This is a genomic window from Streptomyces rubellomurinus, from assembly GCF_000961885.1.
Classification (GTDB): Bacteria; Actinomycetota; Actinomycetes; order Streptomycetales; family Streptomycetaceae; genus Kitasatospora; species Kitasatospora rubellomurina.
Window position 1 is genome coordinate 1 of the sequence record NZ_JZKH01000012.1, and the last position, 55,814, is coordinate 55,814.

General features: G+C 73.0%; 55 protein-coding genes (1 of these 55 running past the window's edge). 36 read left to right on the forward strand and 19 right to left on the reverse strand.

Annotation, left to right across the window (positions count from 1 at the left end; all coding sequences use genetic code 11):
* Window positions 1-243: 243 nt before the first annotated feature.
* Complete coding sequence (locus VM95_RS08390; protein ID WP_078859707.1) at window positions 244-2,166, forward strand: AMP-dependent synthetase/ligase; 1,923 nt, start codon at window positions 244-246, stop codon at window positions 2,164-2,166.
* Window positions 2,167-2,233: 67 nt separating this feature from the next.
* Entirely contained in the window at window positions 2,234-3,463 is a 1,230-nt protein-coding gene (hemW, locus tag VM95_RS08395) for a radical SAM family heme chaperone HemW (RefSeq protein ID WP_045693607.1), read from the forward strand.
* A gap of 28 nt (window positions 3,464-3,491) precedes the next feature.
* On the opposite strand, the gene VM95_RS08400 is transcribed toward hemW, so the two are convergent.
* Genes VM95_RS08400 through htpX form a run of 3 tightly spaced genes read right to left on the reverse strand, consistent with a single transcriptional unit; the run spans window position 3,492 to window position 5,892 of the window.
* Window positions 3,492-4,319, reverse strand: a complete 828-nt coding sequence (locus tag VM95_RS08400; protein ID WP_045693609.1) for a DUF3097 domain-containing protein — start codon at window positions 4,317-4,319, stop codon at window positions 3,492-3,494.
* A 24-nt stretch (window positions 4,320-4,343) separates the two neighbouring features.
* Window positions 4,344-4,928, reverse strand: coding sequence for a PspA-associated protein PspAB (pspAB, locus tag VM95_RS08405; protein ID WP_045693611.1), 585 nt, complete (start codon window positions 4,926-4,928; stop codon window positions 4,344-4,346).
* 40 nt (window positions 4,929-4,968) lie between these two features.
* A complete protein-coding gene (htpX, locus tag VM95_RS08410) occupies window positions 4,969-5,892 on the reverse strand; it encodes a zinc metalloprotease HtpX (protein ID WP_045693613.1) in 924 nt (307 codons plus the stop codon).
* A gap of 267 nt (window positions 5,893-6,159) precedes the next feature.
* Here htpX and hrcA point away from each other — a divergent pair, with 267 nt between their 5' ends.
* The 15 genes from hrcA (at window position 6,160) to era (ending at window position 20,449) form a co-directional block, all read left to right on the forward strand.
* Complete coding sequence (gene hrcA / locus VM95_RS08415) at window positions 6,160-7,194, forward strand: heat-inducible transcriptional repressor HrcA (protein WP_045693615.1); 1,035 nt, start codon at window positions 6,160-6,162, stop codon at window positions 7,192-7,194.
* 79 nt (window positions 7,195-7,273) lie between these two features.
* Entirely contained in the window at window positions 7,274-8,416 is a 1,143-nt protein-coding gene (gene dnaJ / locus VM95_RS08420) for a molecular chaperone DnaJ (RefSeq protein WP_045693619.1), read from the forward strand.
* 80 nt (window positions 8,417-8,496) lie between these two features.
* Entirely contained in the window at window positions 8,497-9,246 is a 750-nt protein-coding gene (locus VM95_RS08425) for a 16S rRNA (uracil(1498)-N(3))-methyltransferase (protein WP_045693622.1), read from the forward strand.
* A gap of 78 nt (window positions 9,247-9,324) precedes the next feature.
* Window positions 9,325-12,567: a S41 family peptidase gene (locus VM95_RS08430; RefSeq protein WP_045693624.1), complete on the forward strand. Its 3,243-nt coding sequence runs from the start codon at window positions 9,325-9,327 to the stop codon at window positions 12,565-12,567.
* A 112-nt stretch (window positions 12,568-12,679) separates the two neighbouring features.
* On the forward strand, window positions 12,680-13,447 hold the full coding sequence (locus VM95_RS38640) for an RDD family protein (RefSeq protein ID WP_052707210.1): 768 nt from the start codon (window positions 12,680-12,682) through the stop codon (window positions 13,445-13,447).
* A gap of 47 nt (window positions 13,448-13,494) precedes the next feature.
* Entirely contained in the window at window positions 13,495-13,848 is a 354-nt protein-coding gene (locus VM95_RS08440; protein ID WP_045693626.1) for an HIT domain-containing protein, read from the forward strand.
* 1 nt (window position 13,849) lies between these two features.
* Window positions 13,850-14,770, forward strand: a complete 921-nt coding sequence (locus VM95_RS08445) for a ribonuclease Z (RefSeq protein WP_045693628.1) — start codon at window positions 13,850-13,852, stop codon at window positions 14,768-14,770.
* Window positions 14,771-15,066: 296 nt separating this feature from the next.
* Window positions 15,067-16,092: a PhoH family protein gene (locus VM95_RS08450; protein ID WP_045693789.1), complete on the forward strand. Its 1,026-nt coding sequence runs from the start codon at window positions 15,067-15,069 to the stop codon at window positions 16,090-16,092.
* A gap of 14 nt (window positions 16,093-16,106) precedes the next feature.
* Window positions 16,107-16,601: an rRNA maturation RNase YbeY gene (gene ybeY / locus VM95_RS08455; protein ID WP_045693630.1), complete on the forward strand. Its 495-nt coding sequence runs from the start codon at window positions 16,107-16,109 to the stop codon at window positions 16,599-16,601.
* 19 nt (window positions 16,602-16,620) lie between these two features.
* On the forward strand, window positions 16,621-17,952 hold the full coding sequence (locus tag VM95_RS08460) for a hemolysin family protein (protein ID WP_078859708.1): 1,332 nt from the start codon (window positions 16,621-16,623) through the stop codon (window positions 17,950-17,952).
* A gap of 33 nt (window positions 17,953-17,985) precedes the next feature.
* The gene (locus VM95_RS08465) at window positions 17,986-18,222 is read left to right on the forward strand and encodes a hypothetical protein (protein WP_045693793.1); all 237 of its coding nucleotides are present in this window, start codon (window positions 17,986-17,988) and stop codon (window positions 18,220-18,222) included.
* A gap of 36 nt (window positions 18,223-18,258) precedes the next feature.
* A complete protein-coding gene (locus VM95_RS08470) occupies window positions 18,259-18,810 on the forward strand; it encodes a DUF4383 domain-containing protein (RefSeq protein WP_045693632.1) in 552 nt (183 codons plus the stop codon).
* Window positions 18,811-18,841: 31 nt separating this feature from the next.
* Window positions 18,842-19,195, forward strand: a complete 354-nt coding sequence (locus VM95_RS08475) for a cytidine/deoxycytidylate deaminase family protein (protein ID WP_045693795.1) — start codon at window positions 18,842-18,844, stop codon at window positions 19,193-19,195.
* 85 nt (window positions 19,196-19,280) lie between these two features.
* The gene (locus VM95_RS42305) at window positions 19,281-19,451 is read left to right on the forward strand and encodes a hypothetical protein (RefSeq protein WP_157882014.1); all 171 of its coding nucleotides are present in this window, start codon (window positions 19,281-19,283) and stop codon (window positions 19,449-19,451) included.
* Between the two features lie 71 nt (window positions 19,452-19,522).
* Entirely contained in the window at window positions 19,523-20,449 is a 927-nt protein-coding gene (era, locus tag VM95_RS08480; protein ID WP_045693635.1) for a GTPase Era, read from the forward strand.
* A gap of 71 nt (window positions 20,450-20,520) precedes the next feature.
* Here the strand turns inward: era and VM95_RS08485 are convergent, their stop codons facing one another.
* Complete coding sequence (locus tag VM95_RS08485) at window positions 20,521-20,787, reverse strand: protealysin inhibitor emfourin (protein ID WP_045693797.1); 267 nt, start codon at window positions 20,785-20,787, stop codon at window positions 20,521-20,523.
* A 110-nt stretch (window positions 20,788-20,897) separates the two neighbouring features.
* Entirely contained in the window at window positions 20,898-21,920 is a 1,023-nt protein-coding gene (locus VM95_RS08490) for a M4 family metallopeptidase (RefSeq protein ID WP_045693637.1), read from the reverse strand.
* Window positions 21,921-22,258: 338 nt separating this feature from the next.
* Here VM95_RS08490 and leuA point away from each other — a divergent pair, with 338 nt between their 5' ends.
* The 4 genes from leuA to VM95_RS08510 all read left to right on the forward strand — a co-directional run bounded on the left by leuA (window position 22,259) and on the right by VM95_RS08510 (window position 26,808).
* On the forward strand, window positions 22,259-24,055 hold the full coding sequence (gene leuA, locus VM95_RS08495; RefSeq protein WP_045693639.1) for a 2-isopropylmalate synthase: 1,797 nt from the start codon (window positions 22,259-22,261) through the stop codon (window positions 24,053-24,055).
* Window positions 24,056-24,305: 250 nt separating this feature from the next.
* Window positions 24,306-25,007 (forward strand): TerB family tellurite resistance protein, encoded by a 702-nt coding sequence (locus VM95_RS08500; RefSeq protein ID WP_107072889.1) that lies wholly within the window; start codon window positions 24,306-24,308, stop codon window positions 25,005-25,007.
* Between the two features lie 216 nt (window positions 25,008-25,223).
* Window positions 25,224-25,970, forward strand: coding sequence for a DNA repair protein RecO (gene recO, locus VM95_RS08505; protein ID WP_030290777.1), 747 nt, complete (start codon window positions 25,224-25,226; stop codon window positions 25,968-25,970).
* Between the two features lie 4 nt (window positions 25,971-25,974).
* Complete coding sequence (locus VM95_RS08510) at window positions 25,975-26,808, forward strand: isoprenyl transferase (protein ID WP_045693646.1); 834 nt, start codon at window positions 25,975-25,977, stop codon at window positions 26,806-26,808.
* A gap of 132 nt (window positions 26,809-26,940) precedes the next feature.
* Here the strand turns inward: VM95_RS08510 and VM95_RS08515 are convergent, their stop codons facing one another.
* From VM95_RS08515 to VM95_RS08530, 4 genes are read right to left on the reverse strand one after another with little or no spacing between them, the layout of a single operon-like run.
* The gene (locus VM95_RS08515; RefSeq protein ID WP_045693648.1) at window positions 26,941-27,351 is read right to left on the reverse strand and encodes a Fur family transcriptional regulator; all 411 of its coding nucleotides are present in this window, start codon (window positions 27,349-27,351) and stop codon (window positions 26,941-26,943) included.
* A gap of 35 nt (window positions 27,352-27,386) precedes the next feature.
* Window positions 27,387-28,319: a metal ABC transporter permease gene (locus VM95_RS08520; RefSeq protein ID WP_045693650.1), complete on the reverse strand. Its 933-nt coding sequence runs from the start codon at window positions 28,317-28,319 to the stop codon at window positions 27,387-27,389.
* A complete protein-coding gene (locus tag VM95_RS08525; protein ID WP_045693651.1) occupies window positions 28,316-29,086 on the reverse strand; it encodes a metal ABC transporter ATP-binding protein in 771 nt (256 codons plus the stop codon). Before VM95_RS08525 ends, VM95_RS08520 begins: the two co-directional genes overlap by 4 nt.
* 11 nt (window positions 29,087-29,097) lie before the next feature.
* Window positions 29,098-30,126 (reverse strand): metal ABC transporter substrate-binding protein, encoded by a 1,029-nt coding sequence (locus tag VM95_RS08530; protein WP_244178680.1) that lies wholly within the window; start codon window positions 30,124-30,126, stop codon window positions 29,098-29,100.
* 191 nt (window positions 30,127-30,317) lie between these two features.
* Between VM95_RS08530 and VM95_RS08535 the strand changes: the two genes are divergently transcribed.
* On the forward strand, window positions 30,318-31,700 hold the full coding sequence (locus VM95_RS08535; protein ID WP_045693652.1) for a glycine--tRNA ligase: 1,383 nt from the start codon (window positions 30,318-30,320) through the stop codon (window positions 31,698-31,700).
* Window positions 31,701-31,809: 109 nt separating this feature from the next.
* Here the strand turns inward: VM95_RS08535 and VM95_RS08540 are convergent, their stop codons facing one another.
* The 3 genes from VM95_RS08540 to VM95_RS08550 form a co-directional block, all read right to left on the reverse strand.
* Complete coding sequence (locus VM95_RS08540; protein WP_045693653.1) at window positions 31,810-32,955, reverse strand: hypothetical protein; 1,146 nt, start codon at window positions 32,953-32,955, stop codon at window positions 31,810-31,812.
* A 167-nt stretch (window positions 32,956-33,122) separates the two neighbouring features.
* Window positions 33,123-33,701: an NADAR family protein gene (locus tag VM95_RS08545; RefSeq protein WP_078859710.1), complete on the reverse strand. Its 579-nt coding sequence runs from the start codon at window positions 33,699-33,701 to the stop codon at window positions 33,123-33,125.
* A 133-nt stretch (window positions 33,702-33,834) separates the two neighbouring features.
* Entirely contained in the window at window positions 33,835-34,836 is a 1,002-nt protein-coding gene (locus VM95_RS08550; protein ID WP_045693654.1) for a helix-turn-helix transcriptional regulator, read from the reverse strand.
* Between the two features lie 161 nt (window positions 34,837-34,997).
* On the opposite strand from VM95_RS08550, the gene VM95_RS08555 reads away from it, so the two are divergent.
* From VM95_RS08555 to VM95_RS45110, 4 genes are all read left to right on the forward strand, one after another.
* A complete protein-coding gene (locus tag VM95_RS08555) occupies window positions 34,998-35,354 on the forward strand; it encodes a hypothetical protein (protein WP_052707213.1) in 357 nt (118 codons plus the stop codon).
* A gap of 146 nt (window positions 35,355-35,500) precedes the next feature.
* Window positions 35,501-35,683 carry a hypothetical protein gene (locus VM95_RS08560; RefSeq protein WP_045693655.1) on the forward strand — a complete coding sequence of 61 codons (183 nt, stop codon included), beginning with the start codon at window positions 35,501-35,503 and terminating at the stop codon, window positions 35,681-35,683.
* Window positions 35,684-35,865: 182 nt separating this feature from the next.
* Window positions 35,866-37,977: a hypothetical protein gene (locus tag VM95_RS38645; RefSeq protein WP_052707214.1), complete on the forward strand. Its 2,112-nt coding sequence runs from the start codon at window positions 35,866-35,868 to the stop codon at window positions 37,975-37,977.
* Window positions 37,978-38,135: 158 nt separating this feature from the next.
* Complete coding sequence (locus tag VM95_RS45110; protein WP_157882017.1) at window positions 38,136-39,563, forward strand: transglycosylase family protein; 1,428 nt, start codon at window positions 38,136-38,138, stop codon at window positions 39,561-39,563.
* Window positions 39,564-39,797: 234 nt separating this feature from the next.
* Here the strand turns inward: VM95_RS45110 and VM95_RS08580 are convergent, their stop codons facing one another.
* The gene (locus VM95_RS08580) at window positions 39,798-40,127 is read right to left on the reverse strand and encodes a hypothetical protein (protein WP_045693657.1); all 330 of its coding nucleotides are present in this window, start codon (window positions 40,125-40,127) and stop codon (window positions 39,798-39,800) included.
* A 13-nt stretch (window positions 40,128-40,140) separates the two neighbouring features.
* Window positions 40,141-41,211, reverse strand: a complete 1,071-nt coding sequence (locus tag VM95_RS08585; RefSeq protein WP_045693658.1) for a methyltransferase domain-containing protein — start codon at window positions 41,209-41,211, stop codon at window positions 40,141-40,143.
* A gap of 123 nt (window positions 41,212-41,334) precedes the next feature.
* On the opposite strand from VM95_RS08585, the gene helR reads away from it, so the two are divergent.
* On the forward strand, window positions 41,335-43,518 hold the full coding sequence (gene helR, locus VM95_RS08590; protein WP_045693659.1) for an RNA polymerase recycling motor ATPase HelR: 2,184 nt from the start codon (window positions 41,335-41,337) through the stop codon (window positions 43,516-43,518).
* Window positions 43,519-43,692: 174 nt separating this feature from the next.
* Here the strand turns inward: helR and VM95_RS08595 are convergent, their stop codons facing one another.
* Together VM95_RS08595 and VM95_RS08600 are read right to left on the reverse strand one after the other, a co-directional pair.
* Entirely contained in the window at window positions 43,693-43,878 is a 186-nt protein-coding gene (locus VM95_RS08595; protein WP_052707216.1) for a hypothetical protein, read from the reverse strand.
* Window positions 43,875-44,252, reverse strand: a complete 378-nt coding sequence (locus VM95_RS08600; protein WP_157882015.1) for a hypothetical protein — start codon at window positions 44,250-44,252, stop codon at window positions 43,875-43,877. Before VM95_RS08600 ends, VM95_RS08595 begins: the two co-directional genes overlap by 4 nt.
* A gap of 108 nt (window positions 44,253-44,360) precedes the next feature.
* Here VM95_RS08600 and VM95_RS08605 point away from each other — a divergent pair, with 108 nt between their 5' ends.
* From VM95_RS08605 to VM95_RS40065, 3 genes are all read left to right on the forward strand, one after another.
* Window positions 44,361-45,215 (forward strand): helix-turn-helix domain-containing protein, encoded by an 855-nt coding sequence (locus VM95_RS08605; protein WP_045693661.1) that lies wholly within the window; start codon window positions 44,361-44,363, stop codon window positions 45,213-45,215.
* Window positions 45,216-45,436: 221 nt separating this feature from the next.
* Window positions 45,437-45,916, forward strand: a complete 480-nt coding sequence (locus tag VM95_RS38655) for a ricin-type beta-trefoil lectin domain protein (protein WP_052707217.1) — start codon at window positions 45,437-45,439, stop codon at window positions 45,914-45,916.
* A gap of 99 nt (window positions 45,917-46,015) precedes the next feature.
* Entirely contained in the window at window positions 46,016-47,560 is a 1,545-nt protein-coding gene (locus VM95_RS40065; RefSeq protein WP_107072890.1) for a serine/threonine-protein kinase, read from the forward strand.
* A gap of 11 nt (window positions 47,561-47,571) precedes the next feature.
* Here the strand turns inward: VM95_RS40065 and VM95_RS08620 are convergent, their stop codons facing one another.
* Entirely contained in the window at window positions 47,572-48,309 is a 738-nt protein-coding gene (locus tag VM95_RS08620; protein ID WP_045693662.1) for a GbsR/MarR family transcriptional regulator, read from the reverse strand.
* A 224-nt stretch (window positions 48,310-48,533) separates the two neighbouring features.
* On the opposite strand from VM95_RS08620, the gene VM95_RS08625 reads away from it, so the two are divergent.
* From VM95_RS08625 to VM95_RS08640, 4 genes are all read left to right on the forward strand, one after another.
* A complete protein-coding gene (locus VM95_RS08625; protein ID WP_045693666.1) occupies window positions 48,534-49,718 on the forward strand; it encodes a serine hydrolase domain-containing protein in 1,185 nt (394 codons plus the stop codon).
* Between the two features lie 87 nt (window positions 49,719-49,805).
* Entirely contained in the window at window positions 49,806-50,177 is a 372-nt protein-coding gene (locus tag VM95_RS08630; RefSeq protein WP_045693668.1) for a hypothetical protein, read from the forward strand.
* A 133-nt stretch (window positions 50,178-50,310) separates the two neighbouring features.
* The gene (locus tag VM95_RS08635; RefSeq protein ID WP_045693671.1) at window positions 50,311-51,264 is read left to right on the forward strand and encodes a DUF4331 family protein; all 954 of its coding nucleotides are present in this window, start codon (window positions 50,311-50,313) and stop codon (window positions 51,262-51,264) included.
* An 81-nt stretch (window positions 51,265-51,345) separates the two neighbouring features.
* Entirely contained in the window at window positions 51,346-52,179 is an 834-nt protein-coding gene (locus VM95_RS08640) for an SDR family oxidoreductase (RefSeq protein ID WP_045693817.1), read from the forward strand.
* A gap of 59 nt (window positions 52,180-52,238) precedes the next feature.
* Here VM95_RS08640 and VM95_RS08645 read toward each other — a convergent pair whose 3' ends face one another.
* Complete coding sequence (locus VM95_RS08645; RefSeq protein ID WP_045693673.1) at window positions 52,239-53,009, reverse strand: alpha/beta hydrolase family protein; 771 nt, start codon at window positions 53,007-53,009, stop codon at window positions 52,239-52,241.
* Between the two features lie 264 nt (window positions 53,010-53,273).
* Here VM95_RS08645 and VM95_RS08650 point away from each other — a divergent pair, with 264 nt between their 5' ends.
* Window positions 53,274-54,068, forward strand: coding sequence for an alpha/beta fold hydrolase (locus VM95_RS08650; protein WP_045693675.1), 795 nt, complete (start codon window positions 53,274-53,276; stop codon window positions 54,066-54,068).
* Window positions 54,069-54,158: 90 nt separating this feature from the next.
* Here the strand turns inward: VM95_RS08650 and VM95_RS08655 are convergent, their stop codons facing one another.
* Entirely contained in the window at window positions 54,159-55,616 is a 1,458-nt protein-coding gene (locus tag VM95_RS08655; protein WP_425265291.1) for an MFS transporter, read from the reverse strand.
* 111 nt (window positions 55,617-55,727) lie between these two features.
* Here VM95_RS08655 and VM95_RS08660 point away from each other — a divergent pair, with 111 nt between their 5' ends.
* Window positions 55,728-55,814 carry the start of a helix-turn-helix transcriptional regulator gene (locus VM95_RS08660; RefSeq protein ID WP_052707218.1) on the forward strand. Its footprint extends 822 nt past the window's final position, so only the first 87 of its 909 coding nucleotides appear in the window; its start codon is at window positions 55,728-55,730; its stop codon lies off the right edge, out of view.

Consider the following 55,814-nt stretch of genomic DNA (forward strand, 5'->3'; position numbering starts at 1 on the left):
GGGGTGGGGCGGCGGTGGGGTGGTGGCGGGGCGGCCGGGGTGGGCGGGCACCGGCCCGGTGGGGGTGTGCCAGCTGGGCCCGCCCTCTTACGGAATGACCGATTTCCCCCTAGGCTGCTGGTTGCCCCCTTGTTACTGGCCGGTACCACGCAGGTTTCCGCACCGGTCGCGAGCGGGCCCGGCGACCGGCCCCCACGGCGCCGCGCCACCCCTCAGACGGCCACCCGCCTCCGGAGGTCCTCGTTGAGTTCCGCGCAGTCCCTGATCGGCTCCGGCAGTGCCGACATCGTCGCCGGGCGCCCCGCCTCCGTCGCCCACCTGTTCCTGGAGCGCGTCGCCCTCACCCCGAACGCCGAGGCCTACCGCTACCCCGCGGCGGTCGACCCGCAGGCCGCGGACGGCGCCCCCGGCGCGGAGCAGTGGCGTTCGCTCACCTGGGCGCAGACCGCCGTCCGGGTCAAGGCGGTGGCGGCCGGCCTGATGGCGCTCGGCATCCAGGCGGAGGACCGGGTCGCGCTGGCCTCCTCCACCAGGCTCGAGTGGGTGCTCGCCGACCTCGGGGCGATGTGCGCGGGCGCCGCCATCACCACGGTCTACCCCAGCACCAACACGGACGAGACCGCCTTCATCCTGTCCGACTCCGGCTCCAAGGCGCTGTTCGCCGAGAACGCCGCCCAGCTGGCCAAGGCCGTCGAGCAGATCGACCAGCTGCCCGAGCTGCGCACCGTCGTCCTCTTCGACGCCCCGGCCGGGACGCCCGAGGCGGCCGGCCTGGAGGTGATCACCCTCGGCGAGCTGGAGCGGCGCGGCGCCGCGTACCTGGAGGAGCACCCGGACGCCGTCGAGAAGGCCGTGGCCGCGCTCGACAAGGAGCAGCTCGCCACCCTCATCTACACCTCCGGCACCACCGGCCGCCCCAAGGGCGTGCGCCTGGTGCACGACTGCTGGGCGTACGAGGGGCGGGCCCAGGAGGTCAGCGGCCTGCTGGCCGCCGACGACGTCCAGTACATGTGGCTGCCGCTGTCGCACGTCTTCGGCAAGACCCTGATCTCCGGCCAGATCGCCACCGGGCACGTGATGGCCCTGGACGGCCGGGTCGACCGGATCATCCACAACCTGCCGGTCATCCGGCCGACCACGATGGCCTCCGCGCCGCGCATCTTCGAGAAGGTCTACAACGGCATCGCCGGCAAGGCCCGGGCCGAGGGCGGCGCCAAGTACAAGATCTTCATGTGGGCCGCCCAGGTCGCCCGCGAGTACGCCCGGGTCGTCCAGGAGAGCCGGATCGCCACCGGCACCGAGAGCGCCCCGCTCGGCCTGCGGCTGCAGCACGCGCTGGCCGACAGACTGGTGTACGCCAAGATCCGGGCGGCCTTCGGCGGCCGGTTCCGCGGCGCGGTGTCCGGCAGCGCCGCCCTCGCCCCCGAGATCGGCTACTTCTTCCTCGGCGCCGGCGTGCCCATCCTGGAGGGCTACGGGCTCAGCGAGACCAGCGCCGGCTCCTGCGTCAACCGCCGGGAGGACGTGCGGATCGGCACCGTCGGCCGCCCGCTGCCCGGCACCGAGGTGCGGATCGCCGAGGACGGCGAGATCCTGCTGCGCGGCCCCGGCGTCATGCGCGGCTACCACAACCTGCCGGAGAAGACCGCCGAGGTCCTGGAGCCGGACGGCTGGTTCCACACCGAGGACATCGGCGAGCTCACCCCGGACGGCTTCCTGCGCATCACCGACCGCAAGAAGGACCTGTTCAAGACCTCCGGCGGCAAGTACGTGGCGCCCAGCGAGGTCGAGGGCAAGTTCAAGGCGGTGTGCCCGTTCGCCAGCAACATCCTGGTGATCGGCAACGGCCGCAACTACTGCACCGCGCTGATCGGCCTCGACGAGTCGGTGATCATGCCGTGGGCCGCCGAGCACGGCCTGGCCGGCAAGTCCTACGCCGAGGTCGCCGCCGACCCGGCCGTGCACAAGCTGATCGAGGGCTTCGTCAAGCGGCTCAACGGCGAGCTGCAGCGCTGGCAGACGATCAAGAAGTTCCACCTGCTGCCGCGCGACCTCGACGTCGAGCACGGCGAGCTCACCCCGAGCCTGAAGATCAAGCGCCCGGTCGTCGAGCGGGTCTACGCGGACGCCGTCGCCGCGATGTACGCGGGCGCCAACGAGGCCTGAGCCCGCCCGTCCCGTACGGTCCGCCGGCCCGCGCCGGTTCGGGCGGGCCGTACGGGACAATGGGGGCATGCCCTCCGCACTCCCCGACGGCGAACCGGTGCCGTCCGACGGCTCCCTGCCCGCGCACGCCCTCACCGGGCTCGGCTCGCGGCCGTTCGGCTTCTACCTGCACGTGCCCTACTGCGCCAGCCGCTGCGGCTACTGCGACTTCAACACCTACACCGCCACCGAGCTGCGCTCCTCCGGTGCCGTCGCCTCCCAGGAGACGTACGCGGACAACGTGGTCGCCGAGATCCGGCTCGCCCGGAAGGTGCTGGGCTCCGCCGACCTGCCGGTGCGCACCGTCTTCCTCGGCGGCGGCACCCCGACCCTGCTGCCCGCCCGCGACCTGGTGAAGATGCTCGCCGCGATCCGCGACGAGTTCGGGCTCGCCGACGACGCCGAGGTCACCACCGAGGCCAACCCGGAGTCCGTCGACCCGGCCTACCTGGCCGAACTGCGCGAGGGCGGCTACAACCGGATCTCCTTCGGCATGCAGAGCGCCCGCCCGCACGTGCTGCGGCTGCTCGACCGCCACCACACCCCCGGCCGCCCCGAGGCCTGCGTCGCCGAGGCCCGCGCGGCCGGCTTCGAGCACGTCAACCTCGACCTCATCTACGGCACCCCCGGCGAGAGCGACGACGACTGGCGGGCCTCCCTGGACGCCGCCATCGGCGCCGGGCCCGACCACGTCTCCGCGTACTCCCTCATCGTCGAGGACGGCACCCGGCTCGCCGCCCGCGTCAAGCGCGGCGAACTGCCGATGATCGACGACGACGTGCACGCCGACCGCTACCTCATCGCCGAACAGGCGCTCAGCGCGGCCGGCTTCGCCTGGTACGAGGTCTCCAACTGGGCGACCACCCCCGAGGGCCGCTGCCGCCACAACGAGCTCTACTGGACCGGCGCCGACTGGTGGGGCGCCGGCCCGGGCGCCCACAGCCACGTCGGCGGCGTCCGCTGGTGGAACGCCAAGCACCCCGCCGCCTACGCCCGGGCCCTCGCCGAGCACCGCACCCCCGCCCAGGCCCGCGAGGTCCTCGCCGACGAGGACCGCCGGGTGGAGCGCATCCTCCTGGAACTGCGCCTGGAGCAGGGCGTCCCGCTCTCCCTCCTCACCGCGACCGGCCGCACCGCCGCCGCCCGCGCCCTCGCGGACGGCCTCCTCGCCGCAGGCCCGTACGAGCAGGGCCGCGCTGCCCTCACCCTCCAGGGCAGGCTCCTCGCGGACGGGGTCGTGCGGGATTTGGTGGACTGATCAGTGGTCCAATGGCGGCCGTTCTCCGTCAGTCCGGGAGCGTGGTGAAGTCGATCAGTTCCTCCACCCGGCCGAGGAGTTCGGGCTCCAGGTCCTTGTAGCTGTGCACCTTCGAGAGGATGTGCCTCCAGGCGGCCGGGGTGTCCGCCGGCCAGCCGAGGCGGCGGCAGGTGCCCTCCTTCCAGTCCTCGCCGCGGGGGACGGCGGGCCAGGCGGGGATGCCGACGCTCGACGGCTTCACGGCCTGCCAGATGTCGATGTAGGGGTGGCCGACGACCAGCACCGACGTACCGGTGACCTGGGCGGCGATGCGGTGCTCCTTGGTGCCCGGGAGCAGGTGGTCGACCAGGACGCCGAGGCGGCGGCCGGGGCCGGGGGCGAAGTCGGCGACGATCGCGGGCAGGTCGTCGATGCCCCGCAGGTACTCGACGACGACGCCCTCGATCCGCAGGTCGTCGCCCCACACCCGCTCGACCAGTTCGGCGTCGTGCCGCCCCTCGACGTAGATGCGGGACTCGCGGGCGACCCGGGCGCGGGCGCCGGGGACGGCGACCGAGCCGGAGGCGGTGCGGCCCGGGGCGCGGGAGGGGGCGGGGCCGGCCGGGCGGACCAGGGTGACGACCCGGCCCTCCAGCAGGAAGCCGCGCGGCACCAGCGGGAACACCCGGTGCTTGCCGAAACGGTCCTCCAGGGTGACGGTGAACCCCTCCGCCGTCCTCTCGCAGCGCACCACCGCCCCGCAGAAGCCGGTGGCCGCCTCCTCCACGACCAGGTCGCGCTCGGCGGCCACCTCCGGGGCGGGGGCCTGCTTCTTCCACGGCGGGGTCAGGTCGGGTCCGTACTGGCGGCTGCGCATGGGAGCGACTATACGGACGGACCGTCAGAGCCCCGGCGCGCCCCAGACCGGGAACCAGCGGGAGAGGTCCTTCTCCAGCCGCAGGTCGTTCCCCAGCGCGGCGTTGACCTGCAGCTCCAGCGGACTGTTGCGGCGCTCGCCGCCGCCGGGCATCGGGGCGAACGGGTAGAAGGTGCCGCGCTTGTACAGGTAGACCAGCGCCAGCGACTGCCCCTGCGCGTTACGGAAGGCGACCAGCGAGCAGAGCAGCTGCGGCCCGAAGCCGTTCGCCTCCAGCTCGCTGTTGACCGCGTGCAGGTCGTTGACCAGCTCCGGCAGCTCCTCGGGCGAGTGCCGGGCGAGCAGCCAGGAGTAGCCGTAGCCGTCCTTGGAGGCCTCGACGGGGACGCCGCCGCGCGCGGTGTCGGCGTCGAGCAGGGCGCGGACCTGCTGTTCGACCTGGACGAAGGCCGCGCCCTCGACGGCCGCGAAGCAGACCGCGCCGAGCCCGGTGGGCAGGAACCCGGCGGCGGCCTCCAGGGTGAGGGCGGCGGACGGCACGCCGAACAGCTGGTCGAGGTCGGGCTTGACGGGCTTGCTGCGGCCGAACAGGGTGTCCAGGAATCCCACGGCGGTCCTCTCGTGTGCCGGTGTTCGTGTGCCGGTGCGGTCAGCGGCCGAGCTGCTCGGAGATCCTCGCGAGCTGCGCCAGCCGCTTCTCCAGCGTCGGGTGGGTGGAGAACAGCTGCGAGGCGGTCTCCCGGGCGCTCAGCGCGGGGGCGAAGTAGAAGGCGTTGTACGGCTGGGACTTGCGCAGGTCCTCGGTGGGGATGGCGGCGATCTGCCCGGTGACCTTGGTGAGGGCGGAGGCGAGGGCGCTGGGCCGGCCGGTGAGCTGGGCGGCGGCGCGGTCGGCGGCGAGCTCGCGGTAGCGGGAGAGCAGCCGGGTGAGCAGGAAGCTGATGGCGTAGACGACCATCGACACCAGCGGGATGACCAGGGCCGCGATGGCCGCGTTCTGGTCGTTGTTGTTGCGCCCGCCGCCGCCCATGAACCCGCCGTACAGGGCGATCCGGGTCATCGCCCCGGCGAGGACGCCGAGGAAGCCGGCGATGGTCATCACGGCGACGTCCCGGTGGGCGACGTGCGACAGCTCGTGCGCGAGGACGCCCTCCAGTTCCTCGGGCTCCAGCCGGCGCAGCAGGCCGGTGGTGACGCAGACCACGGCGTTCTGCGGGTTGCGGCCGGTGGCGAAGGCGTTCGGCATGTCGTTGTCGGCGACCGCCACCCGGGGCTTGGGCATGTCGGCGAGGGCGCAGAGCCGGTCGACGGTGCCGTGCAACTGGGGATACTGCTCGGGGCTGACCGGGCGGGCGCCCATCGCCCGTTCGGTGATCTTGTCGCTGAACCAGAACTGGGCCACGAACAGCCCGCCGGAGATCAGGACGATCAGCGGCCAGGCGCCGCGCAGCAGCGCGATCAGCAGACCGGTGAATCCGACGTACAGCAGCCCGATCACGAACATGGTGGCGACCATGCGGCTGGTCAGGCCGCGGTCGGGGGCGAACCGGGTGTGCTGACCCGAGCTGGTCATCGCTTGCTCCTCCCAACGCCGTCGCTTTCGATGCTGCCACCCGGACGGCCGCCGGGCACCACCCGCGCGCGGGTCGTGTCGCGCCGGCCGGGCGGAACTGCGGGCAGGATCACCCCCGCCGGGCCGTTCCTGCGGTCGGACCCGGGCCGTACACTGGCAGGTACGGTTCTGGCACTCGCGTGTTCAGAGTGCCAGGATCAGGGTCCTTCGCCGGAGCGGCCCGCAGCATCACAGACGGACAACGTGCGAAGACGGAGGTGCGTGCCCATGGCCGGTGAGGTCCGCCAGCTGGACGAGCGCAAGCTCGCCGTGCTGCGCGCCATCGTCCAGGACTACGTCGGCACCGAGGAGCCGGTCGGCTCCAAGGCGCTGGTGGAGCGGCACAACCTCGGCGTCTCCCCGGCGACGGTGCGCAACGACATGGCGGCGCTGGAGGAGGAGGGCTACATCCACCAGCCGCACACCAGCGCCGGGCGCATCCCCACCGACAAGGGCTACCGGCTGTTCGTCGACCGGCTGGCCGAGGTCAAGCCGATGAGCGCCCCCGAGCGCCGGGCGATCCGGCACTTCCTGGACGGCGCCGTCGACCTGGACGACGTGGTCGCGCGCACCGTGCGGCTGCTCGCCCAGCTGACCCGTCAGGTGGCCGTCGTCCAGTACCCGTCGCTGTCGCGCTCGACGGTGCGGCACATCGAGCTGGTGGCGCTGGCCCCGGCGAAGGTGATGCTGGTGCTGATCACCAACACCGGCCGGGTCGAGCAGCGGATGGTGGACTGCCCGGGCGCGGTCGGCGAGACCCTCCTGGCGGACCTGCGGGCCCGGATCAACGCGCGGGCGGCGGGCCAACGCCTGCCGGACGTCCCGGGGCTCCTGGAGGAGCTGCCGGGCCTGTTCGAACAGGCCGACCGGCCGGCCGTCAGTACGGTCCTGGCGACGCTGTTCGAGGCGCTCGCCGAGCAGAACGAGGAGCGGATCATGCTGGCCGGCACGGCCAACCTGACCCGCTTCGGCCACGACTTCCCGCTCACCATCCAGCCGGTGCTCGAAGCCCTGGAGGAGCAGGTCGTCCTGCTCCGCCTCCTGGGTGAGACCGCGGACGCGGGGATGACGGTCCGGATCGGCCGGGAGATCGCGTACGAGGGGCTGAATTCCACCTCGGTCGTGTCGGTCGGCTACGGTTCGGGCGACGAGAGCGTGGCCAAACTGGGGGTGATCGGTCCGACCCGGATGGACTACCCGGGCACAATGGGGGCGGTGCGGGCGGTGGCACGGTACGTGGGCCAGATCCTGGCCGAGTCGTAGCACAGAGCCGGCGTTAAGAGTTTTAACGGCCGGCGACCAGTCGCAGCACTATCTACAGGCGGAACAAGCGGAGCATTTGGTGGCCACGGACTACTACGCGGTACTCGGCGTCCGACGGGATGCGGGGCAGGACGAGATCAAGAAGGCGTTCCGGCGCCTGGCGCGCGAACTGCACCCGGACGTCAACCCGGACCCGAAGACGCAGGAGCGGTTCAAGGAGATCAACGCCGCCTACGAGGTGCTCTCCGACCCGCAGAAGCGCCAGGTCTACGACCTCGGCGGCGACCCGCTCTCCCCGGGCGGCGGCGGCGGTGCGGGCGGCTTCGGCGCCGGCGCGGCGGGCTTCGGCTTCTCCGACATCATGGACGCCTTCTTCGGCGCCGCGGCCGGCCAGCGCGGCCCGCGCTCGCGCACCCGCCGCGGCCAGGACGCCATGATCCGGCTGGAGATCACCCTGGAGGAGGCCGCGTTCGGCACCACCAAGGAGCTCCAGGTCGACACCGCCGTCACCTGCACCACGTGCAGCGGCGAGGGCGCGGCCCCCGGCACCTCCGCGCAGACCTGCGACATGTGCCGCGGCAAGGGCGAGGTCTCCCAGGTGACCCGGTCCTTCCTGGGCCAGGTCATGACCTCCCGCCCCTGCCCGCAGTGCCAGGGCTTCGGCACCGTCGTGCCGACCCCGTGCCCGGAGTGCGCCGGCGACGGCCGGGTCCGCGCCCGCCGCACCCTGACGGTCAAGATCCCGGCCGGTGTCGACAACGGCACCCGCATCCAGCTGGCCGGCGAGGGCGAGGTCGGCCCCGGCGGCGGCCCGGCCGGCGACCTGTACGTCGAGATCGCCGAGACCACCCACAGCGTCTTCCAGCGCCGCGGCGACGACCTGCACTGCACCGTCACCATCCCGATGACGGCCGCCTCGCTCGGCACCCAGGTGCCGCTGCAGACCCTGGACGGGCTGGAGGAGGTCGACATCCGGCCCGGCACCCAGTCCGGCCAGTCGATCCCGCTGCACGGCCGCGGCATCACCCACCTGCGCGGCGGCGGCCGGGGCGACCTGATAGTGCACGTCGAGGTGCAGACGCCCACCAAGCTCGACGCCGAGCAGGAGGACCTGCTGCGCCGGCTCGCGGTGCTGCGCGGCGAGGAGCGGCCGTCCGGCCAGTTCGCGCCGGGCCAGCAGGGGCTGTTCTCGCGCCTGAAGGACGCCTTCAACGGCCGCTGAGTCCTGCTCGTCGTGAGGGGTGCCGGGGGGAGACCCCCGGCACCCTTTCCGTGTTCCCACCCACCCGGAGGTACCCCGTCATGACCGCGCCCGTCTTCGTCGTCGAGACCGAGCGGATCGCCGCCGCCGCGCCCGGCTCGGTGGTGCGCCTGGACGGGCCGGAGGGGCGGCACGCGGCCGCGGTGAAGCGGCTGGCGGCCGGCGAGGCGGTGACGCTGGCGGACGGGCTGGGGCTCGGCGTGGACGGGACGGTCGCCGAGGTGCTCGGCAAGGACGCGATCGACGTGACGGTGGCCGCCGTGCGCCGCGAGCCGCGGCCGGCGCCGCGGATCGTGGTCGTCCAGGCGCTGCCGAAGGGCGACCGCGGCGAACTGGCCGTGGAGACCATGACCGAGGTCGGCGTGGACGCGGTGATCCCCTGGTCGGCCTCGCGCTGCATCACCCAGTGGAAGGGCGAGCGCGGCGCCAAGGCCCTCGCCAAGTGGCGGGCCACCGCCCGGGAGGCGGGCAAGCAGTCCCGCCGGCTGCGCTTCCCCGAGGTGGGCGAGCCGATGACGACCCGCCAGCTGCTGCCCGTGCTGGCCGGGGCCGCGTTCGCCGCCGTGCTGCACGAGGAGGGCGCCGAGCCGCTGGCGCACGCCGCGCTGCCGGAGGACGGCGACGTGGTGCTGGTGGTCGGCCCGGAGGGCGGCGTGTCGCCGGAGGAACTGGCGGCCTTCGCCGAGGCGGGCGCGAAGCCGTACCGGCTCGGCCCCTCGGTGCTGCGCACCTCGACCGCCGGGGTGGCGGCGGGCGCGCTGCTGCTGGGGCGCACCGGCCGCTGGTCCTGAGCGGCCCAGCTCCCGAGCGCCGGGCGCGTCTGCCGAAATCCCGGGCGGTCGGGCGGTGCGGCTGCCTACGCTGGCCGGGTGACGGACTCCCTCAGCACCTCCACGGGCGCCTATCCGCGCCACCCGCACCTGCACGGTGACCTGCTCACCTTCGTCGCCGAGGACGACCTCTGGCTCGCCCCGCTGGACGGCGGCCGGGCCTGGCGGCTGACGGCCGATCACCTGCCGGCGCACCACCCCCGGTTCTCCCCGGACGGGCGGCACATCGCCTACACCTCCACCCGTGACGGCGCCCCCGAGGTGCACGTGGTGCCGGTGGACGGCGGCCCGTCCCGGCGGCTCACCCACTGGGGCAGTGACCAGACCCGGGTGCTCGGCTGGACGGCGGACGGCCGCCCGATCGCCGCCACCACGGCCGGCGAGGCCGGCCTGCGCCGCACCTGGGCGCACGCCGTGCCGCTGGACGGCGGCGCGCCGCGCCGGCTGCCGTACGGGCCGGTCGGCGGGCTGGCCTTCGAGCCGGGCGGCGACCGCGTGCTGCTGGTCACCACCAACAACCGCGAGCCGGCCTGGTGGAAGCGCTACCGGGGCGGCCGGGCGGGCACCCTGTGGCTCGGCCGGGACGGCGAGGAGTTCGCCCGCGTCCACGCGGAGCTGGACGGCCAGCTCGACTCCCCGATGTGGGTCGGCGACCGGATCGCGTTCCTGTCCGACCACGAGGGCGTCGGCGAGCTGTGGTCCAGCCTCCCGGACGGCTCCGACCTGCGCCGCCACACCACCGACCCGGACGGCTTCTACGCCCGCGGCGCCACCACCGACGGCACCCGGGTGGTCTTCCACCGGGCCGGCGAGGTCTGGCTGCTGGACGGCCTGGAGGGCGCCGAGCCGCGCCGCGCGGACGTCCGGCTGGCCGGCCCCCGCACCGGCCGCCGCCCCCGCCCGGTGCACGCCGCGCACTGGCTGGAGACCGTCTCGCCCGACCGCACCGGCCGGGCCAGCGCCGTCGTGGTGCGCGGCGGCGTGCACTGGCTGACCCACCGCGAGGGCCCGGCCCGGGTGCTCGACGAGACCCCGGGCGTGCGCGGGCGGCTGGCCCGGGTGGTGCCGGGCGAGGACGGCGCCCAGGGCGTGCTGTGGGTGTCCGACGCCGAGGGCGAGGACGGGCTGGAGTTCATCCCGGCCGTGCACGACGCCGAGCGCCGCCGGCTCGCCGCCGGGCAGCTGGGCCGGGTCAACTCGCTGGCGGTCTCCCCGGACGGCAAGCAGGCCGCGCTCGCCGTGCACGACGGCCGGGTGCTGCTGGTGGCGCTGGCCGACGGCGCCGTGCACGAGCTGGACCGCAGCCGGGACGGCGAGGTCACCGGGCTGGTGTTCAGCCCGGACTCGGCCTGGCTGGCCTGGTCCCGCCCGGTGCACGGCCTCGGCGCGTACTCGCTGCGCCAGATCGCGCTGGCGAACCTCGCCACCCGCACGGTCGGCGAGGCCACCCAGCCGCGCTTCGTCGACACCTCGCCGGCCTTCACCGCGGACGGCCGCTACCTGGCCTTCCTGTCGGTGCGCAACTTCGACCCGGTGTACGACGCGCACGGCTTCGACCTGGCCTTCCCCGGCGGCTGCCGCCCGTACCTGGTCACGCTGGCCGCCGACACGCCCTCGCCGTTCGGGCCGCAGCGGTCCGGGCGCCCGCTCGGCGGGGAGGAGGACGAGCAGCGCGCCCGGAAGGCGGACGGCGAGGAGGGCGCGGCCGAGGCCGCACCGGTGACCAGGGTCGACCTGGACGGCATCGCCGACCGGATCGTGCCCTTCCCGGTCGAGGGCGGCCGCTTCGGCCGGCTGCGCGCCGCCCGGGACGGCGTGCTGTGGACGCGTTCCCCGCTGCTCGGCGAACTCGGCGACGACGCCGCCTCGTTGGAGGACCAGCGGCCCCGGCCGGTGCTGGAGCGGTTCGACCTGAAGAAGCGCCGCGTCGAGCAACTGGTGCACGGACTCGACGACTTCACGGTCAGCGGGGACGGCACCCGGGTGGCCGTGCTGGACGAGGGCGAGCTGCGGATCGTCCCGGCCGACCACAAGGCGGGCGGCGAGGACGACGAGACCGCCGTCGACCTCACCCGGCTGCGGGTGACCGTCGACCCGGCCGCCGAGTGGCGGCAGATGTACGCCGAGAACGGCCGGCTGATGCGCGACAACTTCTGGCGCCCGGACCTGAGCGGCGTCGACTGGGCGGGCGTGCTGGAGCGCTACCGGCCGCTGGTCGAGCGGGTCGGCTCGCACGACGAACTGGTCGACCTGCTCTGGGAGGTGCACGGCGAGCTCGGCACCTCGCACGCCTACGTGGCGCCGTACGGCCGCTACACCGAGCCCGCCCGCCGGCAGGGCCTGCTCGGCGCCGACCTGGTCCACGACGGCGGGCAGTGGCGGATCGCCCGGATCCTGCCCGGCGAGTCCTCCGACCCGCGGGCCCGCTCGCCGCTGGCCGCGCCCGGCGCCGCGATCCGCCCCGGCGACGCGATCCTCGCCGTCAACGGCCGCCCGGTGGACCCGGTCACCGGCCCGGCGCCGCTGCTGGCCGGCACCGCCGGGCAGCCCGTCGAGCTGACCGTGGCCGGCAAGGACGGCACCGACCGGCGCCACCCGGTCGTCGTCCCGCTCGCCGACGAGGAGCCGCTGCGCTACCACGACTGGGTGGCCGGGCGCCGGGCCGCGGTGCGCGAGCTGTCCGGCGGGCGGCTCGGCTACCTGCACATCCCCGACATGCAGGCGGCCGGCTGGGCGCAGCTGCACCGCGACCTGACCACCGAGATGGCGAAGGAGGGCCTGGTCGTCGACGTCCGGGAGAACCGGGGCGGCCACACCTCGCAGCTGGTGATCGAGAAGCTGGCCCGCCGGATCGTCGGCTGGACGTTCGCCCGGGACCTCGCCCACCCGGTGCCGTACCCGGCGGACGCGCCGCGCGGGCCGGTGGTCGCGCTGGCCAACGAGATGTCCGGCTCGGACGGCGACATCGTCAACGCGGCGATCCAGGCGCTGGGCATCGGCCCGGTGGTCGGCACCCGGACGTGGGGCGGGGTGATCGGCATCGACAGCCGGTACCAGCTGGTCGACGGCACCCTGGTCACCCAGCCCAAGTACGCGTCCTGGCTGGAGAACTACGGCTGGGGCGTGGAGAACCACGGCGTCGACCCGGACGTCGAGGTGCCGTGCGCCCCGCACCACTGGGCGGCGGGGCAGGACCCGCAGCTGGCCGAGGGCGTGCGGATCGCGCTGGAGGCCCTGGCCGCGACGCCGGCCCGGACGGCGCCGCCGGCTCCCTGGGAGTAAGGGGTCACCCGGAGTGGGAAGTCGGCGGGACCGACTTCCCACTCCGCGCTGTGAGTAGGATGCGGGGCTGTTCTTGATCCAGATCGTGTGATCGACAGTCACGGGGGAGCACATGTCGCAGGGCTATCCGCCGCCGCAGCAGCAGCAATACGGCTACGGTCCCAATCCGTACGCGCAGCAACCGCAGCCGCAGCCGTACCCGCCGCAGCAGCAGCCGTACCCGCCGCAGGGGTACCAGCCGCCGCAGCAGCCCTACCCGCCGCAGGGCTACGAACAGCCGTACCCGCAGCAGCAACAGCAGCCGTACCCGCCGCAGGGGTACCAGCAGCCGCAGCCGTACGCGCAGCCGCAGCAGCCGTACCCGCCGCAGGGCTTCCCGCAGCCGTACGCGCAGCCCGCGCCGCCGGAGTGCCCGGAGGAGGCGTACGCCGGGCGGCGCTTCCTGGCGATCGTGCTCGACTTCCTCCTCGCCCTCGTGGTCGGTTTCGCCGCCGCCCTCGCCGACGACAAGACCGCCGAGCACGCCAAGCCCGTGGCGCACGCCGGTCACCTCGCGACCCAGAGCCCGGTGGTGCCCTTCTGGGTGGCGTTCATCGGCGTCGGACTGCTCACCTCGTTCCTCAACCAGGTGGTGCTCGCCCGGCTCACCGGCTTCAGCGTGGGCAAGGGCATCCTGGCCATGCGGGTGGTGCGCCGCAAGCACGTCCAGCGTCCCAACATGTGGCGGCTGACGCGGCGTTGGCTGATCGGTTTCGTCTTCCTGGCGGTCAACCTCATCGACGACGACTTCGACCTCTGGGAGGGGGACGTCGTCGGCATGCGCTCGGTGCGCTGGAAGCACCTGCGGGAGTACGAGCAGGCGGTCGGGCGGCTCGGCTAGGCTGCGCCCGTACGGACCAGAGCATCCCGCGAACCGAGGAGAGACCGATGGCCGGCGAGCCGCAGCCCGACTGTGTGTTCTGCAAGATCGTGGCGGGCGAGATCCCCGCGACGGTGGTGCGCAAGACCGAGCGCACCCTCGCCTTCCGCGACATCGCCCCCAAGGCCCCCGTGCACGTCCTGGTCATCCCGCACGTCCACTACGCGAACGCCGCCGAGCTGGCCGCCGCCGAGCCGGGGATCGCCGCCGAACTGCTCGCCGAGGCGGGCGCGGTGGCGAAGGACGAGGGCCTGCGGGACTACCGGCTGATCTTCAACACCGGTGCGGGCGCCGGGCAGACCGTCTTCCACGCGCACGTGCACGTGCTCGGCGGCACGTCCATGACCGAGCGCATGGTCTGACGTGTCCCAGCGCGAACTCGTCGTCCTCGGCACCGCCAGCCAGGTGCCCACCCGGCACCGCAACCACAACGGCTACCTGCTCCGCTGGGACGGCGAGGGCCTGCTCCTCGACCCCGGCGAGGGCACCCAGCGGCAGATGCTGCACGCCGGGGTCACGGCGACCCAGATCACCCGGATCGCCGTGACCCACTTCCACGGCGACCACTGCCTGGGCCTCGCCGGGGTGATCCAGCGGATCAACCTCGACCGCGTCCCGCACCCGGTCGACGTCTACTTCCCGGCCTCCGGCGAGGTCTACTTCGAGCGGCTGCGGCACGCCACCGCCTACCACGAGACGGCGGTGCTGCGCCCCCGGCCGATCGACGAGCCCGGCCCGCTGCCGGCCCCCGGCGCCCGTTTCGCGCTGGACGCCGTCCGGCTCGACCACCCCGTCGAGTCCTTCGGCTACCGGCTGTCCGAGCCGGACGGCCGCCGGCTGGTGCCGCAGCGGCTCGCCGCGCTCGGCGTGTCCGGCCCGGCGGTGGGCCGGCTGCAGCACGAGGGCGCGGTCGAGGTGGACGGCCGGACGGTCACCCTGGACGAGGTCAGCGAGCCGCGGCCGGGCCAGAAGTTCGCCTTCGTGATGGACACCCGGATGTGCGAGGGCGTCCACGCGCTCGCCGAGGGCGCCGACCTGCTGGTCGCCGAGGCGACCTTCGCTGACGCCGACGCCCGCCTCGCCGAGGACCACGGCCACCTCACCGCCGGGCAGGCCGCCAAGGCCGCCGCCGAGGCGGGCGTGCGCACCCTGGTGCTGACCCACTTCTCCCAGCGCTACCCGGACCTGGGCCAGCACCTGGCGGACGCCCGCAAGCACTTCGACGGGGAGCTGGTGCTCGCCGAGGACCTCGCCCGGGTGCCCGTCCCGGCCCGCCGCCCGTGATGGTGACGGCCGGGCCGGAAGGCCGCGGCCGGACGGAAAAGGGCTCGCGCCGCTCCGCGATCTGCCGCAGCATCGTCGGGTGCGGCCCCGCCGCCCGCCGCGGCGATCACGCGCGCGGCGTACCCTGGTGCCCCGGAGAGACCGAGCGGCACACGAGACCACGGATGGGATGAGGCAGGCCCCAGGGCCGACCCATGAGTGACACATCGCAGACCCGTACCAACGGACGGTCGCGGCCCGAGCCGGCCGACGACGGTCGCGTGAGCGCCCGGATCGTGATCCCCGAGAAGCACCCGATGGTCACCCTGCTCGGCACGGCGGACTCGCTGCTGCGCGTGATCGAGCACGGGTTCCCGGCCGCCGACATCCACGTCCGCGGCAACGAGGTGACCGCCACCGGGGACCGTGCCGAGGTCGCCCTCGTGCAACGCCTGTTCACCGAGATGATGCTGGTGCTGCGCACCGGCCAGCCCCTGACGGAGGACGCCGTGGAGCGCTCCATCGCCATGCTCCGCGAGGAGGGTCCGGACGGCCCGGCGCCGTCCGAGGTGTTCACCGCGAACATCCTCTCCAACCGGGGCCGTACGATCCGCCCGAAGACGCTCAACCAGCAGCGCTACGTCGACGCGATCGACAAGCACACGATCGTGTTCGGCCTCGGCCCGGCCGGCACCGGCAAGACCTACCTGGCGATGGCCAAGGCCGTGCAGGCCCTGCAGGCCAAGGAGGTCAACCGGATCATCCTGACCCGGCCGGCGGTCGAGGCGGGGGAGCGGCTGGGCTTCCTGCCCGGCACCCTCTACGAGAAGATCGACCCGTACCTGCGCCCGCTCTACGACGCGCTGCACGACATGATGGACCCGGACTCCATCCCGCGCCTGATGGCGGCCGGCACCATCGAGGTCGCCCCGCTCGCGTACATGCGCGGCCGCACCCTCAACGACGCCTTCATCATCCTGGACGAGGCGCAGAACACCTCGCCCGAGCAGATGAAGATGTTCCTCACCCGCCTCGGGTTCAACTCCCGGGTGGTGGTCACCGGCGACACCAGCCAGATCGACCTCCCGGGCGGCACCCGCAGCGGCCTCAAGGTCGTCCAGGAGATCCTGGCCGACGTGCCCGACATCCACTTCTCCGTCCTCACCAGCACCGACGTGGTCCGCCACAAGCTGGTCGGCCGGATCGTGGACGCCTACGAACGCTGGGACGCCCGGCAGGAGGCCGAGCAGAACGCCCCGCTCGACCGCAAGCCGGCCCAGCGCCGCCCCGGCAAGGCCGCGGCGGCCCGCGCACCCCGACAGTCCCACCGCACCGAAAGCTGAGCACCCAGCCCCTCATGTCCATCGATATCGCCAACGAGTCCGGCTGGGAAGCGGACGAGGAGGCCATCCTCGACGTCGCCCGCTTCGCCCTCGACCGGATGCGGATCCACCCGCAGTCCGAACTGTCCGTGATCCTGGTGGACGGCGCGGCGATGGAGGAGCTGCACATCCAGTGGATGGACCTGCCCGGTCCGACCGACGTGATGTCCTTCCCGATGGACGAGCTGCGCCCCGGCAAGGACGGCGAGGAGCTGCCGCAGGGCCTGCTCGGCGACATCGTGCTGTGCCCCGAGGTCGCCAAGCAGCAGGGCGAGGCGGCCCCCTCCAAGCACTCGATGGACGAGGAGCTGCAGCTGCTCACCGTCCACGGCGTGCTGCACGTCCTCGGCTACGACCACGAGGAGCCCGAGGAGGAGGAGGAGATGTTCGCCCTCCAGAAGCGCATCCTGGACGACTGGCGGGCGGGCAAGGGCCTCGGCGGCATCTCCCCGGCCCCCACCACCCACTGAGCGCGGGGCCCGAACTCCTGTGAGTGGTGAGAGTACGAGCTTCATCCTCGGCGCCGTGGCGCTGGTCGTGCTCGGCTGGTTGGCCGCGTGCGCCGAGGCGGGCCTGTCCCGGGTCTCCCGGTTCCGGGCGGAGGAGGCGGTCCGCAACGGGCGGCGCGGCTCCGCGCGGCTGCTGACCGTCGCCTCCGACCCGATCCGCTACCTCAACCTGGCGACCCTGATCCGGGTCGCCAGCGAGATGGCGGCGGCCGTCCTGGTCACCGCGGTGTGCGTGCGCAACCTGCACCCGACCTGGCAGGCCGTGCTGCTGGCCTTCGGCGTGATGGTGCTGGTCTCGTTCGTCGCGGTCGGCGTCTCGCCGCGCACCATCGGGCGCCAGCACCCGCTCACCACCGCGACCGCGGCCTCCTTCGTGCTGCTGCCGCTGGCCGCGGTGCTCGGCCCGATCCCGCGGCTGCTGATCCTGCTCGGCAACGCGCTGACCCCGGGCAAGGGCTACCGGGAGGGGCCGTTCGCCTCCGAGGCGGAGCTGCGGGCCCTGGTCGACCTCGCCGAGAAGGACGACCTGATCGAGGACGAGGAGCGCCGGATGGTGCACTCGGTCTTCGAGCTCGGCGACACCATCGTCCGCGAGGTGATGGTGCCGCGCACCGACCTGGTGATGATCGAGCGGCACAAGACCGTCCGGCAGGCGCTCACCCTGGCGCTGCGCTCGGGCTTCTCGCGGATCCCGGTGGTCGGGGACAACGAGGACGACGTGGTCGGCATCGTCTACCTGAAGGACCTGGTGCGGCGCACCCACATCAACCGGGACGCCGAGTCGGAGGAGGTCGGCGCGGTGATGCGCCCGGCCGTCTTCGTCCCGGACTCCAAGCCGGCCGGCGACCTGCTGCGCGAGATGCAGCAGCGCCGCTCGCACGTCGCGATCGTGATCGACGAGTACGGCGGCACCGCCGGGCTGGTCACCATCGAGGACGTCCTGGAGGAGATCGTCGGCGAGATCACCGACGAGTACGACCGGGAGATCGCGCCGATCGAGGACCTGGGCGACGGCTCGTACCGGATCACCGCCCGGCTGCTGGTGGAGGACCTGGGCGAGCTGTTCGGGATCGAGCTGGAGGACGAGGACGTCGAGACCGTCGGCGGCCTGCTGGCCAAGCACCTCGGCCGGGTGCCGATCCCCGGCTCGGCCTGCGAGATCCCGCTGCCGGAGGGCGCGGGGGACGGCGACGGCCTGACCGGCATCCTGCTGACCGCCGAGTCCTCGGCCGGGCGGCGCAACCGGATCGGCTCGATGGTGGCCACGCCGGTGCGCGGGTCGGCGGACGACGGGGGCGGGCCGGGCGAGTAGCGGGTGGCCGCCCGCCGCGCGACCATGGAGGGCATGACGCACAAACTTCGCGCGGAGTACGGCCCGCAGGGGGCGGCCGGCGGAGTCTCGACCTGGCACGTGGTGCGGGACGAGGACCCGTCGACGGCGCTGTGCGGCCGGACCATGGCCGACGACGCCGAGACCCGGCCCGAGCAGGAGTGGGGCACCGGGCTGAGGTGCTGCCAGCAGTGCGGCTCGCTCTACATGCACGAGACGCCGCACATGCAGGGGAGCCACCCTTACAGCTAGCCACGGTTGGATCATGGCCGAGCTCTGGAGGTCGCCATGAAGCTGCACGACGAACTGCCCACCGTCGGTACCCGGCTCGCCATGGTGTGGCGGATCGGGGCGGGGCTCGGGGGGATCTTCCTGATCGTGTTCGGGATCCTGGGGCTGACCGACCACCCGGGCTTCCTGGCCACCCACGGCGACCGGATCGCCGGGCTGTCGACCAACGGGGCGCTGAGCATCCTGTCCATCGTGGCGGGCGCGGTCCTGGTGGCCGGGGCGGTGATCGGCGGGAACTTCGCGTCCAACCTCAACATGGTGGTCGGCGTGCTGTTCGTGCTCTCCGGCTTCTACGGGCTGACGGTGCTCGGGCGGCCGGACGCCAACATCCTCAACTTCCGGATGTCCAACGTGCTGTTCGCGTTCGTGTTCGGGGTCGTGGTGACGACCTTCGGGATGTACGGCCGGGTCAGCAGCCACCTGCCGCACGACAACCCGTTCTGGCGCGAGCGGATCGAGAAGGAGGAGGCCCGGCCGTCCGGTGCCGCGAAGACCTTCGTCAAGGTCCTCAACCCGAACCCGGGGCGGACCCACCCGGTCGGCCACTGAGCGGTGGGGCGGGCCGCCTATGCTCGGCGGCATGAGTGACAGCGTCGAACTCGACCCCGAAGACAAGAAGATCATCACCCTGGCCCGCTCGGCCCGCGCCCGCAACGGCGTCCCCGAGGGGGCCGCGGTGCGTGACGAGACCGGCCGCACCTACGTGGCCGGGACGGTCGCCCTGGAGTCGCTGCGGCTGAGCGCGCTGCAGACGGCGGTGGCGATGGCGGTGGCCAGCGGCGCCAAGTCGCTGGAGGCGGCGGCCGTGGTGAGCGAGGCGGAGCAGCCGGCCGAGGCGGACCTGGCGGCCGTCCGGGACCTCGGCGGGGCCGGGACGCCGGTGCTGCTGGCCGGCCCGGACGGGACGCTGCGGGTGTCGGTCGGGGCCCGCTGAGGCCGTACCGCGGGCAGCGCCCCCTCGCCCCCATAGGCTCAGCCGATAATCTCACCGGAAGTGGTTCGGTGAGGGGGCTGGGGACATGGGGGCGTTGGCGTTCTTCGCCGGGCTGCTGCTGTTCGTGATGGGCATGGGCAAGTGGCAGGAGACCGGCTCGCCGTTCTGGCTCTGGGGCTCGGTCGCCTACCTGGTGCTGCTGGTGGTGTTCTCGCTCACCGGGAAGAGCGGCGGGAAGGGCGGCGGGAAGGGCTGAGCGCCCCCGGTGCCGGGCCCGGGCGCCGGGCCTGGGCGGCGGCGCTCCGGTGATCAGGGAGAATGGAGTCCATGACTGCCCCTTCCTCCTTCCGCTCCGGGTTCGCGTGCTTCGTCGGCCGTCCCAACGCGGGCAAGTCGACCCTGACCAACGCCCTGGTGGGGACGAAGGTCGCGATTACCTCCGACCGCCCGCAGACCACCCGGCACACCGTGCGCGGCATCGTGCACCGCCCGGACGCCCAGCTCGTGCTGGTCGACACCCCCGGTCTGCACAAGCCGCGCACCCTGCTCGGCGAGCGCCTGAACGACCTGGTCCGCACCACCTGGGCCGAGGTCGACGTGATCGGCTTCTGCCTGCCCGCCGACCAGAAGATCGGCCCCGGCGACAAGTTCATCGCCAAGGAGATCGCCGAGATCAAGAAGACCCCCAAGGTCGCCATCGTCACCAAGACCGACCTGGTGGACTCCAAGCGGCTCGCCGAGCAGCTGATCGCGATCCACCAGCTCGGCATCGAGCTCGGCTTCGAGTGGGCCGAGATCATCCCCGTCTCGGCGGTCGGCGACAAGCAGGTGTCGCTGGTGGCGGACCTGCTCACCAAGCTGCTGCCGGAGGGCATGCCGCTCTACCCGGACGGCGACCTCACCGACGAGCCCGAGCAGATCATGGTCGCCGAGCTGATCCGCGAGGCCGCGCTGGAGGGCGTCCGGGACGAACTGCCGCACTCGCTGGCCGTCGTGGTCGAGGAGATGCTGCCGCGCGAGGACCGGCCGGCGGACCGCCCGCTGCTGGACATCCACGCCAACGTCTACATCGAGCGGCAGAGCCAGAAGGCGATCGTGATCGGCGCCAAGGGCGCCCGGCTGAAGCACGTCGGCACGACCGCCCGCAAGCACATCGAGGCGCTGCTCGGCACCCCGGTCTACCTGGACCTGCACGTCAAGGTGGCCAAGGACTGGCAGCGCGACCCGAAGCAGCTGCGCAAGCTCGGCTTCTGAGCCGCCTCTGAGCCGGCCTCTGAGCTGGCCTCTGAGCCGGCAACGCGCCGGTGCTGCGCGGGGGTTGCGGGTCACGCACCCTCGCGCAGCACCAGGGAGACCAGCTCGCGCTGCGAGTCGCTGAGCTTCGGGTCGGCGCAGTGCACCGTCCGGCCGTCGACGGTGATCTCGTAGTGGAAGCCGTCCGGCACCCCGTACGAGGGGGCGCGCAGGCCGCCCGCGACGGCCTCGCGGGCGAGGGCGTGGACGTGCGGGGCGTCCGTGCGGTCGGCGGTGTCGAGCTCCGCGTGGCGGACGATTCCCGCGAAGCCGCCGGTCCGGGTCACCTGGATGCGCATGGTGTCCATGGTGCTACCCGGGGGTGGGGGTTCGGGGCGGTTTTCCCGGACCGTGACCTTGGTTCCGGTTCGACACGCTATCGACGGCGGCAAGGCCCGGGAGGCAGGCCTCAGCCCGGGCTGACCCCCACCTGGGCCCAGGAGGCGGTCACGGTGTCGGCGATCGAGGGCTGGTCGGGGTAGCGGGCCTTGGCGGCGGCGACGGTGGCCCGGGCGAAGGCGGTGAAGTCGGCGTCGGCGGGCAGCCGGCGGCCGGTCAGCGCGTCGTACCAGATCCGCCCGGCGCGCTCCCAGGCCGGGCCGCCGAGGGCGGTGGCGAGCAGGTAGAACGCGTGGTTGGGGATGCCGGAGTTGATGTGCACCCCGCCGCTGTCCTCCGAGGTGTTGACGTAGTCGCGCAGGTGCGCGGGCTGCGGGTCCTTGCCGAGCCGGGGGTCGTCGTAGGCGGTGCCGGGGGCCTTCATCGAGCGCAGCGCGACGCCCTGGATGCCGGGGGCGAGCAGGCCGGCGCCGATCAGCCAGTCGGCCTGGGCGGCGTCCTGGTGCAGCGCGTACTGCTTGACGAGGGATCCGAAGACGTCGGAGACGGACTCGTTGAGCGCGCCGGGCTGGTCGTGGTACTCCAGGCCGGCGGTGAACTGCGTGACGCCGTGGGTGAGTTCGTGGCCGATGACGTCGATGCAGGCGGTGAAGTCGCCGAAGATCTCGCCGTCGCCGTCGCCGAAGACCATCCGGTGGCCGTTCCAGAAGGCGTTGTCGTAGTTCTGGCCGTAGTGCACGGTGGCGTCCAGGCGCAGCCCCTGGTCGTCGATGGAGCGGCGGCCGTAGGCGTCGGCGTAGAGCGCGAAGGTGGCGCCGAGGCCGTCGTAGGCGTGGGTGACGGAGTCGTCGGCGGTCGGGGTCTGGCCCTCGGTGCGGACGGTGCGGCCGGGCAGGCGCTGGGTGTGCCCGGCGTCGGCGATCACCCGGCTGAGGGCCGGGCTCGCGGCGACGGGCGGGGGCGGGGCGAGGCGGGCCGCGCGGTGCGCGGCGTCGAGCGCGAGGGAGCGGACGGCGGGCTCGTGACCGGCCTCGGCGAGGCGGTCCAGGACGTACGGCGGGACGATCGCGCAGAGCGGCACTCCTGCTGTCATGCGGCCCAGGGTGAGTCATCGATGACCGGTTGTCACCACCTTTGGCATGACCATTTGTCGTCTCAAGGGGTGGAACGGTAGCCCGGATCACTTCGGGGGCGCGCGGGACTGGGTTACGCTGGGCTCCATCATGCGCAACGGGCTGCTTCTTCTTAGCTGCCGCGTCGAGGGCCTGTAGTCCCAAGGGGGCCGGCTCCCTCGCCGCGGGGAAAGAGCTGTGCGCGCACATCGGCGATCCAACGGCGGATCGCGAGCGGCACCGCAGAGGCCGGCCAATCGGTGTAGACCACCCCGAACCGCCCGCAGCACGCATCCACAGGAAGCCGAGAGTCACCTCCATGACCGAGCAGAGCTCCGCCGCGTCCGTCCCCGCCGCTCCCGCCTTCGTCGACCGGCCCACGCCGATCACCGCCGCCTCCGTGCGCCAGCAGCCCTCGGGCATGCGCTACGGCCGCTACCTGCCGTTCGGCACCGTCGACCTGCCGGACCGCACCTGGCCGAACGCCGTGATCACCAAGGCGCCGCGCTGGCTCTCCACCGACCTGCGGGACGGCAACCAGGCGCTGATCGACCCGATGTCGCCGGCCCGCAAGCGGATGATGTTCGACCTGCTGGTCCGGCTGGGCTACAAGGAGATCGAGGTCGGCTTCCCGTCCTCCGGCGCCACCGACTACGCCTTCGTGCGGTCGCTGATCGAGGAGGGGGCGATCCCGGAGGACGTCACCATCTCGGTGCTGACGCAGGCCCGCGAGGACCTGATCGAGCGCACGGTGCAGTCGCTGAAGGGCGCGCCGAGTGCGACCGTCCACCTGTACAACGCGACCTCGCCGCTGTTCCGCCGGGTGGTCTTCAAGGGCAGCAAGGACGACATCAAGGGCATCGCCGTGGACGGCACCCGCCTGGTGATGGAGTACGCCGAGAAGATCCTGGGCGACGAGACGGTCTTCGGCTACGAGTACTCGCCGGAGATCTTCATCGACACCGAGCTGGACTTCGCGCTGGAGGTCTGCGAGGCGGTGATGGACGTCTGGCAGCCGGGCGAGGGCCGCGAGATCATCCTGAACCTGCCGACCACCGTCGAGCGCTCCACCCCGAACGTCTACGCCGACAAGATCGAGTGGATGTCGCGGAACCTGTCCCGCCGCGAGTTCGTCTGCCTGTCCAGCCACCCGCACAACGACCGCGGCACCGGCGTGGCCTCCGCGGAGCTGGCCGTCATGGCGGGCGCGGACCGGGTCGAGGGCTGCCTGTTCGGGCAGGGCGAGCGGACCGGCAACCTGGACCTGGTCAACGTCGCCATGAACCTGTTCTCGCAGGGCATCGACCCGCAGATCGACTTCTCCGACATCGACGAGGTGCGCCGCACCGCCGAGTACTGCAACCAGATGGAGGTGCACGCGCGCCACCCGTACGCCGGCGACCTGGTCTACACCTCCTTCTCGGGCTCGCACCAGGACGCGATCAAGAAGGGCTTCGACGCCCTGGCGGCGGACGCGGCGGCGGCCGGCGTGCCGGTCGGGGAGCACACCTGGGGCGTGCCGTACCTGCCGATCGACCCGAAGGACGTCGGCCGCACCTACGAGGCGGTCATCCGGGTCAACAGCCAGTCCGGCAAGGGCGGCGTGGCGTACGTGCTGAAGAACGACCACAAGCTGGACCTGCCGCGCCGGATGCAGATCGAGTTCTCCCGGATCATCCAGGCCAAGACCGACGCCGAGGGCGGCGAGGTCACCCCGGCCGAGATCTGGCGGGTCTTCGAGGACGAGTACCTGCCGACCACCGGCAACCCGTGGGGCCGGATCTCGCTGAGCGGATCGCGCACGCTGACCACCGAGGACGGGCGGGACGCGCTGATCGCCGGCGCCGTCGTCGACGGTCAGCCGGTCACCCTGACCGGTGTCGGCAACGGCCCGGTCTCCGCGTTCGCGGACGCGCTGGCGAAGATCGGCGTGGACGTACGCGTCCTGGACTACGCCGAGCACGCGCTGAGCGAGGGCGGCGACGCCCAGGCCGCCGCGTACGTGGAGTGCGCGGTGGACGGCAAGGTGCTGTGGGGCGTCGGCATCGACGGCAACACCGTGCTGGCCTCGCTGAAGGCGATGACCAGCGCCGTCAACCGCGCCCAGCGCGGGTAATTCGTCAGGGTGGCATGCGAAGGGTCGCCCTGCGGGGCGGCCCTTCGCCGGTTCCGGGCGGCGCCGGGGCCCTCCTGTGGCCTGCGCCACATTTTTTCGGATCGGAAGCCGTTGGGGGTACTGACACGTGCCGGTAACCGTGGCAACATCGATCCACCGGGAAGCCGGGTCGGTGGGACGACCTGGTGTCCGGGTCGCGTGACCTGCCCGTGGTCGGGCAGGCCGCCTGCCATGTCTGGGGAGTGGCGCCGTGACCAGGTTGTGGGGTGTTCGCCCGAGGTGGCGGACTGACGTTCTCGGTGACTTCTTCTGCCCGGGCTGTGGCGGGGACCGCAACTACCGCCGCCAGCACGGCCGGCGGTGGCTGCGGTTGCTCGGCGCCCCGGTGGTCCCGCTCGGCACGGTGGCCGGCAGCGTGCAGTGCACCGGCTGCCACGGCCGGTACGGGCTGGAGAGCCTGGAGCAGCCCACCTGCGTGCGGCTCGGCTCGATGCTGCGGGACGCCCAGTACACCGTCGCGCTGGCGATGCTCGCGGCCGGCGGCACCGCCCACCGCACGGCCCGCGAGGCGGCCTGCGCAGTGGTGCGCGAGGCCGGCTTCGAGGACTGCGGCGAGGCTCAGGTGCTGGCGGCGCTGGCCGCGCTGTCCGGGCTCGGCGCCGAGCTCTACGAGGCGCACGACCTGGAGGAGCCGGGCGGGCGGCGGCTGGGGCAGGCCGGTGGCCTCGCCGTCGAGCTGCACGCGGTGCTCGAACCGCTCGCCCCGCACCTCGCCCGGCAGGGCCGGGAGCGGCTGGTGAGCCAGGGCGCGGCGATCGCCCTGGCGGACGGGCGCTTCCTCCCGCAGGAGCGCGAGGCGCTGGCCGCCATCGGGCGATGTCTGGACCTGCCGCCGGCCCGGGTCGCGGAGCTGCTGGAGGCGGCGACCCGGGCACCGTACGGGAACCTCTGAGGCCGGGCCCGCCGGACTCCCCGGAGACCTTCCGGAAGACCTCTCGCCTCCGTAGACCCTTCGCCTCCGTAGACCTTTCGAATCCCCCACAAACGGGCCCGAGCATCCCCCCATCCGGGCCCGCCGTGACCCGCACCGCAGTGGTCCTCCCCCACGGGCCCGGTGCGGGCAACACGGCTGTCCGCGGGCGCCCGCGGCTGGGGGACAATGGCTGGCATGAGTCTTTTCCGGGACGACGGCGTCGTGTTGCGGGCGCAGAAGCTCGGCGAGGCCGATCGGATCATCACCCTGCTGACCCGCCAGCACGGCAAGGTGCGGGCGGTCGCGCGCGGGGTGCGCAAGACCAAGTCCAAGTTCGGCGCCCGCCTGGAGCCGTTCTCACACGTGGACGTGCAGTTCTTCAGCCGGGGCAGCGAGTTGGTCGGCCGCGGCCTGCCGCTGTGCACCCAGGTGGAGACCATCGCGCCGTACGGCGGCTCGATCGTCACCGACTACGGCCGCTACACCGCCGGCACCGCGATGCTGGAGACGGCCGAGCGCTTCGCCGAGAACGAGGGCGAGCCGGCCGTCCAGCAGTACCTGCTGCTGGTGGGCGGGCTGCGCACGCTGGCGGCCGGGCTGCACGAGTCGCACCTGGTGCTGGACGCCTTCCTGCTGCGCTCGCTCGCGGTGAACGGGTACGGCGCGAGCTTCACGGACTGCGCCAAGTGCGGCCTGGAGGGGCCGAACCGTTTCTTCTCGCTCCCTGCGGGCGGCGTGCTCTGCCCGGACTGCCGAGTGCCGGGATGTGCCGTACCCTCCCCTGAGACACTGGTACTGCTCGGGGCGCTGCTGTCAGGGGACTGGCGGACGGCCGATGCCTGCGAGCCCCGGTACTGGCGGGAGGGCAGCGGCCTGGTCGCGGCCTACCTGCAGTGGCACCTGGAGCGGGGCATCCGCTCGATGAGATACGTGGAGAAGTGAGCACATGGCAGCGCGACGGCTCTTCGGCGGCGGCAAGCAGCGGAACTACGTTCCCCCGACCCCGCACCCCAGCGGTGCCCAGCCGCCGAAGATCCCCGGCGAGCTGGTCCCCGAGCACGTCGCGATCGTGATGGACGGCAACGGCCGCTGGGCCAAGGAGCGCGGGCTGCCGCGCACCGAGGGCCACAAGGTCGGCGAGTCCGTGGTGCTGGACGTCCTCAAGGGCGCCATCGAGCTCGGCGTGAAGAACATCTCGCTGTACGCCTTCTCCACCGAGAACTGGAAGCGTTCGCCCGACGAGGTGAAGTTCCTGATGAACTTCAACCGGGACGTCATCGCCCGCCGCCGCGACGAGATGGACGCGATGGGCGTGCGGATCCGCTGGGCCGGCCGGATGCCGAAGCTGTGGAAGAGCGTCGTGCAGGAGCTGCAGGTCGCCGAGGAGCAGACCAAGGGCAACGACGCCGTCACCCTCTACATGTGCGTCAACTACGGCGGCCGGGCCGAACTCACCGACGCCGCCCAGGCGATCGCGCGGGACGTCGCGGCCGGGAAGCTCGACCCGAAGAAGGTCAACGAGAAGACCATCTCCAAGTACATGTACCACCCGGACATGCCGGACGTGGACCTCTTCCTGCGCCCCAGCGGCGAGCAGCGCACCTCCAACTTCCTGCTCTGGCAGTCGGCTTACGCCGAGTTCGTGTTCCAGGACGTGCTCTGGCCGGACTTCGACCGCCGCGACCTGTGGCGCGCCTGCGAGCAGTACGCGAGGCGCGACCGCCGCTTCGGCGGGGCGATCCCGAACGAGGTGCCGGCGGGTCTGCCCGCGCAGCGCTGAGCCCGCCCGGACGACGGAAGGGCCCGCAGGAAATCGTTCCTGCGGGCCCTTCCCCGTACGTCCGTGCGTGCCTGCGGCCGTACGTCCTCGCGTCCTTGCGTCCGTGCCGGCTGCCCCGGCGCGGGAACCTGCTCAGTCCTTCTTGGCGCACTCCGCGCAGGTGCCGAAGATCTCCAGCGTGTGCGCGATGTCGCTGAAGCCGTGCTCGGCGGCGACCGCGTTCGCCCAGCGCTCCACCGCCGGGCCCTCCACCTCGACGGTGGAGCCGCAGTGCCGGCAGACCAGGTGGTGGTGGTGCCCGCTGCTGCACCGGCGGTAGACGGCCTCGCCGTCCGCGGTGCGCAGCACGTCCACCTCGCCGGCGTCGGCGAGCGACTGCAGGGTGCGGTAGACCGTGGTCAGACCGACCGAGTCACCGCGGTGCTTGAGCAGGTCGTGGAGTTCCTGGGCGCTGCGGAAGTCCGCGATCTCGTCCAGGGCCGCCGAGACGGCGGCACGCTGCCGGGTCGAGCGGGCGCGTGGCGACGGGCCTGCGGTGGTCACCGTGGGTCCTCCTGGGGTCGTTGGCGTCACGCACCTCATTGTGCCAGCCCCGCCCCCCGCTCCGGCGTGGTCGTGCCGGGGGAAGTCGGTGACGGGATTTCGACGTCGCAGACCCTCGGCCCGGGCTCGGCCCCGGCCCCGGCCCCGGCCCGGTGGCGGCGCCGGGCGAGCGGCGCGGCGATCACGCTGAACACCGCGAAGACGGCGATGGCGAGCAGCACGATGGCGGGCCCGGAGGGCACGTTGAGGTGGTAGGAGCCGGTGACGCCGGCCAGCGAGACCACCACGCCGAGCCCGATCGAGGCGGCCTGGGTGGCGGCGAAGGACCGGGTCAGCTGCTGGGCGGCCACCACCGGGACCACCATCAGCGCGCTGACCAGCAGCAGTCCGACCACCCGCATGGCGACGGTGACGGTGACCGCGGCCATCACCGCGAGCAGCAGGTTGAGCACCCGCACCGGGACGCCGGTGACCCGGGCGAAGTCCTCGTCCTGGCAGATCGCGAACAGCTGGCGGCGCAGGCCGACCGTCACGGCGACGACCACCGCGCCGAGCGCCGCGATCACGGCCAGGTCGCCGGGGGCGACGGTGAGGATCGAGCCCCACAGGTAGCTCTCCAGCGAGCCGGCGCCGGCCTGGGCGGACAGCGAGACCAGCAGCTTGCCGCAGGCCATGCCGCCGTAGAAGAGCATCGCGAGCGCGATGTCGCCGCGCTGGTTGCCGCGCGAGCGGACCAGTTCCATGGTGACGGCGCCGAGCACGCAGACCAGGACGGCCATCCAGACCGGGCTGGTCTGGAAGATGAAGCCGAGGCCGACGCCGGTCATCGCGACGTGGCCCATGCCGTCGCCCATCAGGGCCTGGCGGCGCTGCACCAGGTAGATGCCGACCGCCGGGGCGGTGATCCCCACCAGGACGGCGGCGAGCAGGGCGCGCTGCATGAAGTCGTAGGAGAGCATCTCGGTCATGCGAGCAGCCTCGGCGGGGTCAGGTCGGCGTGCGGGTGGACGTGGTCGTGGCCGGGCAGCGCGTGCAGGCCGGTGTTCGGCACGGGCGGGCCGTCGTGCGCGACGCAGCCGTCCCGCAGGACGACGGCGCGGTCGATCAGCGGCTCCAGCGGCCCGAGTTCGTGCAGCACGAGGAGGACGGCGGCGCCGCGGTCGACCTCGGCGCGCAGGGTGTCGGCGAGCACCTGCTGGCTGGCGGCGTCCACGCCGGCCATCGGCTCGTCCATGATCAGCAGTTCGGGGGAGCCGACCAGGGCGCGGGCGATCAGCACCCGCTGCTGCTGGCCGCCGGAGAGGTCGGCGACGCCGTCCCCGGCCCGGTCGAGCATGCCGACCGCGTCCAGCGCGGCGTCCACGGCGGCGCGGTCCTTGCGGCGGAACGGCAGCAGCCGGTGCTGCGCCAGCCGTCCGGTGGAGACCACCTCGCGCACGGTCGCCGGGACGCCGGAGGCGGCGGTGGTGCGCTGCGGGACGTACCCGATGCGGTGCCAGGCGCGGAACGAGCGGTACGGGGTGCCGAACAGGTCCAGGGTGCCGTGCTCCAGCGGCACCGAGCCGATCACGGCCTTGACGGTGGTGGACTTGCCGGAGCCGTTGGCGCCGAGCAGGGCGACCACCTCGCCGGGGCGGACGGTGAGGTCGATGCCGCGCAGCACCGGGCGGCCGCCGCGGGAGGCGACGGCGTCGCGGAGGCGGACGGCGGGGGCCAGGGGTATGGGGTCGGTCATGGTGCGTCCCGTCAGCTCGCGGGGGTGGCGGTGCTCGGGGTGGTGGTGCTCGGGGTGGTGGCCGGGGTGCTCGCCGGGGTGTTCGCCGGGGCGCCCAGGGCGGCCTGCAGGTTGGCCAGGTTCTGCTTCATGACGGAGAGGTAGTCGTCCTTGGTCGGGTCCTTGACGCCCTCCAGCGGGTCCAGGACGGCGGTCTTCAGGCCGAGGTCCTTGGCGACGGTGTCGGCGAGCTTGGGGCTGACCAGGGTCTCGAAGAAGATCGTGGTGACGCCGTTGTCCTTGGCGGCCTTCTGCACCTCGGCGAGGCGGGCCGGGGTGGGCTCGGACTCCGGGTCGACGCCGTTGATGGCGACCTGGGTGAGGCCGTAGTGGTCGGCGAGGTAGCCGAAGGCGGCGTGGCTGGTGACGAAGGTCTTGGTCCTGGCGCCCTTCAGGCCGTCCTGGAACTCCTTGTCCAGGGCGGCGAGCTTGGTGACCAGCTCGTCGGTGTTCTTCTTGTACTCGTCGGCGTGCGCCGGGTCGGCCTTGGCGAACTCGTCGCCGACGCTCTTGGCGATCGCGGAGTAGCGGGTCGGGTCGAGCCAGATGTGCGGGTCGCCGGCCGGGCCCTCGTGCTTGTGGCCGTCGCCCTCGGCGCCCTCGTCGAGGTGGTGGTCGACCAGCGGGCTGGCGGCGGTGGCGTCGACCTTGTGCGTGCTGGACGACTGGTCGACGGCCTGGTCGACGGTGGGCTGCAGGCCCTTGAGGTAGACGATCGCGTCGGCCTTCTGGACGGCGGCGACCTGCTTGGCGGTGAGCTCCAGGTCGTGCGGCTCGACGCCGGGCGCGGTGAGGTCGGTGACCTCGACGTGGTCCTTGCCGATCTGCTGGGCGAGGAACTCCATCGGGTAGAAGGAGGCGACGACCTTGAGCTTTCCGCCGCCGTGGGCGCTGCCGCTGCCGCCGCTGCCGCACGCGGTGAGGGCGAGGGAGGCGGCGAGGGCGGAGGCGGCCAGGGCTATGGAGGTGGAGGTCCGGCGACGGGGAAGTCCGATCATCATGACAATCATTCTCATCTTAACTGGAAATGATTGTCAAATCACTCGATCGGGTGAACGGCAGGTGTCGGTGGATGGGTGGGGCCGGACAATACCGATTTGAACCCCGTACCCATGTGGCCGGTAACCTGAGGTATTCGGGTACGAGCAACCAGCCGTGCCCTGACCGTGCCGTACGTACTGAAGAGAGCACTGTGGCCGCCGACAAGATCGACACGATCGTCAGCCTGAGCAAGCGCCGTGGCTTCGTCTACCCCTGCAGCGAGATCTACGGCGGCACGCGTGCCGCCTGGGACTACGGGCCGCTGGGCGTCGAGCTCAAGGAGAACATCAAGCGCCAGTGGTGGCGCGCGATGGTCCAGGCCCGCGAGGACGTCGTCGGACTCGACTCGTCGGTCATCCTGGCCCGCGAGGTCTGGGAGGCCTCGGGCCACGTCGCCACCTTCAACGACCCGCTGACCGAGTGCATGTCCTGCCACAAGCGTCACCGGGCCGACCACCTGGAGGAGAAGTACGAGGCCAAGCACGGCTTCCCGCCGCCGAACGGCCTCAAGGACGTCAACTGCCCCGACTGCGGCACCAAGGGCCAGTTCACCGAGCCCAAGGACTTCTCGGGCATGCTGAAGACCCACCTCGGTGTCACCGAGGAGGCGTCCGGCCTGGCCTTCCTGCGCCCCGAGACCGCCCAGGGCATCTTCACCAACTTCCGGGCCGTCCAGACCACTTCGCGCAAGAAGCCGCCGTTCGGCATCGCCCAGACCGGCAAGAGCTTCCGCAACGAGATCACCCCCGGCAACTTCATCTTCCGGACCCGTGAGTTCGAGCAGATGGAGATGGAGTTCTTCGTCAAGCCCGGCGAGGACGACCAGTGGCACGAGTACTGGCTCCAGCAGCGCTGGGACTGGTACGTCGACCTCGGCCTGCGCACCGAGAACATGCGCTTCTTCGAGCACCCGAAGGAGAAGCTGTCCCACTACGCCAAGCGCACGGTGGACATCGAGTACCGCTTCAACTTCGGTGGCAGCGAGTTCTCCGAGCTGGAGGGCGTCGCCAACCGCACCGACTACGACCTGCGGGTGCACAGCGAGGCCTCCGGCCAGGACCTGAAGTACTTCGACCAGGAGTCGAACGAGCGGTACTTCCCGTACGTCATCGAGCCGGCGGCCGGCCTCAACCGCGCCATGCTGGCCTTCCTGCTCGACGCCTACTTCGAGGACGAGGCGCCGAACGCCAAGGGCGTCATGGAGAAGCGCGTCGGCATGCGGCTCGACCCGCGCCTGGCCCCGGTCAAGGTCGCCGTCCTGCCGCTGTCGCGCAACGCCGACCTCTCGCCGAAGGCCCGCGGCCTCGCCGCCGACCTGCGCACCGCGTGGAACGTCGAGTTCGACGACGCCGGCGCGATCGGCAAGCGCTACCGCCGCCAGGACGAGATCGGCACGCCGTTCTGCGTGACGGTCGACTTCGACACCCTGGAGGACAACGCGGTGACCGTGCGCGACCGCGACACCATGTCGCAGGAGCGCGTGTCGCTCGACCAGGTCAAGGCGTACCTGGGCGCGCGGCTCATCGGCTGCTGAGTCCGCGGCTGCTGAGGTCGCGCGGCCGCTGAGGTCGCGTCTGCTCGTGCGGGAGCCCTCGTTCGTTCCGGTTTCGGCCGGGGCGGGCGGGGGCTCCCTGCCGTTGCTCCTACCGCCGGCCCCAGCGGGAGCGGGGGGCGGCGGGCGGGGTGGTCGGCAGGCCCGCGGTGCGCAGGGCGGCGAAGGTGGTGCGGTGCCGGGCCTCGTCCGCGAGCAGGGCCGTCAGCAGCTGCCCGTACAGCGCCGGCTGGTCCTTCAACGCCGCTGCCAGCCGGGCCAGTTCGACGGGCGGGCGCAGGACGGTCAGCTCGCCGAGCAGGACGCCGGCCAGCTCCGGAGGCAGCTCGGCCGCCAGGGCCGCCAGATCGGCGGTCGGGCGGCCGGCCGCCTGGCGCAGCAGGGTGCGCAGGTCGGCCCGGCGGCCGTGCTGCTGGAGGCCGGCGGCGAGCGCCGTCAGTTCGGGCGTCGGGGCCGAACCCCACTCCCACAGCAGGGTCGCGCCGTCCGCGTGCTGCCCCGCCCGCTCCAGCGCGGCCAGCAGGGCGGGGAGGGCGGCCGCCGGATAGGACCAGAAGGCGTGGAACAGCTCCGCGGCCTCCTCCGCCAGGCCCAGCTCGCGCAGCTCGGAGAGCACCGCCACCGCGCGCTCGGGCGCCGACCGGGCGCAGTTGCGGGCGAGTTGGAGCGAGGCGCCGGTCGGGCCGCGCTGGGAGAGCATGCCCACCAGCAGGGCGGCGTCGGTGGCGTCCAGCCGGGCGGCGGCCTCGGTGAGCAGGTCGGCGGTCTCGGGGTGGGCGCCGGCGCGGTGCAGGGTGGTGATCCGCGCGGTGAGGGCGCCGAGGTCCGGGCGGACGGGCGGCGGGGGCGGGGTGGGTTCTTGTGCCTGGGGCCGTTGTGCCTGGGGTTGGGGTTGCTGGAGTCGGGGTTCCTGGAGTCGGGGTTCCTGGAGTTGGGGTTCGTCGAGTTGCGGGTGTCTGAGACGGATTTCCAACTCCTGCAGCTCGTTGCTCAGTTGCAGGCAGCGCGCACCCAGCCCCTCGCGCAGGGTGCGGGCCTGGGCGAGCTGGCGCAGCAGGTCCCCGTCCGGGCGCTGCCGGCCCGGGGACGCCCGTATCGCCTCGTTCAGCCGCCGCTCGCGCTGCCCCGCGTAGCGGCTGGCGTTCAGCAACTCGTCCAGCTCCGCCCGGAGTTCGACCGCCTGCTGTTCACCGTCAAGCGGTTGGCCTGCGGGTTGTGCCGTCGGCTGCATGCGCATGATCGCCCCACCCTGTCCATCTCGACCCTGACTGCGGGACATCCTGGCGTCGTCATGTGGCTGGGGAGTTAAGAACGCACGACTTGCTGTGTCCGTCTGGTGTCAAGGAGCGCGCAGGGGGCGGGCGTTGCGCGACGTGCGCCGGTCGCGCTCCGGGGCGGCCCGTGTCAACCGGCCAGCCGCGCCCGCGCCTCCATCAGCGCGAAACCGAGGAGGTTCAGCCCGCGCCACTCGTCCGGCTGCTGGGCCCGGATGTCGTCGGCGGCGAGCCCGATGCCCCAGATCCGGTCCAGCGGGCTGGCCTCGACCAGCACGCGGGAGCCGGTGCCGAGGAGGTAGGTGAGCAGCTCTTCGTCCTGCCCGAACTTCGCGACGTTGCCCTCGACGACGAGCTCGAACCGCCCCGCTTCCCAGACCGCGTCGTCGAAGCCCCGGACCAGCCGGCCGAGCTTCTTCGCCTCGGCGGGCGTACGGGCGGCGAGGATGCGCTCGGCGGTGTCGTGGTCGTCGAACATCCGGGCCTTCCCGGCCATCATCCAGTGCTCGGCCGAGGCGTACGTCGTGCCGTCGACGGTGAAGTCGCCGGGCCACCACTGGCTCAGGCACTCCTGCCGGGTGCCGCCGCCCTTGCGCTCGGTGTGCCCCCAGAACATCACCCACTTGGGCCGCTCGCCGGCCGCCATCAGGGCGGACAGCTCGGCACGGCTGCGGGCATCGGCGGGGGAGGAGGGGTGCGTCTTGCTCATATCGTCACTCTGACACAAAGCCCGGTTCCGGGCCAACCGGTTTTCGGGCGGGGGTGGGCCGCCGGGGCCGTCCGAGCTGCGTCAAGTCGTCCGGAACGGGACGGAGATCCCCGCGTCGACCCTAGGCCTAGCCCTAGGCCTGGGCCGGCAGCCAGCCGTTCTGCACCGCCCGGACCCCGAACTCGAAGCGGCTGCGAGCCCCGAGCCGGTCCATCAGCTCCGTCGCCACCCGCCGTGCCGTGCGCGGCGACACCCCCAGCCGCTTGGCGATCGCGTCGTCCGTCAGCCCCTGCGCCAGCAGCCGCACCACGGTGGTCTCCTGCGGGCTGAGGGTGCCCTCCTCCTTCGCCGTGGCGGGCGCCCCGCCCAGCGGCCGCGCCTGCGTCCACACGTGCTCGAACAGGGCGCACAGCGCCACCAGGGTGCCGTGCCCGGTCAGCACCACGGCCCCGGCGCGGGTGTCCTCCCCGCTGACCGGGATCAGCGCGGCCTTCCGGTCGAAGATGATCATCCGGGTGGGCAGCTCGGGCGCCGTGCGCACCTGCCCGCCCAACTCCGCCAGCCACTCCACGTACGCCACCGTCGGCAGGCTGTTGCGCACGCTGTCCTGGTACACCGTCCGCATCCGCACGCCCCGGGCCAGCAGCGCGCGGTCGTGCGGGCGGGAGGCCTCGATGCTGGCCGGACTGTGTCCGCCGCCGGGCGCGAAGGTCATGATCTCGGTCGTCAACTCGCGGGCCAGGGAGGCGATCCGGTCCCGGATCCGATCGAGCCCGACCAGCTGCTCCACCCCGGCCTGCGCGGCGGCCGGCTTCAGGTCCGCGTACTCCGCGATCAGTTGGGCCGCCGCCGCGCGGGAGGCCTCGATCCGCAGCTGCTGCGCGGCGAGTTCGGCCTGCTGCCGGGCCATCAGCAGCTCCATGCCCACCTCGGGCGGCACGGCCCGCAGCTGGCCCTCGCGCTCGTAGGAGACGCGCAGCAGGGCGAGTTCGCTCAGCAGGTCGAGGCTGCGGCGGATCTCGTCCTCGGAGTGTCCGAGCCGTTGGGCCAGGGCTCGCACCCCGTCACCCGGACTCGCCAGCATGGCGCGGTAGACCGCCTCCGAGACAGCGTCCAATCCGAGCGCCGCAAGCATGCCCGTTCCCCCGTGCGTCAAGCGTGAACCACTGCGCACGCGATCATTCCACACGGTGTTCGACCAGGCCAGAGCGGTCGGTGGACGGTTCCGGACAGTGCCGGAACCGTCCGCGTTGCCCCCCTATGCTGCGATGCCACCGGTTCGGCAGAGTCCGTCCCATGTACCTGATCCACGCCGAACTCCGGGCCCCCGCACCCGGCGCAGCCCTCGGGGCGGACCCCGCCCGGGCCCTGCTGGCCGCCGCCCTGCCCGCCGAGCGCATCGAGCACGTCGTCGTGCACGAGGGCACCGGCCCCGGCGCCGTGCTCGGGGTCTACGTGATCGCCGAGCGGCTCGCCGAGGCCGAATCCGCCGTCGCGGGCTTCTGCCGCCGTGCGCTGCCGACCCTCCCGGCCTTCGGGGGGTGGACGGTCCTGCGCGTCGGGGCCCCGCTGGTGGCGCCGTTCTACGAGCGCCTGCTGTCCGGAACCGGTCCGGCTGGACGGAATCGGTCACTGCCGTTTCCGTCCATCTGAAAGCCCTTCCACCGGCCCTGAGCTGCGGCGAAAGTAGTACTCGTCAGCCGGGAGCACAGCCCGGACGACACGGTGAAGCGTCAACCGCGGGACGCGAGACCGGCCGCACCACCCCTTCGTTCCAGCTCCCGAAAGGCTCCACCACCATGCTGCGCACCTCCCTCGCCAAGGCCGCCGCGGTCACCGCCCTCGCCCTCACCGCCCTGCTCCCGCTCGCGGGCCAGGCGTCCGCCAACACCATCTGGGACGCCCCCACCGCCGCCGCCCCGGCGAACACCATCTGGGACGCCCCCTCCGCCGCCGCCCCGGCGAACACCATCTGGGACTGACGGCCCAGGCCCCGCAGGCCCGCCCGCTCCGCTCCACCCCGCGCCGCCCAGGCCACCCGACCGCTGCTCCTGCAGGGCAGCCGTCCCCGCCGGGCGCGCGCCGCACAGACTTCCGCGCCGACCACCGGTGTCCGCGCGAGCACCACCCCCGAACCCTTCACGCCGTCAGGACTCACTCCGCCATGTCTTCGTCCAAGCTGTCCAAGCTGACCCGCGTCGCCCTCGCCGCCTCCATCGCCGCCTCCGGCGCGATAGCCGTGACCGCCCTCACCCCCACCGTCGCCAGCGCGGCCACCACGTCCACCGTGGGCGGTCAGATCAGCCGGTCCGAGATCCTCTCCCGCGCCCAGTACTGGTTCAGCCAGAACCCGGGCCTGACGTACAACCAGGGCGGCACGTTCCGCGACTCCAGCGGCCGCAGCTACCGCACCGACTGCTCCGGCTACGTGTCGATGGCCTGGCACCTGGGCTACAGCGCCAACACCCAGTCGCTCTGGGACAGCGAGAGCTACGAGATCCCGCGCAGCGACCTGCGCGCGGGCGACATCCTCGACAGCTACTACAACCACGTCATCCTCTTCGAGAAGTGGGACGACGACGCCCACACCACCTTCTCCTACTACTCCTTCGGCTCCACCCCGGTGAAGCACCGCACCGGCGTCTCCATCAACGGCACCCTCGACTCGCACCCCAACAGCGAGTACCACGCCCGCCGTTACAAGAACGTCGTCGAGGACGTCAACGTCTCGCCGTCCTCGCTGCCCGCCGGCACCCTGGTCAAGTCGCCGAACGGCCCGTCCGTCAAGGTCATCATCAACGGCGCGGGCGTGCCGGTGGCCGGCTCCGACGTCGGCGCCGACGGCTACGACCTCAGCAAGATCGTGACCGTGGACGACGGCGCGTTCAACGCCCTGCCCACCGTCCCGCCGTCGGGCACCGTCGTGCACGACCAGGGCGGCGGCGCGGCCCGGTACGTCGTGGTGGGCGGCGCGGCCCTGCCGATCTCCGGCAACGACTGGACCGCGGACGGCTACAACACCCGCGCCGACCTGGGCGTCCCCACCACCTGGCTGCAGGGTGCCGTCGGCAACACCCTGTCCACCGGGCTCGTGGTGATGGACCAGTCCGGCAGCGACCCGAGCCGCTACGTCATCGTCAACGGCACCGCCCTGCACATCTCCGGCGCCGAGTGGACCGCGGACGGCTACGACAAGCAGACCCTGATGGGCGTGCCCGGGGACTGGCTGAAGAGCGCGGCCGCGGGCTCGCTGGCCTCCGGCACCGTGGTGATGGACCAGTCCGGCAGCGACCCGAACCGCTACGTGATGGTCAACGGCGCCGCCCTGCACATCTCCGGCGACGAGTGGACCGCGGACGGCTACAACCTCCGGCCCCTGATGGGCGTGCCCGGCCAGTGGCTGAACGCCGCCGCCGCCAAGGCCCCCGCAGACGGCACCGTCGTCAAGGACGAGGCCGGCGGCTCCGCCCGGTACGCCATGGTCGGTGGCGCCGCCGCGCCGATCTCCGGCACCGAGTGGACCGCCAACGGCTACGACAAGCAGCCCACCCTGGGCGTGCCCGGCGCCTGGCTGGGTGCCGCCGCCGCCAAGAGCCCCGCCGACGGCACCGTCCTGGCGGACTCCGCGGGCACCGACCCGAGCCGCTACGTGGTGGTCGGCGGCGCCGCCGCCCACATCTCCGGCGCCGAGTGGACCGCCGACGGCTACAACGGCAAGCCGCTCGCCGCGGCCCCCGGCAGCTGGCTCGGCACCCTCACCAAGAAGGGCGTCGCAGACGGCACCCTGATCAAGGGCCAGGCCGGCACCGACCCCAGCGTGTACGTCATGGTCAACAACTCCGCCCTGCCCCTGACCGGCGCCGAGTTCACCACCTCCTACGCCAACCAGCCCGTCGTGGGCGCCCCGGAGGAGTGGGAGGCCGCCCAGGCCGCCCGCCCGCTCGCCAACGGCACCCTGGTCAAGAACGTCAACGGCACCGACCCGGGCGTCTACGTGATGGCCGGCGGCATGGCCGTCCTCCTCAGCGGCGCCGACTACACCGGCTACGGCTACGACAAGCTGCCGCTGCGCGCCGTCCCGGGCACCTGGGAGCAGGCCGCCGCCGCCAAGGCCGCCCCGGCGGACGGCACCCTGATCCAGTCCTCCGACAGCGCCACCGTGTGGCAGGTCGTCGGCGGGAGCAAGAAGGCCGCCGCGGCCGGCAGCTACAACGCCGCCGACGTGGTGAAGGTCCCCTCCGCGCTGACCGCGAAGCTCCCGACCGTCACGGCCTGAGCCGCCGAAACGGTCTGATCCACCGTCACCGCGTGAGCCGCCGTGACCGCCCGATCCACTCCGCCGCCGTCCGGGCGGCCCGGCCGAGCCGCTCCGGCCGGGCCGCCCGGCCCTCCTCGACCACCGACCCGCGCCACGCCCCAGGGGGTTCCACCGCCATGCCCGCCGCCCGCAAGAAGCCCGCACTCGCCGCCACCGCCGTCCTGCTCGGCCTCGCCGCCCCGCTCGTCCTCGGCGCCGGCCAGGCCTCCGCGGCCTCGGTGGCCAGTTGGGACCAGGTCGCCCAGTGCGAGAGCAGCGGCGACTGGAGCATCAACACCCACAACGGCTACTACGGCGGCCTGCAGTTCTCCCAGAGCACCTGGCTCGCCTACGGCGGCGCCCAGTACGCGCCCTACGCCAACCAGGCCACCAAGCAGCAGCAGATCCTGATCGGCGAGAAGGTCCTGGCCGGGCAGGGCCCCACCGCCTGGAGCGTCAGGTGCCGCGGCCCGCTGATCAACGACCACGCCGACCCGTACCCGGCCACCACCTCCTACCCGGACCCGGCCTCGCTGCCCACCGGCACCCTGGTCAAGTCCCCGGCCGGCCCGGACGTCAGGGTCCTGATCAACGGCGCGGGCGTGCCGGTGGCCGGCTCCGACGTCGCGCCCGACGGCTACGACCTCGGCAAGGTCGTCACCGTCGACGAGGCCCGCTTCAACGCCCTGCCCACCACCCCGCCGCCGGGCACGGTGGTGCACGACCAGGCCGGTGGCGCCGCCCGCTACGTGGTGGTGGCCGGCGTCGCGCTGCGGATCTCCGCCGCGGACTGGACGGCCGCCGGCTACAACACCCGGGCCGACCTCGGGGTGCCCAGCGCCTGGCTGAAGGGCGCCGCCGGAGCCACCCTCCCGGCCGGGCTCGTCGTCCACGACCAGGCCGGCGGCGCGGCCCGGTACGTCGTGGTGGGCGGCGCGGCCCTGCCGATCTCCGGCGCCGAGTGGACCGCGGACGGCTACAACACCCGCGCCGACCTGGGCGTGCCGGGCGGCTGGCTGGCCACCGCCGCGAACGCCACCCCGCCCACCGGGACCGTGGTCACCGGCCAGGGCGGCACCGACCCCTCGATCTACCTCATGGTCAACGGCACCGCCCTGCACATCTCCGGCGCCGAGTGGACCGCGAACGGCTACGACAAGCAGACCCTGATGGGCGTCCCCGAGGCCTGGCTGCAGGGGGCCGCCGCCAAGCCGCTGCGCAACGGCACCGTCGTCAAGGACGGCTCCGGTGCCGATCCCACGGTCTACGTGATGGCCGGCGGCATGGCCGTCCCGCTGACCGGCGCCGACTTCACCGGCCTCGGCTACGACACCCAGTCCCTGATGGGCGTGCCCGGCGGCTGGCTCGGCGGCGCCGCCGCCAAGGCCGTCCCCGCCGACGGCACCCTGCTGCTCTCGCCCGACACCCCCACCGTGTGGCGGGTCGTCGGCGGCGGCAAGCAGGCCCTGGCGGCCGCCGACTTCGACTCCGGCCGCTACAGCTTCGCCGACGTGGTGAAGGTCCCCGCCGCGCTGACCGCCAAGCTCCCCACCGCCACCGGCTGACCGCCCGCCCGTGCGGCGTGCCCGGCACGGACCTTCCGTGCCGGGCACGCGGCGTTCCGGCCGGGACCCCGGCGGTCGACGAGCGGTTCGAGGCCGCCGCGGCGCGCCCGGTGCGCAACGGTGAGGCGGGCGCCAACTGCGTGACGGTGGACGGGGAGTTGTTCGGCCGGTACCTGGCGGGCTTCGAGGAGCCGGTCGGTGAGGGCGAGCAGGTTTTGGCGCCCTGAGGGGCGTTCAGCAATGGTCCTCGACGTACACCATGCGGCGGCCGGAGTCGGAGCGGAATTCGTGGGCGGTGTAGCGGCCGTGGTCCGGGTCGCCGCCGGGGCCGCCGTAGCCGCGCTTGATCAGCTCCCACAGCTCGGGGCGCCGGTCGTCGGTGGTGGCTTCCGGGGCGAGGCCGCCCATGCGGCCCCAGACGAGGGCGGTTTCGAGCGTGCGGACGAGCCGGCGGACGGTGCGCAGGTCGAGGTGTTTGCGGTGCAGGGTCCAGGTGGTGCCCTCGTCGTCGAGGAGGGTGACGAGGCCGGGGGTGCTGCCGGGGTTCTGCGCGAACGTCTGCATGGGGAGCAGTTTTTCAGGGGCCCGCCGGGTGTTCCCAGCGCAGGTCCGGGTGGTCGCCGAGGCGGTAGGTGTGGGTGTGCTCGGTGAGGTGGAGGCGGACGGCGGTGAGGTCGGGGCTGCCGGCCTCGCGCCAGGCGGCGACGAGGCGTTCGACCTGCTCCCAGAGCTTGACCGGGCCGTACTCGCGGACCGTCCAGCCGTAGGTGTCGTCGACGACCTCGGCGAGGGAGCGGCGGGCGGGGTCGTGGAGCAGGTGGACGGTGGCGCAGTCGTCCAGCGTGGTGTGCAGCTCGCAGCCGGGGAAGGCGAGTTGGGCGAGCAGGGCCGGCGTCCCGGAGGTCAGCAGCGAGGGCGGGGTGCGCGTGTCGCGCCCCGGGGCGGTGCCGATGCCGGACCAGGGGTACGGCTCGGTGGCGCGCGGCGGCATCGGTGAGGGGCCGAGGACGCGGCCGTCCGCCGTGCCGTCCGGGCGGGCGGTGAGCCGGACGAGCGCGGTGCCGAGCGTGGCGGTGATCGTCCCGCCGGGCGCGGTCCACCGCACCCAGTCGTGCGGGAGGCGGGTGACGGGCCCGGTCGCGATCACCCGCTCGTACGGGCCGGACGGCGAGGCGGTGAAGTCCGCCGCGTACCCGGCCTCCGCGAGGGAGGCGCGGGCGTGCCCGGCGAGCGCGGCGTCGGCCTCGACGGCCGTGACCTCGGCGCCCAACTGGCAGAGCAGCGCGGTGGAGTAGCCCGTCCCGGCGCCGATCTCCAGGACGCGCGAGCCCGGGGCGACGTCCGCCGCCTCGATCAGCCGCGCGACCGCCGTCGCCCCGGGAAGGTGGCGGACGGGCAGACCGCGGACGGGCCGCCAGGTGGCCTGGTCGGCGAGGTACCGCGCCCGGTTCCATTCCACCTGGAGCACCAACGGCCACTCGTTGTCCGCGAGTTCGGCGAGTCCGGCGGTGTCGGTCACGGTCCGCCACCCGCCTCGGGCGGGCCGGAACACCCCCGGCCGCAGGAACAGCGGGCGCGGCACGGCGGCGACGGCGGCGCGGAGCCGGGGGGAGAGGGAGGAGGGCGATGCGCCGGGTCGGTCCTGCATGGCCCCCTCAAGACTGCGGGAAAACGCATCTCCCGCCGTATCTAACGTATAGCGCAAGGGGGGCCTTGCGGCAAGGCCCCCTCGGGGGCGCACAATCGCTGGCCTGAGATCGGAGATGATGCCATGACCCCCCTCTCGACCAGCGTGTTCGCCCTCCCCGCCCGCCTCGCCGCGAAGGCCGACCCGGCGCTGACCGCCGCCGACGAGCGGCACTTCGCCGCCGTCGCGGAGGCGCTGGCGCAGGCGGTCGCCGAGGTGTCCGACCAGCTGGACACCCTGCGTCGCGCCCCCGGCGGCCTCGGCCGGGCGGCGATGGACCGGGACGTGGAGGTGCACCGCCTGTCCGCCCGCCTGCGCACCCTGCGCCGCTTCGGGCTGGACGTCTGTCTGGGGCGCGTCGTCACTGACGGCGACGGCGACCCCGTGTACGTCGGCCGCCTCGGCCTCACCGACAGTGAGGGCCGCCGCCTGCTGGTGGACTGGCGCTCCCCGGCCGCCGAGCCGTTCTTCGCCGCTACGCACGGCCACCCGATGGGCCTGGCCAGCCGCCGCCGCTACCGCTGGACGGCGGGCCGGATCAGCGACTACTGGGACGAGGTGTTCACCGCGGACGGCCTGGCGGGCCACGCCGCGCTGGACGACCAGTCCGCGTTCATCGCCAGCCTGGGCAGCAGCCGCTCGCCCCGGATGCGGGACGTGCTGGCCACCATCCAGGCCGACCAGGACGCCATCATCCGGGCCGGGTCGAAGGGCGCCCTGGTGGTGGACGGCGGCCCCGGTACCGGCAAGACCGTCGTCGCCCTGCACCGCGCCGCGTACCTGCTGTACGCCGACCCGCGCCTGGGCCACCGGCGCGGCGGCGTGCTGTTCGTCGGCCCGCACCAGCCGTACCTGGCGTACGTCGCCGACGTGCTGCCGAGTCTTGGCGAGGAGGGTGTAAGGACGTGCACGGTCCGTGACCTCCTCCCCGAGGGAGCGGGCGCGGCGCCGGAGGCGGACGAGGAGGTGGCCCGGCTGAAGTCCTCGACGGGCATGGCGACGGAGGCGATCGAGCGGGCGGTCCGCCTGTACGAGGAGCCGCCGACCGAGGGCATGACCGTCGAGACCTACTGGGCCGACCTGCCGCTCACCCCCGCGGACTGGGCGGACGCCTTCGCCGCCCCCGAGCCGGGCACCCCGCACAACGAGGCCCGCGAGCAGATCTGGGACGAGCTGACCGGCATCCTCCGGGAGAAGATGGAGGAGGACGAGGACGAGCCGGTCTCCGACCAGCTCTTCCGCCGATCCCTGCGCCAGAACCGGGAGTTGGTCACCGCTCTCAACCGCGCCTGGCCGATGCTGGAGCCCACCGAGCTGGTCGGCGACCTCTGGTCGGTGCCCGCCTACCTGCGGATGTGCGCGCCCTGGCTCGGCCCGGACGAGGTGCGGCTGCTGCAGCGCAAGGACGCCCCGCACGCCTGGACCGTCTCCGACCTGCCGCTGCTCGACGCCGCCCGGCACCGCCTCGGCGACCCCGACGCGGCCGCCCGCAAGCGGCGGCGGGAGGCGGCGGCGGAGGCGGAGCGCGAGCGGATGGCCGACGTCATCGGCGACATCCTCGCGGCCGATGAGGACGGCGAGGGCGCGGTCACCATGCTGCGCGGGCAGGACCTGCGGGACACCCTGGTCGACGACGGCGCCCTGCCGGAGGACCCGCTCGCCTCGCTGGAGGGGCCGTTCGCGCACATCGTCGTCGACGAGGCGCAGGAGCTGACGGACGCGGAGTGGCAGATGCTGCTGCAGCGCTGCCCGTCCCGCAGCTTCACCATCGTCGGGGACCGGGCGCAGGCCCGGCACGGCTTCACCGAGTCGTGGGAGGAGCGGCTGGCGCGGGCCGGCGTCGACCGGGTGCAGCTCGCGTCGCTCACCGTCAACTACCGCACGCCGGAGGAGGTCATGGCGGAGGCGGAGCAGGCGGTGCGGGTCGCGCTGCCGGACGCCAACGTGCCGACGTCGATCCGGCGGAGCGGAATTCCGGTGCGGCGCGGGGAGGTCGGCGAGCTGGAGGCCGTGCTGGCGGGGTGGCTCGCGGAGCACGAGGAGGGGACGGCGTGCGTCATCGGCGCTCCGGAGTTCCAGGAGCGGGCCCGGGTGCGGTCGTTGACGCCGACGCTGGCGAAGGGGCTGGAGTTCGACCTGGTGGTGGTCGTCGATCCGGCGGCGTTCGGGGACGGGATCGAGGGCGCGGTCGACCGGTACGTGGCGATGACGCGGGCGACGCAGCGGCTGGTGGTGCTGGAGCCCGGCGGCGCTGGATCGCGCTGCTGAGGGAGGAGTTGAGGAGCAGCGTGACGGCGCAGAGGACGAGGAGGAAGAGGAGGTTCGCGACGCCGGGGTCGGCGGCGCGGACGGGGTAGGAGGCGAGGAACCCGGCGCCCGCCCCGGTCGCGACGGAGAACGCTGCGGTGGCGACCAGGGCGGCCCGGGGTCGGGTCGGTGAGGTCATGCGGGGGAGGGGGCCGGGGGCGGCGGGCTGATGTCCTGGGGGCGGGTGGTCCACTCGGTACCGCCGTGCGGCGGGCGGAGGTAGACCAGGCCGGCGATGGTGTCCATGACGACGCCGAGGCGCTTGGCGCGGGCGTCGTAGGCGAGTTCGCCGGGGGAGGGGGAGATGGACGTGGGGGTCACACGAGCACCCAGCTGTCGAGGCGGACGGTGATCACCTTGTTGTTGGCGCCCACCACCTTGGCGGGAAGGGGGATGCCGCCGGGGCGGGTGAGGGTGAGGGTCGAGCCGAGCTCGGGGAACCACGGGTGCTGGGCGGCCTGTTCGCGACGGGCCCGGACGCCGGCGCGCAGGACGTCGATGATCTGGAGGACGACGGAGGTCGGAGCGGCGCCGAGGTCGATCAGGATGACGCCGGTGGCCGAGGCGCACTTCCAGTCGATCCCGGGGGAGGGGAGCTGGGTGCCGGCGTAGGAGAGGGTCGACTTGAGGTCGTCGAGCGCGTCGGCGGCCTCCCGGCGGTCCTCGGCGGTGATCTTTCTGAGCATGGAAGACATGGCGCGGGGCTCCTGGGGGATTTGATGATTGCCCATTCAGGGTGGGGGATCGGGCGCTACTCTGTGAAGGCGTATGGTCACAGCAAGTCGCAAGTTAAGGAGCGGCCCATGCCTGCGCCCGAACTCACCATTGGCGGAATGACCCCTCGTGAGTACTACGCCGCCGAGCTGAAGAGGCTTCGTGAGGCCATGGTGCCGAAGATGTCGCAGGAGAAGTTGGCGGCACTGGTCTTCGTTTCCGCCGGCTACATCGGGCAGTTGGAGACGATGGCCCGTGTGCCGCAGATCGAGTTGTCGAGGAGGATCGACAAGGCCCTCAACACGGGGGGTCAGCTGGAGAGGCTGCACTTGTTGCTGGGCTTCACGAAGTTCGTCGACGATGACTACTTCTTCGCGAACGCAGCCGATCACGAGGCCAAGGCGCTGGCCATCAGCGAGTACGCCGGCCAGACCGTTCCAGGTCTGTTGCAGACGGCGGAATACGCACGAGCCTTGTTCCTGGAATCCGCGACTTCATTCAGCGAAGACAGGATCGACCAGATGATCGCCACGAGGACCGGACGTGGGCAGCGTCTCACAGCGCCGGACGGGCCGGAACTCTGGTTCATTCTTGACGAAGCAGTGCTTCGAAGGGCGATCGGCAGCTGCGAGATCATGGCCAAGCAGTTGCATCATGTGGCAGATCTCGCCCGAGATCGTCGCATTGACCTGCAGGTGGTGCCATTCGCCGCAGGAGCTCATTCGATGCTCTCGAACGGACTGCTCAATCTGATGACATTCGCCGATGCTCCGCCGATTGCGTACAGCGAGTCGTCGCATTCTGGTCAACTGCTGGACGATGTGACCACGGTGGTCAAAATTCGCCGTGCATTCGATCTGATGCGGGCCGCCGCGCTGTCCAAGCGGGCATCCCTGGATCTGGTTCGGTCGGTCGCAGAGGAGTACGAGGTTAGTGTGACCTGACCTGAACGGTTGCGGCCTCGGTCGTCGCGCTCGACGACCGAGGCCGTTCTCGTTCCGCTTCCACGCGCCGACGAAGCGCCGTCCATCGCTGCCCTGCGCCGCTCCGTTCAGGTGAACCCGCAGCTCAGCTCCGATAGTTCGTCAACGATGGGTGCTACCAATTGCTGTGCACTCGGGCCTGAGTCACGCACCTCATCACAGCGAGAACGGAAGACCGTCGCATGGCAATCGCACTCCGCAAGACGCTCGCCGTCGCCGCCCTGGCGCTCACGGCCTCATTCCTCCCCACCGCCGGAGCCGGCGCCGCCGACACCGCCCACCGGGCCCAGCGCACCCCCAACCTCTACTGCCTCGCCAACGCCTGGGGCAGCGCGAACGTCTCGGTGAAGCCGTGCAACGCCGGTGACGCCGGCCAGCACTGGAGCCTCTCGGGCGAGCGGATCGCCCTCTCCAACGCGCCGGCCTACTGCTTCGCGAACGCCTGGAACACCGCGAACGTCGGCACCAAGCCCTGCGATCCCGGTGACATGGGCCAGTATTGGACCGTCACCGGCCAGCAGATCTCCCTCACCTTCGCCCCGGCCTACTGTCTCGCCAACGCCTGGGGCACCGCGAACGTCGGCACCAAGCCGTGCGACACCTCCGACCCCGGGCAGCACTGGGTGATCTTCAACGACGAGATCACCCTGGCGAACGCCTGATCCTCCGCCGCCGCGCCCGGGACGCAACAGTCCCGGGCGCGGCCCCTTTTCGCCCCACATCCTTCGCCTCTCCCGCCCCTGGCTGCCAGGATGTCGGCCATGGACTCCGGGGGCCCGCAGAGGCGGATCATCGACAACCGCTTCGAACTGCTCGAACGCCTCGGCGGCGGAGGCATGGGCCTGGTCTGGCGCGCCCGCGACACCATGCTGCACCGCGAGGTCGCCCTCAAGGAGGTCCGCCCGCCGGACCCGGCGCGGACGGCCGACGACCCCGCCGCCGCCCACGAGTTGCGCGAGCGCGTGCTGCGCGAGGCCCGGGCGCTGGCCCGCCTCCAGCACCCGAACGTCGCCGTGATCCACCACATCGTCGACACCCCCGAACACCCCCACCCCTGGCTCGTCATGGAGCTCGTCACCGGCGGCAGCCTCGCCGACCGGCTCGCCCGCGGCCCACTCACCGTCCCCGAGGCCGCGCGGATCGGACGGGGCGTCCTCGCCGCGCTGAGCGCCGCCCACGCGGCGGGCATCCAGCACCGCGACGTCAAACCCGCCAACGTGCTGCTGCGCGCGGACGGCACCCCCGTCCTCACCGACTTCGGCATCGCCGCGGTGCAGGACGCCACCACCCTCACCACCACCAGCGCGTTGATCGGCTCGCCCGAGTACATCGCGCCCGAGCGCATCCGGGGCGAGGAGGGCAACCCGGCCTCCGACCTCTGGTCGCTCGGCATGCTGCTCTACGTCGCGGTCGAGGGCCGCCACCCGCTGCGCCGGTCCACCGCGCTGGCCACGCTCGCGGCCGTCCTGGACGAGCCGCTGCCGCCGTCGACCCGCTCCGGCGCGCTCGGCCCGGTGCTGGCAGGCCTGCTGGCCCGCGACCCCGCCGCCCGGCCGGACGCCGAGGAGCTGGACCGGGTGCTCGCGGCCGCCGAACGGGCGGAGGCGCCCACACTGCGGGCGGCGGAGGTTCCCGCTGCGCGCCGGAGTCGGCGACCGGCCGTGGTGACGGGCCTCGCGGCGGCCGTCGTCGCCCTGGCCGTCACCGCCGGGTGGCTCCTGAGCCCGGACGCCGGCCAGGGCGCCGCGACGGGTGGCGGCAGCGGTAGCAGCCCTTCCGTCCGGACGACCGCACCGGGCGCGGCCGTTCCGACGATGACCGCCGCCGCCGGCTCGGTACCTGGGCCGTCCGCCTCCGGTACCGCACCTGCGATCAACTCGCCCCGGACCATGGCCCTGTCGGTGTGCCCGTCCCCGGCTGTCACGCTGGAGCTGGCCCCCGCGGTGAACTCCTTCCCGGCAGGGGAGAAGCCGCGCCTCGTCCTGACCGTCCGGAACGCGGGCGGCGACAACTGCCGCGTGGACCTGGGCCGCACGGCTTCCGCGCTCACCGTGACGAGCACGACCGGTGAGCGGATCTGGTCCTCGGCCGACTGCCCCAGCGATTCGGGCAGCGTTTGGGTGGAGGTCCCGGCCGGTTCCTCGCAGGCCGAGACCTTCACCTGGGACCGCAGCCGGAGCAAGCCGCAGTGCGCGCCACCGGAGCAGGCCGCCGCGCCGACCGGCACGTACCTGGTGTCGGCCGCGCTCTCCGGTGTCTCGGGCGGCGAGGTCGCCGCCCGGACCACGTTCCGGATGGCGGGCTGAGTTCCGATCGGTCACCTGCCGCGCTGATCGTCCGCCGCCCCGCCCGGTTGCCGGCGGCGCCTGCGCTGCACGGCCCGGACGATGTCCGTCCCCGCGAGCTCCAGGAAGACCGACGCCTCCGCCATCCTCGCCCCGGCCGGTGTGGCCGGGCCGAGCAGGTCCGCCCCGCCCCGCGCGAACTCGGCCAGCGCGGCGTTGCGTTGGGCGCTCGCGAGCATCGCCCGGTACCAGATGTCGTCGTCGACGACGTACCGCTCGCGGGGGCCGTTCTCGTCCCGCTCGCGCCGTACCAGCTCCTGCCCCTCCAGGTAGCCGATCGCCTTCGAGACCGAGGCCGGGCTCACCCCGAGCCGCTGCACCAGGTCGGCGGCGGTCAGGCTGCCGCAGTCGGTGACGTAGAGGCACGCGAGCACCCGGCCCACCATGCGCGGCATGCCGAGGTGCGCCAGCAGCTCGGCGAGCTGCCTCGCGTACTCCTCCACCGCCGCCGGGTCGCGCCCGTCGCCGGTGCTCGCGCTGCCCTCCGGCACCCGGGGTGCCGAGGCCCTGCTGCGCCGGGAGCGCCGTACGGTGGCGCGCTGCGCGTTGTCCGCCCGGTAGCCGGACGGGCCGCCGTTGCGGGCGATCTCGCGGGTGACCGTGGAGGTCGGGCGGGCGAGCTGCCGGGCGATCTCCCCGTAGCCCAGCCCCGCGGTGAGCCCGGCGGCGATCGCGCGGCGCTCTTCCTGGGTCAGTCTGGCGCCTGGCACGGGCGCTCCTCTCGTCGCCGCCGAGTATGCGCCCGCTTCCGATTCCATTGCAACAGTCGGGCGCCGCCCTGATTGCATTAGTCGACAAGCTCATTGCAAGGAATTACCGCCTCTCACCTGGGAGTTCATTCCTGACAAGCGCTCAGGGCATTGATGGGTTCGCGAACACCGGCCTAATGTTTTCCCCGAAGCGAAACAGCATCCGACCCACGGGGGAGACCACCATGAAGACCATCGTCCGCGCCGCTCTCGCCGCCGCTCTGCTCGCCTCGGTCTCGGCCCCGGCCGCCGTCGCCGCCGAGTCCTCGCACGGCGCCGACCACGCCGGCGTCCGGGCCGTGCTCGACCGCGCGGTGACCGAGGGCGGCCTGCCGGGGGCCCGGGCCGAGGTCCGCGACGGCGACTCGACCTGGTTCGGGACGGCCGGCACCGCCGACCTGGACACCGGCCGCGCGATCGCGGCGAAGGACCGGTTCCGGATCGGCAGCACCACCAAGACCTTCGTCGCCACCGTCGTGCTCCAGCTGGCGGCCGAGCAACGGCTCGGCCTGGACGACAGCGTCGAGCACTGGCTCCCCGGCCTGGTTGACGGCCACGGCTACGACGGCTCGAAGATCACGATCCGTCAACTCCTCAACCACACCAGTGGCGTCTTCAACTACGCCGAGGACCCGGCCTTGGGGAAGGAGTTCGTCGGCACGCCGTTCCTGCAGCACCGGTTCGACGACTTCACGCCGCGCCAGCTCGTCGAGGACGCGATCGCCAACGGGCCGAAGTTCGCCCCCGGGACCGGCTTCGCCTACTCCGACACCAACTACGCGCTCGCCGGGATGATCGTCGAGAAGGCCACCGGCCGCAGCCTGCCGCAGGAGATCGCCGACCGGATCGCCAAGCCGCTGCACCTCAAGAACACCTACGAACCGGCCGCCGGTGACATGGGCATCCACGGCCCGCACGGCCGCCACTACTCCCAGCTGATGGCGAAGGACGTCGACACCGCCCCGATCTACGACGTGACCGAGCTCAACCCCTCCTGGGGCTACGCCTCCGGCGACATGATCTCCACCAACGGCGACCTGAACACCTTCTTCCGCGCCCTGCTCGACGGGCGGCTGCTGCCGCCGGCCCAGCAGCGCGAGATGTTCACCACGGTGGACCCGCAGGGGCACTGGATCAAGGACTCCCGGTACGGGCTGGGCGTCTCCTCGCAGAAGCTGTCCTGCGGGACGGTGTGGGGCATGGGCGGCGCGATCAACGGCTCCTGGTCGTACACCTTCGGGACGCGCGACGGGCGTCACCTGCTCTCCACCGAGGTGAACGGCGACTGGGCGAAGGGCGGCTTCGGCTCGCCGATCGGGGTCTTCACCGCCGAGCTGGAGGCGGAGTTCTGCCCGGCCGCCGCCTCCTGAAGGCCGCTGGCAGCCGGGGTGTAAGGACGGGCGCCCGCCCTTCCTCCCGCCCCTCCGCCCGCCGGCCGCCCCTGGGAGGATCGGGGCATGGCCAACCTCCCCGTCGCTCCCCGCCCGCTGAACCCGGCCGAACGGGCCCTGCTGGAGCACGTCCTCTCGGCCGACGTCCCCGGCGCCGCCGAGCTGCGCGGCCAGCTGGACCGGACCGAGGTCGTGGCCCGGTGGGGGCCCGGATCGGTGAGCGTCGACCTCCGGGTCCGGGAGCCGGTGCGGCACGCCGGGGCCTCCGGGCTGCTGCCGGTCGGCGCGGCCGTCCACGACGAGGCCGGCGAGTACATCGGCGAACTGCTGGTGTGGACGGACGGGGGCGCGACCCTGTCGGCCCTGGAGTACGCCTGGGTGACCGACGAGATGCCGCGCGTGCTGCCGCCCGTCGAGCGGGTGCGGATCGAGTGGTAGGCCGGGCATCGGGCTTGTAGGCCGGACATCGAGCTGTAGGCCGGGCGGAGCACTCTGGGGGCCGGGCCCGGGCCCGGCGTGTTAGCAATGGCCCGAGGGCGGGGGCCGTCGCACACCACTCCAGGAGACTGAGTTGTCCCACCACCTCAGCGGACCGAACCTGCGCTCACCCGAGGGCGACGCGCGGCTCGACCTCACCGACCTGTTCGCCTTCGCCGCGCCGGAGCCGGGGCGGACGGTGCTGATCATGAACGTCAATCCGATCGCGCCGACCGGCGGCGAGGCCTTCCACCCGGACGCGGTGTACCGGATCAACGTCGACACCGACGGCGACGACCGGGCCGACATCGCCTTCAGCTTCACCTTCTCCGAGCCGGCGGGCGGCGCCCAGACGATGACCGTGCGGCGCGCGACCGGCGACGGCGCCCGCGACCACGAGGCGACGGGCGAACAGCTGGCGGCCGGCGTGCCGGTGAGCTTCGGCAAGGAGCCGACCGTGGTCGAGGCGGGCCCGTACCGGATCAGCGCGGGGCTGCGCAGCGATCCGTTCTTCGCCGACCTCGACGGCATCGTCGCCAAGTTCCAGTGGACCGGCGTGGACTGGGGTGCGGACAAGAACGTCTTCGGCATCGTGCTGGAACTGCCCGACACCGAGCTCGGGCCGGACCCACGGATCGGGGTCTGGGCGCGGGTGAGCGTGCGCAAGGACGGCCGGCTGGTGTCCGTCGACCGCGGCGCGCACCCCTCCCTCACCGCCTACTTCAACCCCGAGGACGCCAAGGACGCCTACAACGCCGCCGAGCCCGCCGACGACTGGGAGAGCTACGGCAAGGCCTGGACGGGCGTCCTCCAGCACTTCGGCGACTACACCACCGACGCGGCCGAGGCCCAACTGCGGGTCGTCCTGCCGGACATCCTCCGCTACGACCGCGACCGCCCGGCGGGCTACCCCAACGGGCGCACCCTGACCGACGACGTCACCTCGGTCCGCCTGACGATGCTCACCGACGGCAAGGTCCCGACCGACCACATCGGCCCCCACACGGACCTCCTGCCCGCCTTCCCGTACCTCGGCCACCCGCACTGATCGGGGCGGGTGCCGGCAGATCCGGCCAACGATCCAGGCGGTCGGGCCCGGCTCGGCCCGAGGTCCCGTACGGTGCTGATCATGGACATTCTGATCGTGGGTGGAAGTGGCTTCCTGGGTCGGGAGTTGACGCGGCAGGCGGTGGCGGCCGGGCATGCCGTGACGGCGACCTTCGCCAGCCGGGCCGGTGGGGTGCGCGGGGCGCACTGGCTGCCGTTGGACCTGCGGCGTGACGAGGAGGTCACCCGGGTCCTGCGCGAGCGCCGGCCGGAGGTGGTCGTCAACGCGGCTGCCAGCAGGACGGATTGGGCGATCACGGCGGAGGGGGCGATCCGCCTGGCGGTGGCCGCCAACCAGCACGGCGCCAGGCTGGTGCACGTGTCCAGCGACGCCGTGTTCTCGGGTGCGGACGGCCGCTACGACGAATCCGCCGTGCCCGACCCCGTCACCCCGTACGGGGCCGCGAAGGCGGGGGCCGAGACGACGATCCGCCTGCTCGCCCCGGCGGCGGTGGTCGCCCGCACCTCGCTGATCATCGGCGAGGGCGACTCCGAGCACGAGGCGTTCATCCACGACCTGGCCGCCGGGCGGCGGGAGGGCGTGCTGTTCACCGACGACATCCGGTGCCCCGTCCACGTCGCCGACCTGGCCCGGGCGCTGCTCGAACTGGGCGCCTCGGACCGTTCGGGCATCCACCACCTCGCCGGGACGGACGCGCTCAGCCGCCACGAACTCGGGCTGCTGGTCGCCGCCCGCGACGGGCTGGACCCCTCGGCGCTCGCCACCGGCCGCCGCGCCGAGACCGGCACCCCGGGCGCGCTGGACGTTCGCCTGGACAGCGCGCGGACGCAGCGGATCCTGCGGACCCGCCTGCGCGGCGCCCGCGAGTTCCTGCGCGCCGCGCTGGGCGGGTAGCGCCCGTCCCCCGCACCGGAAGTCGACGGGATCGACTCCGGCGCGGGGGACGGCTGCCGTCAGGCGGCCCCGGCGTTCGCCCGGCCGAAGTGGCGGGCGAAGAAGCGGACGGCGCTGTCGGCCTCGAAGCGGGGGAGCTCCTTGTGGCGGCCCGCGTTGGCGTGCAGCGTCTTCTCCTTCGAGGCGAAGGCGTCGAACAGGGCGAGGCCGGCCTCGCGGGAGATGTGCTCGTCGTCCCACTGGAGGTCGTACTCGACCGGGATGGTGATCCGGCGGGCCTTGTCGGCGAGGGTGTCGGGCCAGTGCTGCCCGAAGACGGCCGCGGTGATCCTCGGCTCGACGGCGACGAACGGGATGCCGATGGCGGTGCCCATGTTGATGCCCCAGTAGCCGACCGGGCCGTCGGCGCCGATCTCGGGGAGCCGCTGGAGCGCGTCGAGCGTGGACTGCCATTCGGGCAGGGAGAGTTCGGCGAGGTGGTCGTTGTACCGGACGACGATCGGGCCGACCGGCTTGCCCGCGGCCATCGCCTCCTGCATGACGGCGATCTCGGCCTCGTCGTGCTCGCTGCGGGGCCGGTCGCCGTGACCGGGGGCGTCGAGGACGGCGACGTGGTAGCCGCAGCCGAGCACCAGGCGCCGGGCCCGGCCCGTCATCGCGGGGTGCTTCTTGTGGTTGCCGCCGCCGTGGCCCATCAGGACGAGGGGTGCGCGCTCGGGGCCCACGGCCGGGGACCAGAGCACACCGGGGACGCCGCCCACGGTGAAGTCGCGTTCGCGGACGCCGTTCGTCGTGGACTCGGCGGTGAACCGGAGAATGGTGGAGGACATAGTGATCACCCTTTTTCGGGAGAGCCTGCGTTGGTGTTCAGGCGCTCCCCGGCGATACCTACGTCTATCGGCCGGCCGTGATGGAAAGGGGGAGCACCCACGTCGTCACTGCGTTCACGGGTCTCACCTCCTCGGTCTGTCTCACGGACGAGAGAAAGCTAGCACCCCTTCCGGAACCCCTCCACCCCTTTTTCCGCGCCGACCTGACCACCGGTCGGGCGCCCGCTCGACCTCGTCGCCGATGGCGGGGGAGATGCTGTCGTCATGACTGAATCCACGCTGCGGCACGTCGAGTTCGGCTCCGGCACCCCGCTCGTCCTGATCCACGGCTACACCGTCGACCACCGCATCCTGCTGCCGCTCGAACCCCTCTTCGCGGAGCGCCCCGGCTGGCGCCGGCTCTACCCCGACCTGCCCGGCCACGGCGCCAGCCCGAGGCTGGCCGTCCGCACCACGGCGCAGGCGATGGCCGAGGCGCTGTTCGCCTGGATCGACGCCGAGTTGGGCGACCGGCCGTTCGCCGTGCTCGGCCAGTCCTTCGGCGGCCAGCTGGCCCGCGCGGTGACGGCCCGGTACGGGGAGCGGGTGCTGGGCTCGGCGCTGCTGGTGCCGGTGGTGCGCTGGGGCGGCGGCCGTACGCTGCCCGAGGTGACCGTGGTGGAGCGGGACGATCCGCTGCCGCAGGAGGGCGCCGCCGTCGCCGAGCGCGTGCTGTTCCCGTACGTCATGGCCCGCCAGACGAAGGAGAGTTGGGAGCAGTTCCAGAAGTACGTGATGCCCGGTGTGCGGGCGTACGACCAGGTGGCCGCGGCCGAGCTGGACCTGGAGTTCATGCTGCCGCAGTGGCCCGAGCACCAGGTGCCGCCGCACCGGGGCCGCCACCTGCTGGTGACCGCCCGGCAGGACGCCCTGGTCGGCTGGCGCGACCAGCTGGAACTGCTCGACCACTACCCGCGGATGGCGGCGGCGCTGCTCGACGGCGTCGGCCACAACCCGCAGCTGGAGAGCGCCGGGACGGTCCGCGGCCTGGTCGGCGACTGGCTCGACGCCCTGCGCTGAACCCTCCGCCGAGAACGGCGAACGCCCCCGCGACCCGCCCGAGGAGGGCCGGTCGCGGGGGCGCCGGGGGGCCGTCACCCCGGCAGGGGCTCAGCCGATGGAACGGGGGAGCCGGGTGGTCAGGTACAGGACGGTGAACGACCCGGTGAGCTGGATGCCCAGGCACAGGGCCAGCGCCCGGTCCATGCCGAGGCTGGGGGAGAGGGAGAGGTAGAGCGTGCCGAGGGTGGCGACGCCCAGCGCGAGGCTGGACTGCTGGCCGGTGGCGAGGACGCCGCTGCCGACGCCGGCCCGGGCGGCGGGCACCTTGGACAGGACGACCCGGAACAGCGGAGTGCCGATCAGGCCCTGCCCGATGCCCGCGAGGGCGACGCCGGGGGCCATCCGCAGCGGCGAGAAGTGCGACCAGTCGGCGAGCACGGTCAGGGCGAGGGTGGCCAGGCCGAGGGCCTGGACGACGGCCCCGGCGCTGAGCACCCGGCTGCCCCAGCGGCCGATCAGCCGGGGGCCGGCCAGCGAGGCGGAGAAGTAGCCGACCGCCATCGGCACCAGCGCCCAGCCGGCCGCGACCGGCCCGAGCCGCAGGCCCTGCTGCAGGGCGACGGCGATGACGAACATGAAGCCGCCGAAGCCGGCGAAGTACGGCACCGCGATGCCGAGGCCGCGCCGCATCTCGGGCACGCGCAGCAGGGACGGCGGCACCAGCGGGGTGTCCCCGCGCCGCTCGGCCCGGCGCTCGACGACGGCGAAGGCGGCGGCCAGGACCGGGAACAGGGCGAGCAGCACCCACGACCACACCGGCCAGCCGGCCGCGCGGCCCTCCATCAGCGGGACGAGCAGGGCGAGCAGCGCGGCGGTGAGCAGCAGGGTGCCGGGCACGTCGACCCGGGCGGCCCGCTCGGCCCGGCTCTCCGGGACGTACCGGACGGCCATCACGACGGCGAGCAGGGCGAACGGCACGTTCAGCAGGAACACCGAGCGCCAGCCGGTGCCGAACACGTCGGCGGCGACCAGCATCCCGCCGAGGACCTGCCCGATGACCACGGAGATCCCGCCGACCGCGCCGTAGACGCTGAGCGCGCGGCCCTGCCGGGCGCCCGTGGTGGCGGCGGTGATGGTGCCGAGGACCTGCGGGATCAGCAGCGCGGCCGAGGCGCCCTGGGCGGCGCGGGCGGCGACCAGGCTCCAGGCGTCGGGGGCGAGGCCGCAGGCGAGCGAGGTGAGGGCGAAGGCGGTGGCGCCGATGATGAACAGCCGGCGGCGGCCGAGGTTGTCGCCGAGCCGTCCGCCGAGGACGAGCAGGACGGCGAAGGCGATGCCGTAGCCGGCGGCGACGAGTTCGAGGACGGCGGGCCCGGCGGCCAGGTCGTGGTCGATGGTGGGGAGGGCGACGTTGACGATGAAGAAGTCGAGCATCGGCAGGAAGGCCCCGAGCAGGACGGTGACCAGCCCGGCGGTGCCGAGGGCGGGGGTGGCGCTGCGGGCGGTGGCGGTGGCGGCGGTGGCCGGACGGATCGGGGCTGGGGCGACGGCGAGTCGTTGAGTCACGGGTCCTACGATCGGGCACGCCGTACCCTGGTACCAGAGTGTGGTTATCCAGGTATAAGAAGTACCTGGCAACAGGTTCCGAGCTACCGCATGCTGGGGAGCATGAGTCTCATGACGCAGGCCGCACAAGCCCGTACGCCGCGCACCGGGGCCCAGGCGACCCCATCGGTGGCCTCACCGGCGGACCGGCCGCGCGCG

Excerpts from the sequence above, each read along its gene's own strand:
- VM95_RS08520 (WP_045693650.1), bottom strand. The coding sequence starts at position 28,319 with ATGACCGAGATGCTCTCCTACGACTTCATGCAGCGCGCCCTGCTCGCC.
- VM95_RS08605 (WP_045693661.1), top strand. The coding sequence starts at position 44,361 with ATGCCTGCGCCCGAACTCACCATTGGCGGAATGACCCCTCGTGAGTAC.
- VM95_RS38645 (WP_052707214.1), top strand. The coding sequence starts at position 35,866 with ATGTCTTCGTCCAAGCTGTCCAAGCTGACCCGCGTCGCCCTCGCCGCC.
- VM95_RS08560 (WP_045693655.1), top strand. The coding sequence starts at position 35,501 with ATGCTGCGCACCTCCCTCGCCAAGGCCGCCGCGGTCACCGCCCTCGCC.
- htpX (WP_045693613.1), bottom strand. The coding sequence starts at position 5,892 with ATGACCAGCTCGGGTCAGCACACCCGGTTCGCCCCCGACCGCGGCCTG.
- VM95_RS08545 (WP_078859710.1), bottom strand. The coding sequence starts at position 33,701 with ATGAGCAAGACGCACCCCTCCTCCCCCGCCGATGCCCGCAGCCGTGCC.
- hemW (WP_045693607.1), top strand. The coding sequence starts at position 2,234 with ATGCCCTCCGCACTCCCCGACGGCGAACCGGTGCCGTCCGACGGCTCC.
- VM95_RS08550 (WP_045693654.1), bottom strand. The coding sequence starts at position 34,836 with ATGCTTGCGGCGCTCGGATTGGACGCTGTCTCGGAGGCGGTCTACCGC.
- VM95_RS08465 (WP_045693793.1), top strand. The coding sequence starts at position 17,986 with ATGACGCACAAACTTCGCGCGGAGTACGGCCCGCAGGGGGCGGCCGGC.
- VM95_RS08510 (WP_045693646.1), top strand. The coding sequence starts at position 25,975 with ATGGCAGCGCGACGGCTCTTCGGCGGCGGCAAGCAGCGGAACTACGTT.
- VM95_RS08400 (WP_045693609.1), bottom strand. The coding sequence starts at position 4,319 with ATGCGCAGCCGCCAGTACGGACCCGACCTGACCCCGCCGTGGAAGAAG.
- VM95_RS08640 (WP_045693817.1), top strand. The coding sequence starts at position 51,346 with ATGGACATTCTGATCGTGGGTGGAAGTGGCTTCCTGGGTCGGGAGTTG.
- VM95_RS42305 (WP_157882014.1), top strand. The coding sequence starts at position 19,281 with ATGGGGGCGTTGGCGTTCTTCGCCGGGCTGCTGCTGTTCGTGATGGGC.
- VM95_RS08475 (WP_045693795.1), top strand. The coding sequence starts at position 18,842 with ATGAGTGACAGCGTCGAACTCGACCCCGAAGACAAGAAGATCATCACC.
- VM95_RS08450 (WP_045693789.1), top strand. The coding sequence starts at position 15,067 with ATGGTCACCCTGCTCGGCACGGCGGACTCGCTGCTGCGCGTGATCGAG.
- VM95_RS08440 (WP_045693626.1), top strand. The coding sequence starts at position 13,495 with ATGGCCGGCGAGCCGCAGCCCGACTGTGTGTTCTGCAAGATCGTGGCG.
- VM95_RS08585 (WP_045693658.1), bottom strand. The coding sequence starts at position 41,211 with ATGCAGGACCGACCCGGCGCATCGCCCTCCTCCCTCTCCCCCCGGCTC.
- VM95_RS08470 (WP_045693632.1), top strand. The coding sequence starts at position 18,259 with ATGAAGCTGCACGACGAACTGCCCACCGTCGGTACCCGGCTCGCCATG.
- VM95_RS08600 (WP_157882015.1), bottom strand. The coding sequence starts at position 44,252 with ATGTCTTCCATGCTCAGAAAGATCACCGCCGAGGACCGCCGGGAGGCC.
- VM95_RS08580 (WP_045693657.1), bottom strand. The coding sequence starts at position 40,127 with ATGCAGACGTTCGCGCAGAACCCCGGCAGCACCCCCGGCCTCGTCACC.
- VM95_RS40065 (WP_107072890.1), top strand. The coding sequence starts at position 46,016 with ATGGACTCCGGGGGCCCGCAGAGGCGGATCATCGACAACCGCTTCGAA.
- VM95_RS08425 (WP_045693622.1), top strand. The coding sequence starts at position 8,497 with ATGACCGCGCCCGTCTTCGTCGTCGAGACCGAGCGGATCGCCGCCGCC.
- helR (WP_045693659.1), top strand. The coding sequence starts at position 41,335 with ATGACCCCCCTCTCGACCAGCGTGTTCGCCCTCCCCGCCCGCCTCGCC.
- VM95_RS38640 (WP_052707210.1), top strand. The coding sequence starts at position 12,680 with ATGTCGCAGGGCTATCCGCCGCCGCAGCAGCAGCAATACGGCTACGGT.
- VM95_RS08555 (WP_052707213.1), top strand. The coding sequence starts at position 34,998 with ATGTACCTGATCCACGCCGAACTCCGGGCCCCCGCACCCGGCGCAGCC.
- VM95_RS08630 (WP_045693668.1), top strand. The coding sequence starts at position 49,806 with ATGGCCAACCTCCCCGTCGCTCCCCGCCCGCTGAACCCGGCCGAACGG.
- hrcA (WP_045693615.1), top strand. The coding sequence starts at position 6,160 with ATGGCCGGTGAGGTCCGCCAGCTGGACGAGCGCAAGCTCGCCGTGCTG.
- VM95_RS08625 (WP_045693666.1), top strand. The coding sequence starts at position 48,534 with ATGAAGACCATCGTCCGCGCCGCTCTCGCCGCCGCTCTGCTCGCCTCG.
- ybeY (WP_045693630.1), top strand. The coding sequence starts at position 16,107 with ATGTCCATCGATATCGCCAACGAGTCCGGCTGGGAAGCGGACGAGGAG.
- VM95_RS08525 (WP_045693651.1), bottom strand. The coding sequence starts at position 29,086 with ATGACCGACCCCATACCCCTGGCCCCCGCCGTCCGCCTCCGCGACGCC.
- recO (WP_030290777.1), top strand. The coding sequence starts at position 25,224 with ATGAGTCTTTTCCGGGACGACGGCGTCGTGTTGCGGGCGCAGAAGCTC.
- VM95_RS45110 (WP_157882017.1), top strand. The coding sequence starts at position 38,136 with ATGCCCGCCGCCCGCAAGAAGCCCGCACTCGCCGCCACCGCCGTCCTG.
- VM95_RS08645 (WP_045693673.1), bottom strand. The coding sequence starts at position 53,009 with ATGTCCTCCACCATTCTCCGGTTCACCGCCGAGTCCACGACGAACGGC.
- VM95_RS08650 (WP_045693675.1), top strand. The coding sequence starts at position 53,274 with ATGACTGAATCCACGCTGCGGCACGTCGAGTTCGGCTCCGGCACCCCG.
- VM95_RS08485 (WP_045693797.1), bottom strand. The coding sequence starts at position 20,787 with ATGCGCATCCAGGTGACCCGGACCGGCGGCTTCGCGGGAATCGTCCGC.
- VM95_RS08490 (WP_045693637.1), bottom strand. The coding sequence starts at position 21,920 with ATGACAGCAGGAGTGCCGCTCTGCGCGATCGTCCCGCCGTACGTCCTG.
- VM95_RS08540 (WP_045693653.1), bottom strand. The coding sequence starts at position 32,955 with ATGCGCATGCAGCCGACGGCACAACCCGCAGGCCAACCGCTTGACGGT.
- leuA (WP_045693639.1), top strand. The coding sequence starts at position 22,259 with ATGACCGAGCAGAGCTCCGCCGCGTCCGTCCCCGCCGCTCCCGCCTTC.
- VM95_RS08530 (WP_244178680.1), bottom strand. The coding sequence starts at position 30,126 with ATGATGATCGGACTTCCCCGTCGCCGGACCTCCACCTCCATAGCCCTG.
- VM95_RS38655 (WP_052707217.1), top strand. The coding sequence starts at position 45,437 with ATGGCAATCGCACTCCGCAAGACGCTCGCCGTCGCCGCCCTGGCGCTC.
- era (WP_045693635.1), top strand. The coding sequence starts at position 19,523 with ATGACTGCCCCTTCCTCCTTCCGCTCCGGGTTCGCGTGCTTCGTCGGC.